Here is a 40,721-nt window from a genome sequence, read left to right as displayed (position 1 = left end):
TCCGCAAGCAGGACAAACTGCTTGCGGACGGCCCTTCTTCCCGTTCCGCCGGATTGATGAATCAGCGGCGGCGGCGCCTGGCGACGTACATTTTCCATTGATACTGGATAAAGCATCCGATGCAAAAGCCGAGAATGGCCACGAATGCAGCGAGCGCAACCATCGCCGTGAACACATAGGCCGCCGTCGTCCATTCCAGCGCATAACTGACAAGCGCCAGCAGCAGGAAGCCTACTGCCATCCATTGATTGAATTTCTGCTGTTCCTTGTCCTCCGGAACGTAATGCGAAGGCGGCTTGCGCAAAAACAGCTTCGCCAGCCGCATAACCGGATTGAAATCGAAGAGGACGCCGGCGATGCCGGCCGCGAGCGGGATCGCCAGAACCCAATAATAGCCCGAAAGCCAGGCGATCAGCACGGAGATGACGATCACCCATTGATTCGTTCGAACGAGCGGACGGGGAATGATAGACGCAGCGTCACTCACTTTTATCCGACCTTTCCACTTGGTTTGCAATGTTTGCAACTATTATACAGGGAAACGGACCGATTGTGAATGACCTTTCAAGCGTTATCGCTCGTACCAATAACCGGGAATTCCCTTTGTCAAACGCAGCAGCGCCTCCAAATAATAGTAGTCTCCCCAGATCATGAAGTCGTCCGGACCGCGGCCGCCGCGGACATGGTACGAGCCGTGCCGGAGCAATCCTTCCGCGTCCGGCGCGCCGATCGTCGCATAATTTCGAACGAGCGACGTCATCGCACGCTGCACGGAACCGGTGAGCAGCTCGCGGTCCGCGTCATCTTCCGCAAGATGGCCGACAATCTCCAGCATCCCGCAGGCGGCGATGGCCGAAGCCGAGCTGTCGCGCGGCGTACCGGGCAGGACCGGGGCGTCGAAATCCCAGTATGCGACATGATCCTCGGGCAAATGCGCGATGAAGTAGCGGGCTGCGCGCTTCGCCGTGTCCAGATACAGCGGGTTGCCCGTGTACCGGTACGATAAGGCGAAGCCGTAAATCGCCCAGGCCTGTCCCCGCGTCCAGGTCGAGCCGTCATGATAGCCCTGATGCGTCCCTCCGCCGATCGGCCGGCCGTCAGCAGGATCGAAGTAGAAGGTGTGATAGGAGGAATCGTCCCCCCGCATCAAATACCGTCTGCTCTTGTCCGCGTGGACGACCGCCGCCTGCCGGTACCGTTCGTCGCCCGTCTGCCCGTATGCCCAGTACAGAAGCGGAATGTTCATCATGCAGTCGATAATGATGCGGCCCCCGTTTTTCGGGTCCCCCTTCGGTCCCCATGCCTGAATATACTGCCCTTCTTCCCGCCAGCGGAGCATCAGCTGATCGGCCGCCTGCAGCGCAAGCCGCCTCCCCGCCTCGTCCCGTTCGACGATCCAGGCCGCCAGCGCGGACGGCATGTACAGAAAGCCGATATCGTGATGGTCCAGGCTGCGCTTTGCCTCAAGCCGTTCCCGGAACAGCCCGACATGCTTCATGGCCGTGTCCCGGAACGCCGGCTCTCCCGTATATTCGTAACAAAGCCAGATCATGCCCGTATAGAAGCCTTCGATCCAGTCGTTGCTGTCCCCCCATTCATAGCGCTCCCCGTTCGCAATATGGGGAAACGCCAGGCCGAACCGTTCCATATTCGCTTTCGTCTTCGCCACGGCGTCTTCGATCGCCTGCTGCCACATGAATTCGCGCCTCCTATTCTTTGATTGCGCCGATCATGACGCCCTTCACAAAATATTTTTGCAGAAACGGGTACAAAAACAGAATCGGCAGCGTCGCCACCATAATCGTCGCATACTTGATCGTCTCGCCGATCGGCATCCGGTCGCCGCCGCTGACCGACGTCATCATGCTGCCCGTATCGTTCTGAATCAAAATTTCGCGCAATATAAGCTGCAGCGGGAACAGTTCGCGATTGCGCAAATAGATAAGCGCGTCGAACCATTTGTTCCAGTGCCAGACGCCGTAGAACAGCACCATGACCGCGATGACCGGCAAGGACAGCGGAATGACGATCCGGAACAATATCGTCCAGTCGCTCGCGCCGTCGATCCGCGCCGATTCCTCCAGCGCAACCGGCACCGCCTGGAACGAAGTGCGCATGACGATCAGGTTCCACGTCGTCATCGCGCTCGGAATGATCAAAGCCCAGTACGAGTCGAGCAGCCCGATATTTTTGACCAGCAAATATCTCGGAATGAGCCCGCCGTCGAAAAACATCGTCAGGACGATCATCATCATCGCCGCATTTTTCCACATTACATTCTGGCGGGACAGGGCGTATGCGCCGAGCGACGTCATCAGAATATTGAGCGCAGTTCCGACAACGACGTAAAATATCGTATTCAAATACCCCGAAACTATATTCGGATTTTCGAATACCATCCGGTACGAATCGAGCGTAAAGCCTTTCGGCCACAGCAAAATGCCCCGATGCTGCACGAAATCCGACGGGATGCTGACGGAGGCGAACAGCACATACAGAAACGGATACAGCGTCACGACGGACAGCAGGACGAGCAGCGCCGCATTGGTGGCGTCAAACGCCCGTTCGCCGGCAGATCTTGCGATTTTCATTGCGCTCCCCTCCCTACCACAGCTTCGTGTCGGTAAACCGCTTGCTCATATAGTTGGCCGCGACCAGCAGCGCGAAGTTGATAACCGAATTGAACAGGCCGACAGCGGCGCTGAAGCTGTAGCTCGCTTCCAGTATCCCTTTGCGGTAGACGTAAGTGCCGATGACGTCGGCCGTCTCGTAGGTCATCGGATTGTACATCAGCAAAATTTTCTCGTCCTGCAGCGCCATGAAGGAGCCGATCCGCAAAATGAGCAATATGATAATGGTCGGCAAAATGCCCGGCAGCGTCACGAGCAGCGCCTGCTTCCAACGCCCCGCCCCGTCCACCTTCGCCGCTTCATACAGAGACGGATCGATATTGGAAATGGCGGCCAAATAAATGATCGAGCCCCAGCCGATGCCCTGCCAGACCGCCGACGAAATATAGATGGTGCGGAACCATTCCATCAGCCGCATGAACGGGATCGGATCTCCGCCGAACATGACGATCAGCTGGTTGATCAGGCCGTCCATCGCCAGAAAATCGACGAGCATGCCGACAACGACGACAACGGAAATAAAATGCGGCAAATAGGTGATCGATTGCACGGTCCGCTTGAACACCCGATGGCGCACTTCGTTCAGCAGCAGCGCCAGGACGATCGAGGCCGGGAAGACAAAGATCAGATCGTAAAGGCCGAGCAGCACCGTGTTGCGCAATATCCGCCAGAAGAAGAAGCCGTTGAAAAAATCCTGAAAATGCTGCAGGCCGATCCACGGGCTGTTCCAGATGCCAAGACCTGCGGAAAAGTTTTTAAAGGCGATTTGAATGCCGTACAGCGGCCCGTAATGAAATACGGCGTAAAACGCGATGACAGGCAGCAGCATCAAATAGATGGTCGAGTTTCGGCGAAAATCTTTGACCACTTTCGTTCCGAACGTCTGCCGGCTGCCGCTCGTTTCCGTAGACCAAGCCTGTTCTTTCAGCTGCACCTTCTGCCCTCCTCATGCGGAAAGCGCGTGCCGAGATCCGTGCCGGGACAAACGGTAACGCCGATCCGGCACGCGCAAATCCTGTGCGATTAGCGGTTGTCGAATCGATCGAGCGCCGCCTGCTGAATCCGGACCGCCTCTTCGACGCCCATGCCTTTCAGCGTTTCCACGAATCTGTCGAACTGGTCGAGCGATTCGACGCCCATAATAAACTTGTTCACCATTTCGTCGTAATACGTCTGCACCTCGTTCATGATGGAAGCATAGCGCGAGCTTTCTTCCGCCGTCGGCGTCACGACTGGCATAAGCCGGTCGTTTTTGGCTTTCATCCAGGTTTCGATCGCCTCCCGCTGTTCGGGCCGCGACGCATACTGTTCAACGTAACGGCGGTCCTGCACGAAAGCACCGGAATAGTTCGCCTGAATATATTTGGCCATCGCCTGGGTTACCGGGAGATCCGGATTGTTCATAATTTCGTCGGTATAGGTCGGGTAACCGTCGATCATTTCGTAGCTGACGCCCTCGACGCCGAAATTGAACAGCATATGACCTTCTTCCCCGTATCGGAAATCGAGCCATTTGACCGTTTCTTCCGGGTTCTTGTTCGACGTCGTAATCGCCGCCCCGGCGCCGTTAAACGGCGAATCCTTCTGGCCGAGCAGCGGCGTATCCCCTTTGTTCAGCACGACGTTCGGCGCGGCGGCGAGCTTGAAGCCGGGAATGGTGTTGGCCGCCAGGTCGGTATACCGGCCGAGGCTGCTGCCCATATATCCCATAAATACGCCCACCTGATTGCCCGTCACCTTGGCATCCTTCAGCGTGCCGTCCGTAGCGGCGTAATCCGGATCGATCAGCCCTTCGGCGTACCATCTGTTCATCGTGGCCAAATATTCCTTGAATTCCGGCTGGATCGGACCGTATCGGACTTCGCCGTCCACCTGATAAAATCCGGTCGTAATCCCCCAGGCGCCGATGAAGGCGTGGTTGATGTTCGTCATCGACAGCTCGAGCAGCAGCGGAATTTCGTCCGCCTGGCCGTTGCCGTTCGGATCGCCGTTTTTAATCGCTTTCAATGTTTCGTACCATTCGTCTATCGTTTCCGGCATTTGCAAATTCAGCTTCTCCATCCAGTCCTGCCGGACAATGATGCCGTTGAACGTCAGCAAGTAATCGTCTCCGCGAATGAACGGAAAGACGTAGATGTTGCCGTCATCGGTCGTGATCTGCTTTTTGTAGTCCGGATTCTCGTTCAGCACTTTGCTCAAATTGGGAGCGTGCTGTTCGATCAGCTCGTTCAGGCGGATGATCGTCTTGTCGGCGATCGCCTTGTCCGGTCCGCCCGACACGGTAGCCCAGTTGTATTCGATGACATCCGGCAAATTGCCCGACGACACCATAATGTTGAACGAATCTTTGATTTGTCCCGCCGGCGGATGCTGGAATTCCACTTTCGTGCCCGTACGTTTCTCCAGCTCCTGATAGGCGGCGATGCCGTTCGCGTCTTGCATCGTGGCCGCAGCATTGCCGTTCAGCTCCACCCAATAGGTCAGCTTCGCCGGGTAGCCGACTTCTTTCCGTTCGGTCCCCTCCGAGTCCGTCCCCTTATCCCCTGTCCCGGTGTCTGCGGGCGACGAACCGCCGCCGCTGCAGCCGGCGATGACCGCCATGACGAGCATCAGGATCGCCGCCTGTACGGCCCGATTCCGTTTCGTTTTCATCGTTGCCTCATTCCTCCTTCTCTCCCCTTGAAAATTTATGCGCTTCCTGTCGGCCGGCGAAGTCCGGCCATGACTCGATTCTAGGCAAGAGCGGGCAAGCCGTATACCGTACGATTTCATGATCCGCTATCCGCATTTAAGATTCCGCATAATCGTCTGTTAAGATCCGTTTCAGGAACGAAGCATGTCCCGGTATTTGCCCGGCGTTATCCCTTCGTATTTTTTGAAAACCCGGATAAATCCGACATCGTTGGCATATCCGACCGAGCGGGCGATTTGCGAAATGGTATGCTTCGACTCCTTCATCAGCTGCTTGGAACGTTCGATCCGCACCTGCGCCAAATAATCCGTCAAATTGGTGCCGCTATGTTTTTTGAAGAAGGCGGACAAATAAGGCGGCGTAATGTTGAAGTGATCGGCGATCGAGACCAGACCGATCATCGCGTCGCCATGATGCTCGTCGATGTAGCTTTTGATTTTTTCCAGCATGACGGCCGCAGCGTCGCCCCGCTGTTCCTGGACATGCAGGCAGACTTTCTCGAACATCGCGCATACGTTGCGGTACAGCTCTTCCACCGAGCCCGCTTCGTTGATGCTTTCCAGCGGCTTCCGGGCGGAACCGAACATGTCCTCGTATTTCAAATTCAAGGCGTTGAGCAGCTTGAACAGCGTGCTGACCAGATTGGCGAAGAGCAGCCGGCCAAGCTCCGGCGTCATCGGCTTTTCGCCGAAATTGTTCCGGTACAGATTGCGGATGATGCTTTCCGCCGTTTTGTTATCACCGCTTTTCACCGCGTTGATCAGCTGAATCTCCGTTTCCAACGGGAAATCGTAATAGTCCTCCGCCTTGTTTCTCATTTCCTCGTACAGCAGCACCGGCTTGTAAGCCGTAAAAATCGAATATTCGAGCGCCTTCATGCTTTCGGCGAAACAGCTGGCGATCGGTTCGAGTCCGTGCCGGATACTGCTGATTCCGACGGTTGTCGACGTCTTGAATCGCTGGCCGATAACGGTCTGCAGCCGATCCGCCCAGTCGTACAGATCGGCGACGCCGTAATGCTCGGGCATGTTGAGCACGACAGCGATCAGATCTTTCCCGATCTCCACCGGATAAGAGACGGCGAACGGTATTTCTTCGGCCACTTTTCCCGTGACGAAACGGATAAGCGCCCATTCGCCTTCCGTATCGCCCCGGATGAATTCGCTTGCGTCCCGCAGCCCGACAGCGGCAACGCAGTAGCAGGGATAAGGGAATGAAACGCCCATAAACGCCAGCGATTCGGTCGACAGCTCCCGGACATTGACGTATCCCTTCAGCAGGCGGGCGATAAAATTGGAACGAATGACCGGCGTTTGCCTGGACAGCTGTTCCGCCATTTCGGTCTGTTTCTCGAAGGAATCGGCGACCGCCGACTTGATATAGTCGTATTCGTTCCGGACGCGATGCGCCGGCGCCGGCTTGGACTGCCGGATAAACCGGATAATGTCCCGCAACGGATTGTACGCGCGATAGGTCATGTACACGCACGCCGCCGCTCCGGCGATCAGGTAAACCACGAGCACGCCTATGGCCATCCGCTTCATGCCGTTTACTTTCGCCCAGAACACTTCCTCGGGCACGACGGAGACGTATTCCCAACCGCTGGCCGCCGAATGCACGGACAGCGTCATCATCCGGCCGCCGTCTTCGCCGTCGCCCTCCGTCTTCTGCGGGTTGCCGCCGTAGCTCATAATGACTTGTCCGCTCGCGTCTTTAATGTAGATCGTTCCATGGCTCGCTTTCGTAATTTTCTCCAGCAGCGCGGCGATTTGGCGCTCGTCGATGAAGATGGCCAGCATCCCTTTCGGGTCGGACTTCTCCCCAAAAGGAAGCGCTTGCAAAAACGTCAGCATCCGTTTCTTTCTCGCGGCGTTCCCCACTTCGGCAATCGGCAAAAAGCCGTTGTAATGGCCGACATGCAAAATGTCCGTTTTCCATTGCTCGTAGGTCATCCCGTCGTAACCGTAAACGCCGGAATAAAACATGGCCGAATTCGACTTCATGCTGGGGGTGACAATCATATCGCTTTCCCGGAAATAGACATAGAAGTCGCTGACGAAGCTGCTGCTGTTGCGGTAACGCGCCAATTCACGCATGAAATCCAGATAGGCGTAATGATCCGTACCGCTGCTCGGAGCCCCCGACCGCAAGAGCGAATCGAGCTTCGGGTGCGACGTAATATTGCGGGCGATGAGATGCATTTCGTCCAGGCGGCCGTCCACCACTTGCTTCGCCTGTTCGATCAGCGCCAAATTCGCATGGTTCGCGTTTTGTTCCATCACTTTCTCGATTTGTGTGTACAATACCCCGAAAACGGCCACTGGCAGCAGCAGAACCGCCAAATAGGAAAGGAGCAGCGCGGCTAACACATTCATGCGACTTGAAGAACGACCCGTTGCGCGTGTGCGAGTTTCCGTTTTCGACATTCCCGATTTCCCTCCCGCCATATGCAGCTTTCATCTCATCATAAATGTTCCGAAACCGCATTGAACACCATTTCTTAAATACTGATTATCCATCATAAATATTGCAAATCGGGAGAATGATTCGGAAACAACCGGGCTCGCAGTCAAGCGTTTCGCCGGCAGTCTGATGCCGCGCGAGGAAATCACGACGATGGGCCGGCTGCACGATTTGGAAACGGGGATTCTTTATTGGAAGGCGAGGATTCGGTCGGGGGGCTGCTCGTCTATGCGGATAAGGAACGGTACATGTTGAATACGATTCGCGAAAGCGGATCAGGTCAAATGGCGGTATTTCGCTTCATTCGCTTTCCATCTGTGCGCTGCCAGCACCATTCCGATCGTCATATATACGACGAACCATATCAGCATGCTGACAGCGAAATCGCCTCTGTCGAACAACGCCTGCCTGAATTCGGACACGGCGATCTCGATCAGCGTGACGGCCAGCCACACCGCATAAAGCGGCAGGCCGAAAAGCAATCCCCTCGTCATCACATACCTGCCCTTTCCTTTCCGGCGGACAGCCGTCCATCTTGCTACGAAACCCTGCTCTCTCTTGCCGTGCCCCTCTATGCCGGACATGCACAACTTCCCCTCTCGCTCTATTTTGTGAAACCTTAAGCCTTCGAAAGACGTATGTTGATAACTATAGTATATGAAGAGCCAACTGGTAAAGAGAGGAGTGCATGCCACTATGTGGATCGCATTGGCTTGCGCAGCCGTCGTCCTGCTGTTTGTCATTATCCTGTACAACAATCTGGTCGCCGCAAGAAACAATGTCAAGGAGGCGTTCGCCGCGATCGACGTCTATTTGCAGCAGCGTTTCGACGCGCTCTGCAATATTGCGGAGGCGGTCGTCGCTTACGCCCGCCATGAACGCGAGACGCTGAACGAGATTACGAGGCTGCGGAACGAACTTGCTATCATGAGCGACGACGAGAAAGTCGAGGCATACCGCAAATCGGATCGGCTCGTCGAAAGATTGACGCTGCAGGTGGAAAACTACCCGGATCTGAAAGCCAGCGACAACTATATCCATCTGCAGAAAACGGTTAACGATCTGGAGGAGAAGCTGTCCGCCAGCCGCAGAACCTATAACGCCCGCGTGAACAAGTACAATACGATGATTCAGATGTTCCCGGCCAATATGCTGGCCGGCGCGTTGGGCTTCACCCCCAAAGAGCTGCTCGAAATCGACGAGTCCAAAAAACAAGACGTGGATTTGAAATCCATTCTGCGGGGGTAGCGCGTGTTTCCGTCTTATGAAGAGCTGATCGTCGCGCTGCGTCCCCATATCGAAGAGTTGGAGGCGGATCGTGCCGGATACCGCAGAACGCTGCGCCAGGGGCTGGTCGTGATCGCCATTGCGGTCGCGCTGTCGGCGGCGACGCTGCTGACCGGCTATGGGCAGGCGATCGTCCTGACCGGTATCGTCGGCCTGACCGCCATTATCGTAACCGCTTTTTTTCTTATGCGCCGATACGCCGCTTTCCGCCGGAAATTCAAGGATATTCTCGTCACGGGCATCGTCCGGGAGCTCGTCGGGAACTGCTCCTTGCCGAACGAGACGAGCGATTACGAATACCGCTGGAACTATCTCAGCGATTACCGGATCAGCGACAGCCATATCCGGGACTGCTGCTTGTTCGAAGAGCGAATCGACGAAATCGACGGCGAAGATCTGTTCCAGGGCAGGCTCGGTCTGACAGACTTCGAATTTTCCGAGCTCAGGCTTGTCCGGATCGAACGCCGTACGAACGCCAAAGGCCAGCAAACGACGCGGCGGGTCACCGTATTTGACGGCGTGCTGTTCGTCGCCGACTTCCACAAATCGTTCCGGGGGGTGACGCTCCTTTTGGCGAACGGCTTTTTCGGCGGCGGCAGCTTTCTCAACCGGATCGGCAATGCGCTCGGCAACGCCTTCCGATCTGTGAAAATTAACCATATCAAGCTGGAAAACGACGACTTCAACCGTCTGTTTATTACGAATACGACCGACGAAGTTGAAGCCCGCTACATTTTGTCCGCCAATTTTATGGAACGTTTGTTGAAATTCAAGGAAGCCCACCCGCAAAAGGTGGAGGCGGCCTTCGTCGGCTCCAAAATGTATGTGGCCATCTCAAGCGGCAGCAATTATTTCGAGCCGAATATTCGCCGCCCCGTCGACCGGCAAGTGAGGCGCATTCGCGACGAATTCGTGTTTTTCTTCGGCCTGATCGAGCTGTTCGACTTGAATACGAGAATATGGAGCAAATGACAAACGAGCAGGCACCTGAAGCCTGCTCGTTTGTCGGCCTTTGGCGGCGGAGCGTTTACCACTCCAGCGTCACTTCGACGCCTTCCGGCGCTCCGGGATAACGGACCAGCGCCGTACCCGACGCCGGATCATAGCTCAGCTTTGCGTCCGCGCTTCCGGCCGTCGCCCGGCGCGGCGGTTGCGGCACGAAAATGCGGGTGCTGACGTTCACGCCCGACGGCGCCTCCGACACGAAAGCGATCCGTCCGGCATCCTGCCTTTCGTCCCGGATGCGCGACGAGCTGACCACAACGCAAGGCCTGCCGTCCTTCCGTCCCCGCTCCAGATCATAGAGCAGGGCGTCTTCCCCCGGCTTAAGCGTCACCGTCCGGAGCACCGGAAGCCCGGCCTCGAACAGATCGACGAACGTCCCGTTCAGCTTCACCGGCCGCGGCGTTTCCTCCTCCGTCTCATCCAGGACATGGACGATTAAGTACGGACCGCGCCTGATCTTGAGGGCGTTCGCCGGTTTGAAATCGCCGCCTTCCCCGCGCAGCGCAAGCGCCCGGCGGACGACATCCCGTACCTGCCTGGCGCCTTCTGCGGAGCGGGACAGCGCAGCAGGGTCGAGCGGCAGGACGATGACGCCGCCTTCCCCGACCCGGTGCTCTCCTTCCGCCGGATCGCGGCCGAGTCCCAGCGACTCGAACAGATGCTGCTCCGGCCGTTCGTACGCCCGGTTCCCGGAACCCCGGTTCCACCACTCGCGAACGTTGTGGAACGGATCGGAGCCGTCTCCGACATAAACAAGCACGCCGCCTTCCCTCACCCACTGGCCGAGCGCATGGTGAATACCGGGATGCTCCGGCTTCATGAATTCGTAGCTGAGCAGCAGCACGCGGTATCCGTCCAGATAACCCGGGAACGGCACCAGATTGTCGAGCTGTATCGGCCGCAGCGGAATGCCGGATTTCACGAGCGGCAGCGCCATGCCGTAAAATCGGGACCAATCGAGCAGCTCCCGCTGCCCGTCCGTCAGCGCATCGGTCGTGGCCGTGCCGTCGTATTTGAACGGTTCCCCTTCGTCCTTGCCCTGCGCGATGACGTCTCCCCGCTGGTACATGGCCGAATTGGCCAGACACAAGCCGATTCCCGACGTGTAGGATGCGCCGTCTGCTCCCTCTTCCTCATGACGATGCATGTCGCGAAGAACGTTCATGACGGTAAGCAGAACGGTGGCGTAATCGGCCGGGATCGTCTCCTTGCCTTGACCGTTCTCGGCCGGATAACTCCCTTCGAAGACGCGGCGCGGCCACGGACAAACTTCATATTGCCGAACATGCGGATGAAGCAGGGAGGCAACGACGGTCGACCGGTAATTTTTGCGGTAATCGCTCCAGGTATGGCGCGGGTTGTCCTCCACCGGATCGTGGAGGAACCACATCTCCCGCCCCGTGCCCCGCGTCAACTCCTGCATGATGCCGTATTCCAGATACGCCGTCTCGAACGTCCGCTCGCGGCGCACCCCTTGATAGACGTTGGGCGTCCGCGCCGTCCCCGTCCACACCTGGGCGATGAAGCCGTCGCATGACGGCATCGTGACGAGGAGCGCTTCGGGGCTGACGATCCGCCACTGCGTATAGTTGATCAGACTGTGCGTCGGGACGTAGAACCGCACCGTTCGGCCGTGCTCGGCCAGCGCGTATTCCTTCATCCGGCTGCAAAGCCGGTCGAGCGCGCGGCCGTACATGGCGGCTTTCAGCCTGGACGCCCGGTACTGGGCGTCCGGGGAGGAGTGGGGAGGAATCCACTCCTCCCCGTAGTAATTCAGCCATTCCCGCTTGAACGCCTCCGAATAGCCCGCCTGCGCCCAAAATTCCGGCTCTTCCAGATGGATCGCTTCCACGCCGCAATCGATCGCGCGCTTGATTTTCACGGCCAAATAGTCGGTGAAGCTGTTCGTCGGCACCATATACGGCACATCTTTGCCGTGAAGAAGATGGTTGCCCTCGCGGTCCTTTTGGGCTTCGTCCCAATGATCGCGCCCGTCGAAGCGGCCGTACAGGTAGTCCTGATATTCGCCCCAGGAGACACCGGTCATCAGATGGATCGTATACCCGGCTTTCTTCCACCCTTCGATCCGCTCCGGCAGGTCGTCCGAGATGCCGTATACCATGACGAAATCGGTGCGCAAATCGTACTTCGGCCCGTACGGCCGCGACTCCTGAAACCCGGTCCACTCGGGACGCACCTTCGCTGTTCGGTTCATGACATGCAGCCTCCTTTAGGCCGATACCTTCAGTTCGGCATTTGCAGCTTCACGATTTCCTTGCCTTTCAGGTTTTCGTTAACGAATTGTATCGCTTCCGGATACCCCGTCTTATTCATTTGCCCGCGCAGATCGTTCAGCAGCCGCAGCGCGTCCTCGTCGGTCTTGGCATAAATCGCCTGTTCCCATACGTCCCCGATTTTGTCCATCGACGGTTTCAGCGCCTCCCATTGCGGCGACTTGATGATGACATCGCCCGGATTATACGCGGAGATGACGCTGATGCCGTTCGGGCGGAGAATGCTGCGCGCGTTCTCCATCGCCGCGATCCGGTCCTGATCGGCCCAAATATCGCCGCCCGCGACGGAATTGATGCGATCCTGACCGGTAAGCGATTCCAGACCGATGCTGATTCCTTCGTTCTTCCTCACCTTGCCGGTCGTGTCGGCCGCGAACTTGTCGAACCATTCCTTCTTCGCCACCGGTTTGCCGTTCTCCACCTCCCAATGCGTCCCCTGCACGCCGTAACGGGCCAGCATGAAGCCTTCGTCGGACGCCAGAAAATCGAGCAGCCGGAGCGCGGCGTCGACGTCTTTGCACGCTTTCGTAATGACGGTGACGTTATTGCCCTGTATCGCCAGATCGACAGGCCGATCCGGTTCGGCTCCTGCCCGCTCCAGCGGGCCGACCGGCACATAATCGCTGCCCGGATGCTGCTTCACGTAGTCTTTGGACGCATCGAGGATGGCCGGATAGTGGGCGGCCAATACCGCGATGCGGCCCTGCTTGATTTTCTCGTTGGCGATCGGGTCCGTCTGGGTGAACGCTTCCGGGTCGAGCAGCCCTTCGGCGATCAGCTTCCGGTAATACAGCGTATAGTCTTCGTACGCTTGGGTGAAAAAGCTGTGCTCCACCGTACCGTCGCCTTTGTCGACATAACCGGCGCCATAGAACATCGAGCTGCCGATGCCGACGGCCCAGCCGTTGTGGAAACCGCCAAGCGGGATGACGGGCATGCCGTTCTCGGTCAGATTGGTGTCTTTGATTTTTTTCAGGAAGCTGTATAGATCGCCCTTCGTTTTGATCGATTGCGGATCGACCCCGATCTTCTCCGCAATGTCCTTGCGTACGTAGAAGCCGTACAGCCAGTCCATGGCGTCCTCGTCGGACGCGGGGTGGTTCTGGTACAGCAAATACTTCTTGCCGTCATAAGCGTCGAACGCTTTCTCGTACAGCGCGGGCGGCACATTCTCCTTGGCAACCGCCTTGGCCAAATTCGGGTATTGATCGAGCTTATCCGTCAGATCGACGAGTTGTCCCTCCTTGGCCGCCTTGATAATGCCGTCCAGCTCGCCGCCCCATGCCGGACCGGTGTAAATGTCGGGAAGATCCTGCGTCGCGAATATCGTGTTGACCTTCTCCACTTCGCTTCCTTTCGTGTACTCCCATTCGATCGTAACGCCGGTTTTCTCCTTGATCACCTGCTCGACGGGCGTCATGTCGACATCCGCGCCGGTGGAGCCGTTCCAGTTGTGCAAAATTTTAAGCTTGACCTCCTTGGCCGATGTCCCGCCGTCTTTGTCCGAAGACCCCGATTCCCCGCCGCCGGTGCAGCCGGCCAGCATTCCCGCGAGCAGAGCAGCCGCCAGCAGCATCGAGACGTTTCTTAGCCGTTTGATCCTCATAAGCAATAAGCACCCTCCCGATATACGTTTATGATAAAGCTGCGCCTATACGACGATTGTCCGCATGCGGCGAGCCTTTACCCTTGTGCAGCGCCAAAGCCGCTTCAGCCTTTGACCGAACCGATCATGACGCCTTTGACAAAATACCGCTGTAGAAACGGATAGACGCACAAAATCGGAAACACCGTGATCACAAGCAGCGCCATCCTGAGCGACTCCGGCGTCGCGCCCGCCATATTGACGCCCACCGTCTATCCGCCCTGCTGAGCCGCCCGCTGCATCGAGGATGACAGCGCTTCCGCTTCCATCAGCATTTCCTGAAGCAGCGTCTGAACGGGAATAATGTCCTTGTTCGACACGTAATAGGCGCCCGAAAACCAGTCGTTCCAATGCGCGACCCCGATGAACAGCGAGATGGTGGCGAGCACCGGACCCGACAGCGGGACGATAATGCGCAGGAAAATGCCCAGATCGCCGTAGCCGTCGATGCGGGCCGACTCTTCCAGCTCCTCGGGAATGGCCTGCAGAAACGTGCGGATGATGACGATATGCATAAAATTGAACAGCATCGGGATGACGTACACCCAGAACGTGTTGATCAGATGCAGCTTCTGCAGCGTGATGAAGTACGGGATGAACCCCGCGCTGAAAATCGTCGGCAAAAAAATGTAGAAGGCGAAAAACGACCGTCCCGGAAGCTTCCGCTTCGACAAGGCGTAAGCCATCAGCGTGCAGAGCGATACGTGCAGCAGCGTTCCGATCAGCGTGCGCAGCAGCGTAATCCGGTAGGCCTTCCAGATGCGGACGTTGTCGAACACTTCCACATAATTTTCCAGTGTAAATTTGCGCGGGAAAAAATATAGGGCCCCCATCATCGAATCTTTGCCGTCGTTCAGCGAATAAACGAGAATATAAATGAACGGATAGATCATCGCAAAGCCGAACAGCGTCAAGATGGCGTAATTGAACAGGCCGAACAAGGAAAACGGTCGTTTCCGCACCGCGAATCACTCCTTAGAAGAGGGATACGTCGCTGACCTTCCTGGCGATCCGGTTGACGGTCAGAATGAGGATCAGGGCGATGACGCTCTGGAACAGACCGACCGCGGCGGCATAGCTGAGCCTTCCCTCCCGGATGCCGGAATTGATGACATGCACGTCGAGCACGCTGCCGATGGATGCCGTCGCCGGCCCGTTCAGCAGCAGCAGCTGCTCGTACCCGGCGCTCATCAGGCTGCCGGTCGCCAGGATGAACAAAATGACGGCGACGTTGCGTATGCCCGGAAGCGTCACATGCCAGATTTGCCGAAAACGGTTGGCGCCGTCGATTTTGGCCGCTTCGTAAAGCTGCTGATCGATGCCGGCGATAGCGGCCATGTAGATGATCGAGTTCCAGCCGATATTTTTCCAAACCTCCGAGCCTACGATGATTTGATAAAACCAGGTCGTATTGTTCAGAAACCGGATCGGTTCCATGCCGAACGACGCCAGCAGATCGTTGACCGGTCCGCCGTACGGCGTCAGCAGCCGCTGCATCAAGGTTACGACGACGATCCAGGAAACGAAGTAAGGCAAATACGAAAGCGTCTGCACGACTTTTTTGAATTTGAGGTTGCGAACCTCGTTCAGCATAATGGCCAGAATGATCGGCAGCGGGAAGCCGATCAGCAGCTTCAGCATGCTGATGACAACCGTGTTGCGAATCAGTTCGTACGACTGGTAGTAATCGAAAAATTGCCGAAAATATTTCAAGCCGGCCCACGGGCTCCCGGTAAACCCGCCCGAAAACATAAAATCGCGGAAGGCGACCTGGATGCCGAAAAGAGGAACGTACGAGAAAAGAAAAAACCAGATAATGCCGGGCAGCATGAACAAATAAAACCATCTGTGCCGCCAAATCCGTTTCCACAGCAAGGATGCCGACATTCGCTCAACCTCCTTGAATCATGTTCACATCGCCGTTTCGCATGATCGTCGTCATTGCTTATGACCTTTCCATATATTTAATATGATTTTGTTAACAGGAAAATGAGGAGGAATGCGAACGAGCGAATTTTTTTCGCCGCGGCATGCCCGATCGCCGAAATGTAGGGATTCGGTCGCATCATACAACCGGATTCGCATATCCTTGGAACCAATTCCGCTCAACAGGCTGTCATTTTATCGGAACGTTTGTCGAAGCTCTTGCCGTAGTTATATATCAATATATTATATATATGTTTAGGAGGTGTCGTTTGAAACGAAAAAAGTGCCGCAAAGGAGGCGAATCCGGAAAGGCCGCGAGAACGGCAGCTCCGCCATCCCATACAGGACGAGGTGTTCCATTGTGATTCGAAAAGTCGCAACCGCAGGCCTTGCTTTGGCTTTGGTCTGTACGCTGTCTTTGTCGTTCGGGGCAGCGGCGGAACCCGCCGAGCCGCAGGCAGCTTCCATAACATGGCCCAAACAGCAAGCGCTGCCAAGCTTTGCGAAGGTCAAACGGCTCGAAGTCGCCGATGTTTACGACGCGCCGGGAGACATCAAGCTGCTGCTTGCTACGCTGCAAGGGATTGTCAATCGCACCGAGCCGCGCATCTATTTGATTGAAAACCGGGAGGAAGGCAAATTCGCGTGGCTGAACGAGCTGGACGTCCCGTACAAGGTCCGTGACAATTATTGGGACATTCTCAAGCGGTTCAAATCCGAAGTCCGGGGCGTCATCGTCTACGATCCCGAAGTGCCGGATTCGATCAATGTCGCCACGACGCTTGCGGGATTGAACGACGCGGTAGCGGCAAGTCCGGAGCTGGCGCAGAAATTGGCCGCGGCTCCGTACAATCTGAAGACGATCGAAGATTTGCGGGGCAAATTCAAAGACCGGCTGGATGCGTACACCTGGCAATACGAGCATTTGTGGCCACGGACGACCCATCGGATGCTGATCGGCTTAAGCCCGGACACGTCCATCCGGATTCCGTCCGGCATCCCGTCCTCCTTCCGGACGATCGCGGAGGAGAAGACGCAGGAGCGCGAAGCCAAAAACCGGGACACCTACGAGCTTGACCTTTCCCCTTTCCTCGGAGACGAATCTGTCTACCTGCGCTTCGACGACGCCTTCCCGCAAGACGGCTGGGGACCCGCCGTGCACGAGGTGACTGTCAGAGCGGACGGACAGATTATCGCCCAATTCGTGCCGGGCACGCCGGAAGAGGAGCCGTTCCTGTACGACCGGAACAACTCCCAGCTGTCCGCCGGAAGCGGCGGGCATCGTTTCGCCGACAACAACCGCTATTTCGTCTATCGATTTACGCCGCCGGCCGGAACGGCATCGCTGACCGCCTCGGTCGACATGTGGAACCAGTTCAAAGTTTCCGCCGGCAGCGAGCAGCCGCTATCGTCCGAGCAGAAAGAGCCGTACGGTTACTTGCGCGATTATGCGGTCGCGAACAAAGCGATGGTATTTTGGCTGGATGTGGGCGACCCGGAGCAGAAGGCGCTGTTCGAACGGATCTTGTCCGATGTCGAGCCGGGAACGCCGTATTTGGGCTGGTTCAGCAATGACGTCGCAGGGGAATTCAACGGCGTCGAAATCGCGTCGAACCACGGCGTTTATGTGCTGGCGGCCGACTGGTTCAGCAATATGACGGTTTTCTCCGGCACGAGAGCGGCCGCGAATCCGGCCAAGCCGGTCAAAGCGCCGAAGCTGCAAAATAAAATTTATGTGACGCTGACGTTCAGCGAAGGCGACAACTTTCAGTACAACCAGCATCGGTTGCGGATATTGTGGGACGATCCGAGCCGCGGCAAAGTGCCGATCAACTGGACGTCGAACCCGCTGCTGCACGACGGGGCGCCGGCCATTCTGAATTATTACCAGTCGACGGCAACCGCTAACGATTTGCTGATCGCCGGACCGTCGGGGGCCGGTTATTTTTACCCGGACGCCTGGCCGGAAAGCTCGTTTGCGGCATTCCTGAAACGTACCTACCCTTACTTGAAGAAGACCGGCATGACGATTCCGTACGTGCTGAACCGGATCGCCGAGCAGAACGTTCCGCTCAGCGAGGCGAAAGCCGATGCCTATATAAACGAATACAACGTGCCCGGACTGTTCCTGAGCTGGGAAGGCCGTTACGGCGTCGAGCTTGTGAACGGCAAGCTGCCGGTCTCCACGATCCAGGGCATCAGCACCGTGCAGGACGGCCAGAACATTCTGGCGCAGGCGAAGGCGAACTGGGACGGGCAATCGCCGCTGTTCGTCTCCCTGGGACTGCTCGCCTGGAGCATGACGCCGACCGACGTCGCCGCGCTGGCCGAATCGCTCGGGGACGAGTACGAGATCGTCCGGGCCGACCAGTATTTCTCGCTTATCCGGCAAGCTTACGGCCTGCCGGCCAAACCGTAACAAAGACAGTAAAAAAGCCTGCGCATTCCGCGCAGGCTTATTCCTCCTCCTCGATTCTGATGACCGCGCATGCCTTAACGTCTCCCATAACGGTGCTCACCGTAACGCACAGCTCATGGTGTTCGACGAGGCTAAAGCTGTCTATGCGTTTGTCCCCCGTTCATTGACCTATCTTGTCGGAAGCCGTTCTGAAAGAGCCGTTCGCTGCAGCCAGATCACCGGCGATTATCGAACTTTTTTGGTTACAATTTCCTGCTTTCGATCGTTCACGACGAGTTGAAAAATATCCGGGCGGCTGTAATGCCCGACAACATCGAAATCGAACCGGCTTTGCACGACTTGGGAAAGATCGAGCGTCGCCAGCAGTATCCCTTCCTGATTAAACAGAGGCTCTGCGACATATTCGCCGAGCGGTCCGACAATGGCGCTGCCGCCCCGGCTTAAAATGTCGTCATCGTTCTCGATATCCGCATAATAAGCCAAATCGGCGGGATAGGTCGCCTTGTCGGCAAACTGATTGCAGGAAAGAACAAAACAGCGGCCCTCGCAAGCGATATGGCGGATCGTAGCCTGCCACGTATCGCGGGCGTCCGCCGTAGGCGCGATGTAGATATCGATGCTTTGCGCGTACATCGCCGTTCGGGCCAGCGGCATATAATTTTCCCAGCAGATCAAGCCGCCTATTCTGCCGAACGGGGTATCGACGACGGTCAGCGTGCTGCCGTCCCCCTGCCCCCACAGCAGACGTTCGGAGCCGGTAGGCACCAGCTTGCGGTGCTTGCCGAGCAAAACTCCGTCGGGTCCTATATAGATCATGGTGTTATACAAGGTGCCGGTGCTGAACTCCCGATCCCGCTCGACAACGCCGATGACCAAATAAACCTCCAGCTCTTTGGCCAGTTCGCCCAACATGTCGGTTTCGGCTCCCGGGACTTCGATCGCGCTTTCCCAGTAGCGCTGCCAATCCTTTCTTCCTTCGGCCGTACGGCTGCCGACACGCGTGCCGAAGCTAAGTCCCCGCGGATATCCGGGCAGGAATACTTCGGGGAAAACGATCAGCTGCGCCCCTTGTCCGGCGGCCTCTCTGGACATGCTTGCGATTTTATCCAGGGCCGATTGTTTATCGAACAAAATGGGCGCGGACTGTACAACGGCAACCCGAACATGACGCTCTTTCATTCCACCATCCCTCTCTGTGTCGACGCATTCTGATAATAATGGGCCAGCTCCACGATCATGGCGCCCATACGTTCGTTCTCCGGGACCAGTATCCGTTTGACCCCCTCTTCCCTCAACGCTTCAGCCGTCACTTTGCCCACCGCCGCCGCAAGCACCCGATGGCGGAAGCTTTCATGGACCTCCAAATAATGGCCGTTGCTTTTGGAATATTGGAAAAAGTAACGTACCTGCACAGCGGTCGTAAAACAAACCGCGTCCACAGCTCCTTCCGCAATTTCCCGGCAAAGCAGGCGCGACATCTCCGGATCGGGAGCCACATGCCGATACGGCAGAATGGCTCGAACGACAGCGCCTCGACTTTCAAAAAAGGAAACAAGCTCGGGCATCGGCTCGCCATGGAGCTGAATCGCCACGCCCTGCCCGGCGTATTCGTAGGCCGTAAGCGCCCGGATCAGCCCTTTCGTCGTGCCGTCTTCATCCACAATAAGCGGCCGAATACCGTGCTGCTTCAGCAAAGCAACGGTTTTATAGCCTCTCGCGGCAACTTTGGAGCGCCGCACAATGTCCAACAGCCGATCCCGAACCCCGATTCGTTCCGCTTGCTCCAATAAGGCTCCAAGTCCGGTTCCGGTCGTAAAGATTGCCCAATCCGTTCCGCTTTCGAGCAGGTGAAGGAGGTCCCGTTCCACTTCCCGCTCTTGCAGCACAAGCAGACCTTGCTGCGGACGAACGACCGCCTCGCCGCCCTGCCGTTCGATAATTTCGCTGAGCTCCCGGATTTTGCGGGAGCCGGCAATGGCGATCCGTTTCCCTGCCAGTCCTTTAGCCACGGTGCTCACCCGCTCCCGCTCGCCGCCAGTACGTTCCGAAATCTTCGCCGGGTTCCCGATCCCGAACGTAAGATTCCAGCACCGGCCGAACCGCAGACACCAATTGCTCGAACGGCACCGTTTCCCGATACCGCTCGTTTAAAGCCGTGCCGAGCGCGCTGCCTCCCAAGAAAATGTCATATTTGCCCGGCGCGCGGCCGATAAAAGCGATATTGGCATTGTACGGGCGCGCGCAGCCGTTCGAACAGCCGGTCATCCGAATGGTGATGTCCTCATCGGACAGTCCCAGCTCTTCAAACAATCGCTCGAATTGCGGGACCAGCTCCGGCAGCGCCCGCTCCGACTCGGCAAGCGCAAGTCCGCAAGTAGGCAGCGATACGCAAGCCATCATATTTTGCCGCACTTTGGTCAACTCGTCCGGAAGCGGCACCCCGCAGGCGCGCAGCAGCTCTTCGACGGCGGGCCGCTGCTCGTCCGCGATGCCGCTCAGAATGACATTTTGCTGCGAAGTAAAGCGCACCGTCGGCCGAAACGTAAGCATCATATCGCGGAGCGCCGATTTCAACTTCATCGTCTCGGTATCTTTGATGCGGCCGTATGGGACGAACAACCCCAAATAACTGACGCCGTCGCGTTCGCGATGCCAGCCGAGATGGTCGCTGCCGTTCGTCCACACCAGCTGTCTCGGCGGTTCCAGCTTCCGGCCGAGGCGCGACTCGACTTCTTCCCGGAACCAGTCCAGCCCCCGCTTGTCGATCAAATATTTCATGCGGGCAAAACGGCGGTTCGAGCGATCGCCGAAATCCCGTTCGATCGTGACGATCGCCACGCAAGCATCCAGAATCGTCCCGACCGCCTCGTCCCGGGCGACATAGCAAAGCGGACTGGCCAGCCGCGGATAGGTGTCCTGATCCAGCGCCATTCGCCCCATACCGCCGCCGACCAGCACCGTATATCCCTCGATATGGCCGTCCCGAATATGCGCCACCAGGCCGATATCGTTGTCATATACGTCCAGACAGTTGTCCCCTTCCGGCACGACCGCCACCTTGAACTTGCGCGGCAGATACGTTTCCCCGTACAGCGGTTCTTCCGTTTCGCCTTCCGCCAGCTCAACGGGCTCACCGTCCAACCAGATTTCATGATACGCATTGGTCTTCGCGCTGAGCCGGTCCGCAAGCGCCAGCACATCGTGGCGCATTTCCTCGCGGAACGGCTCGTCTCCCGGTTCCGCGCAGCAAATCGTATTGCGCCCGGAATCGCCGCATGCCCCGAGCGTCGTCACCAGCGCTTCGTTCAGCGTCTTGATCGTCGTCTTCAGATCGCCCTTCAGAATACCGTGAAGCTGCAACGTTTGGCGGGTCGTAATCCGCATATTTTTGTAATCCGTATATTCGTCCGCCAGCCGGTCGAAGACAAGATATTGTTCCGGAGACAGTACGCCGCCCGGAATGCGGGCGCGGATCATCATGCTGTAATGCCGCTCCTTCCCCTCTTTCTTCAGCTTGGCCCGCAAATCCCGGTCATCCTGCTGATAGACGCCATGAAACTTGAGCACCTGAATATTGTCCTCGGAAAATTTCGGTTCACCGTCCTGCAGCGCTTCCTTGATCGTGCCTCGCAGGTGTCGGCTCTGCCGCTTGATAATCTCGATTTTGGATACTTTTTCGTCATTTGTGGTTGCCATAAATCGAACTCACTCCCCGTTGAATTCCGACTTAACCACTATGATAAAAGAAAAAGCGTCGAAAATAACCATCCAATGCCGGATCATTTGCGCCCATCCATTTATTCAGGTTCCGGACCATCCATGTTCAACAAATCGAAAAATATCTGTCAAGGTTAAGTTAAAATCGACCGCTTTATTTTGAATAATCAGTGGTATGATAAAAATCACACTGCCGTTTTATCAAAGTTGAAGAAGGTGAAAACCTTGTGGAAGCCCGATCGTCAAAGCAGCAAGCCGCTGTACGAGCAAATTGCCGACTATCTGGAGCAGCGCATCTCATACGGCGAGTTTCCGCCGGGCAGTCTGCTGCCGTCGGAACGCAAATTGGCGGAGCAGCTTGGCGTAAACCGAAGCACCGTCATTCAAGCTTTCGCCGAGCTGCGCTCGTTTGGCATCATTGAGAGCCGGACAGGCAGCGGCACGCGCGTCAGTGCAACCAAGTGGGGAGCTACGCCCAAGCATACGCCCAATTGGAGAAGGTATGCCGAAGGCGGCAGCTTTCTGCCCAATCCGCCTTTTATGCGCAAAATTCGGGAAGCGTTGACACAGCAGCCTTCGCTGATCGATTTTGCAAGCGGCGAGCTGGCGGCGGATTTGGCGCCCATGGATGAAATCGCGAGCCTGATGAGCGAGCATCGCTATACGTCCTATTTGGGCTACGACAATCCGCAAGGGTACATTCCGCTCAGACAAGCGCTGGTTGACTATTTGCAGCGTTACCGGAACATTCGGACGAGCGAATCGTCCATTCTGATTACGTCCGGATCGCAGCAATCGCTGTATTTGATTACGCAATGCCTGCTGTCGCCGGGAGACGCCGTCGCGATCGAGGATCCTTCCTACTGCTACTCGCTGCCGATGTTTCAATCCGCCGGACTTCGGCTGTTCCGGCTTCCCGTCGATCAGAACGGCATCCGTCCCGACGACATTCGCACCTTGTACAAAAAACATCGCATCAAAATGGTGTTTCTCAATCCGAATTACCAGAATCCTACGGGGACCGTGCTCGCCGAAGAGCGCCGCGAACAGTTGCTGCAGGTGGCCAGCGAATTGGCTTTGCCGATCGTGGAGGACGATCCTTTCAGCTTGACCGCTTACGAAGGAACGCCGCCCGCGCCGCTCAAATCGCTGGATACGGTCGGCTCCGTCCTGTATATCGGCTCGTTTTCCAAAATCGCCGCGTCCGGCCTGCGCATCGGTTGGATGGTCGCCCCGCGTTCCATTGTGGAGCGTCTCGCGGATGCCAGACAACAGATGGATTTCGGCTTAAGCGTCATCCCCCAGCAGGTCGCCGCGCAATTTCTGAAATCGTCTTATTTCGAACCTCATCTGGAGCGATTGCGCATGCAGCTGCAATTCAAGCGGGATCTGCTGATCGAGGCGCTGCAAAGGGAGCTTCCGGACTCGGTCCGGTACGATATTCCCCGCGGTGGGCTGCATCTGTGGTGCAAGCTGCTTCCGGATGTTCATGACGGCAAACTGCTGGACGAAGCGATCCGCAGAGGGATCGTGTTCGTGCCGGGAAGCGTCTACGGCTCGGATGCGAGCTACGTCCGATTTACATTCGCCAGAGCCAAAACCGATGAGATCGAGCCCGGAATATCGCGGTTTGCGGAAGCGCTGCGGTCACTGATCGGCGAAAGCTCATCGCCATAACCGCCTTGAAAATGAAACAACCGCCGAGCGTGAACCTCGGCGGTTGTTTCTTGGTGGGTCGCCCCCCAATCATTAAGGGTCAGGGGTTATGCCGCATTCGCGAATTTTTATCAGGCTCCATTCCAACCTTTTGATTGCGCGCTTCTTACCAGGAAGTCCATATATTGAGCCAGCTCACCAGATCGAAGTACAATAACACCCCCAGCACCATCATGACTCCCCCGCCAATTCTCATCATGAGCTCGGAATATTTCAGCACCCGTTTTATTTTCCCTATAAAATACCCCATTACAATAAACGGTATGCCGAACCCCAATGCATAAGCCGTTATATTTACAAAAGCAGGCCACGGAGCCGGATTGATCATATTGGCATACATAATCGCCCCGAAGATGGGCCCGATGCAGGGCGTCCAGCCGGCCGCAAAAACGATTCCGGCAAGGACGGAGCCGAGCTTGGGACGAATCCCTTTTATCGGAAGCGTAAAACGTAGCTCCCGCATCAGGAAGCGAGGACGGATAAGGCCCAGCAGGAAACAGCCAAGCAAGAAAATAAACACGCCTCCGAGCATCCGGATCAAATCCCGATAAAGCTCAAACCAATGCCCTAATAAGCTGGCCGAAAAGCCTAACAGGTAATAAACCAACGAGAACCCGGCCAAAAATAATATTGAATGTATGAGCACCGTTCCGGAGACGCCCTTTGCGCCGCGCGACTGAAGGTCGCTTATGGAAACGCCGGCAATATACGAAAGAAAGGAGGGATATAGCGGCAGCGTGCACGGGGAAATGAACGCCAACATCCCTCCGCCAAAAGCGATCCATGCAGTGACATGTTCCATATAAACCAATCTCCTGACATACCATCATTTTCCATTCAAAGCATCCGGACGAAGCTTGTCCAGCAGGGCTTTGATATCATCAACGCCGCGCAGTTCCCCCGTTCTTCGTTCCACAATCCGGCCGGTCTCGTCGATGAGAAGCGTAACCGGCAGTCCATTGATCCGATATTTTTTCTTCATATCGCTGCCTTGATCCAGCAAAATGGTAAAGTTCAGGTTTAATTCCTCCGCGAACCGCCGTGCCCGTTCGGGGGACTCTCCGACGTTGATAGCGATCATCGCAACATCGGAGGATTGCGCGTAAACTTCATTCAAGAGCGGCATTTCCTTTACGCAAGGGCCGCACCAGGAAGCCCAAAAGTTCAGCAGAACGCCCTTCCCCCGAAAGTCGGCCAAGCGTACCGTTTCCCCTTGCAGATCGGGCAGTTCAAACGATGGCGCTATACTTCCAACGCTGCTGTCCTCCCGGTGCTGCGGCCAGCTTTGCACAATCGCATATACGATAGCGGCAACTGCCAGCGCGAACAGGCTCCATTTCGTCCACCTTGAACGGGCCAACCTGTCCATCTCTCCCGCCTCCTATCGCTGCAACGCTTTAATATCTTTGATGATTTTCTCGTACGGCGTATTATCCATCCCGTCATACTTGGCGACAGCCGTTCCGGTCTGATCGACCAGATAGAAGGATGTGCCGTGAATGACCTGATCGGAGGCGTTGTCTTTGGCGATCGGGGATTTAAACGATTTCAGTACAAACGTTTTGATTTCTTCAAACTCATAACCGGTTAACGCACTCCAATTGGTGAAATCGGCGTCGAATTTCTCCAAATAGCTTTTCAACGTCGCCGGGTCGTCACGCTCGGGATCCACCGAGAAGGAAATCAGCTCCGCCTCCACCCCGGCCGCCTTCAACCGCTTCTGCAATTCAGCCATATTGGCCGTCATCGTCGGACATACCGTCTCGCAGTACGTGAAGATAAAGTCGGCCACCCAGACCTTACCTTTTAGATCGGACAAGGATACTTCTTCTTCATCCTGGTTGATGAACGTGAAAGGTTCGACCGGTAAACTAAACTGATTCGGCTTGCTGTTGCCGCATGCTGCTGTCATGGACAAAACCAGAATCAATAGACCGGCCAGAACTGATTTTTTCATATCCATTCCACCTTTCTTATTTCCGTTTTGCCAACCATTGGGCCAAAGCTTCGATTTCTTCCTTTTCCAATCTGTTTTTATAGGCAGGCATTCCTTTTGAGCCCTCTTCGAGAATGGAAATCAGTTGTTCCTCGGATAAGCTGGAACCTATCTTTTGTAAATTCGGTCCGACCCGACCGCTTAAATCGGCGGCATGGCAAGATATGCATTGCTTTTTGTACAACGAGACCGCTTCTTCATCAGCGGGCGTTGTGATGCTCGACTGCAGGAAAGCGTCATCCTTCTGCTGCCCGCACGCGGACAAAAGCAGCACCACCAACGCCGCGGCCAAGAAATATAATTGCCTCATCGTTCCCGCGCCTCCTTTTTCCCGCTACCGACCGCAAATTCCATTTGTGGCATAACGTGCATGTCTCCGGCTGTTACGACTCCCCATTTTCTCATATGTCTTTGCCCTCCTCCCTCTTCACCAAAACGGTCTCCCCGGTACCGGTAACGCCAAGTTAAGCTCATAAGGCCACCATGTTGTACGTCATAATCCACATCGAGCCGGCCACGATCACGACTGCAATGACCAAACCGAGCAGAAGCGAAATCAGATTGTAGCGCGGCTTCTTCTCTTCCCGCAAATGCATAAAAAACAATAATTGCACTGCCAACTGCAGGACGGCGGCTGTCATCAACACAATGGCGTTAGCCATTCCATCCAGCCAGCCGTTCAGCACGATAGCGATCGGAATGACGGTCAATACGATGGAACAGATATAACCGATCGTATAGGATTTAAACGTGCCATGCGTTTCTTCCGAAACATGCCTCCCATCCGGTTGCGCCATTCAGCTCACCCCCATCAAATAAACGACCGTAAAGACGAATATCCAGACGACATCGAGAAAATGCCAAAACAAACTGATGACGTTCACTTTCCGTTTCGTTACCGGCGTTATGCCGCGCTTCGCCAATTGAAACATCACGACCATCATCCATACCAGCCCGATGAGTACATGCAAGCCGTGCGTGCCGACCAAGGTGTAGAAAGCCGATAAAAAGGCGCTCGTTCCCATCGTTGCCCCTTCACGGACCATATGGGCGAATTCGCTGACTTCCAGCCCGATAAATATCGCGCCCAGCAAAGCGGTGATGCCGAGCCAACCGATCAATGCCCGCAGATTGCCTTTATGCATCGCAAGCAGCGCCAGACCGCAAGTATAGCTGCTCGTCAGCAGAATGAACGTGCTGGCGATGATGCCGCTCAGCTCGAATAACTCGGCAGGTCCCGGACCGCCGTTCGTATTGCCGCGAAGAACGATGTAGGCGGCAAAAAAAGTGCCGAATATCATCACATCGGTCATCAGGTAAATCCAGAAGCCGAATGTGCGCATGCCTTCCAGATCCGGGTGGTCGTGACGTTCCGCATGAGATTGTGCCATTAAGCCATCACCTTGCCTTTCCGCGCTTCCGCTTCCGTACGCTCTATTTCGTCAACCGGAATGTAATAGTCGGTATCGTAGTTGAACGAATGGACAAGCATACTGATCGCCACTCCGGCAAGACCTGCAACGATGAACCCAGTCCAATGGAACACGAATCCGAAGCCGGCGACAAACCAGCAAGCCGACATCATAATCGGGATACCGGAGTTTTTCGGCATATGAATCGGCGCAAGCTTTGCTCTCGACGTCTCCGACTGCCCGCCCTGCGCCTTGCGCCGCTTCCGTTCCCACCAATCGTCCCGGCTCGTCACTTGCGGCAGCACTGCGAAGTTGTAGTGCGGAGCCGGTGACGGAATCGACCATTCCAGCGTTCTGCCGTTCCACGGATCTCCCGTTGTGTCCAGATTGGCTTCCCGATGCTTCACGCCATGCGCGATCTGCCACACTTGAAGCAAAAAGGCAATGCCCATCAATACGGCGCCAATGGTGGAAACCAGATTCATTTCCCACCAGCCCTTGTCCCAGCCGTATGTGACGACCCGCCGGGTCATCCCCATCAGACCGAGAACATATTGCGGCATAAAGCAGATGTAGAAACCGATGTTCCAGAACCAGAACGCCCATTTGCCGATCCGTTCGTTCAGCATGAAGCCGAACAGCTTGGGCCACCAGTAATACAAGCCGGCGAAATAGCCGAACACGACCCCGCCGATGATGACCTGATGGAAATGCGCGATCAGAAAGTAGCTGTTATGAAACTGAAAATCGGCCGGCGCAACCGACAGCAGCACGCCCGTCAGGCCGCCGATCACGAAGCAGGGAATAAACCCGACCGTCCACAGCATCGGCGTCTCGAACGTAATCCGGCCGCGGAACATCGTAAACAGCCAGTTGAACACCTTGACGCCCGTCGGAATGGCGATCAGCATCGTCGTCAGGGCGAAGAAGGCGTTGACGTCGGCCCCCGAGCCCATCGTAAAGAAATGATGCGCCCATACGAGGAACGACAGAATACTGATAATCATCATCGCGTACACCATCGAGTTGTAGCCGAACAGCTTCTTCTTCGCGAAGGTCGCCACGATTTCCGAGAAAATGCCGAATGCCGGCAGCACGATAATATACACTTCGGGATGTCCCCACATCCAGATCAGGTTGATATACATCATCGGGTTGCCGCCCCCGTCCAGCGTGAAGAAATGCGCGCCGGCGTAACGGTCGAGAAACAAAAGCGCAAGCGTCGCCGTCAAAATCGGAAACGAGAAGATGATGGCGATGCAGCTCGACAGCACCGACCATGGAAACATCGGCATTTTCATCAGCGTCATGCCCGGGGCCCGCATTTTCAGTATGGTGACGATAAAGTTGATCCCGGTCATCAGACTGCCGATCCCCGATATCTGGATACCCCAAATATAGAAATCCTGCCCGGGGCCCGGATTGTACATCAGCTCCGAATACGGCGGATAAGCAAGCCAGCCCGCGTCCGGCGAACCGCCGATGACAAAACTCAAGTTAAACAGCATCGCGCCGGAGAAAAACAGCCAGAAGCTGAGCGCGTTCAGGAACGGATACGCCACATCGCGCGCCCCGATCTGCAGCGGAACGACCACATTGAACAAACCGAACATAAACGGCATCGCCATAAACAAAATCATAATGACGCCATGTGTCGTAAAAATCTGATTGTAATGATCCGGCGTGAGAAAATCGAATTCCGGCACGGCAAGCTGCGCCCGCATGAGCAGCGCATCCACGCCGCCGCGGAACAGCATCAGAAAAGCCGATAAAATATACATGATGCCGATTTTTTTATGATCGACGGTCGTCAGCCATTCCCGCCACAGCCACCGCCATTTCCGGAAATATGTCAGTCCGGCGACGATCGTAACCAATGTCAACACAATGGCGACGTCCGCCCCGTAAATTAACGGATCGCCCGTTACAAAAAATTCGGAAGCAAAGCTTGTCACTTTGTCCCACATCAACATCTCCCCCTTGGCTGTTATTGGCCCGCCGCCGTCTCTTCGAGCTCGAATCGCTTCGCTTCCTCCCAGGACAACCCATGGTTGTGAGACGCCGCGTATTTGGTCACGGACATTTCAAACAACCCTTCGGGAAAGGAAGAAAAGGATTGCTTCTGCGAGACGGAAGGTTCCGCGAGTCGTTTATACCCTTCCAGCGTCAAGGCCGGGGATGAACTTCGGATCTCCTCCGCCCACCGGTCGAACTCCTCCTGCGAGACGGCCTCCACATCGAAATACATGTCGGCAAAATGCGTCCCTGTAAAGTTGGCGCCGGAACCCCAGTACGTTCCCGGCTCATTGGCCTGCAAATAAAGCGTCATCGCCATGCCGGACATCGCATACATTTGGCCGCCAAGCTGCGGAATCCAGAATGAGTTCATCGGCGAATCGGCGGTAATTTCAAACCGGATCGGCACTCCTTGCGGAATTTTCAGCTCGTTCACCGTCGCAATGCCCTGTTCCGGATATTGGAACAACCATTTCCAGTTCAGGGAAGTGACCTGAACGGTGAGCGGTTTTTGATCCGATTCCAGCGGCCGGGACGGCTCCAGGGTGTACGTGGCTTGTACGGTAATGACGCCAAGTGTCAGGATCACCGCGATCGGAACCCCCCACCAGATGGCTTCCAGCTTGGTGCTGTGTTCCCATTCGGGCGTATAAGCCGCTTTCCGCCCTTTCCGGTCGCGGTAACGCCAGACGATAACCGCCGTCATGATGAGAACCGGAACAATGACGATGCTGCACAATGCCAGGGAGACCATCATCAAATCCCGCTGCTGCTCGGCTATCGGGCCTTTGGGGTCCAACACAATGATGTTGCGGGTGCAACCGGTCGTGAAGAGCAGCAGCGCCGGCATCAGAATCATCGCCAATCGCTTGTAAGCTTTCGATAAATTCATCGTACTCAGCTCCTGTCAACTTCCTTTCGCGTTCGAATCCACTTCACTGTATAAGAGATCGATGGAGGTGTCACCAACCGCTCGGCGCGAATATGCAACCAGCCATGTTCACGAATTTGCAATAAAAATGACGGTCCGATCGGCCTGCTCCAAAATGTCGTCAAATGGGTGGTTACTTTTCGAATGAAACGATTTATATTCATACCGCAACCCATTTTTCATAGTAAGGGGGATCTATTTTGAACCATTCATTCCATATTCCGGTTCGGGGTACGCTGCGCAACCTGGCGCCTTATTCGCCGGGCAAACCGATCTGGGAGCTTCAGAACGAGTTGGGACTGTCGAACGTCGTCAAACTGGCTTCCAACGAGAATCCGCTCGGCCCGTCGCCCAAAGCGCTGGAGGCGATTGCGCTTTCGTTATCCGATCTGCACCGCTATCCGGATGCGGGCACCGTCCGCCTGCGGCAGGCGCTCGCCGCACGGCATATGATGGCTCCGGAGCAATTCATCGTCAGCAACGGCGGCGACGAGCTGATCACCCTTATAGCCGAGACGTTTCTGGAACCGGGCGACGAAGTGATCGTATGTTCGCCTTCCTTCAGCGAATATGAATTTGGCGCGCATCTGATGGGAGCAACCGTCGTTTCGGTTCCTCTTGACCCATCCTTTCAGTTCGTTAGCGAGGCCATCGTCGAAGCCGTGACCGCCCGCACCCGATGGATCTGCCTCTGTTCGCCGAACAACCCGACCGGAACCTACCTGTCGCGAGACGCTTTGCATCGCCTGCTCGATGCTTTGCCCGAACATGTCCTCGTTTTGCTGGATGCCGCTTACAGCCAGTTTGCAACCGCATCCGACTATACGGACGGACTGGAATTCGTCCGCGCAGGATACCCGGTTATCGTGCTGCAGACCTTTTCGAAGCTGTACGGACTGGCCGGACTGAGAGTCGGATACGGGACGGCGCACGAAGCCCTGATTCGACAAATTGTCAAAGTGAAAGAACCGTTCAATGTGAATGCTTTGGCTCAGATCGCGGCCACAGCCGCCCTTCAAGACGAGGAGCACGTACGTTTGACGCTGGAAGCAAACCAGGAAGGGAAACGGCAGCTTTATCACGCTTTTCAGAAGATGGGGCTGTCTTATACTGAAAGCATGGGAAACTTTGTGCTGGTGGAAATCGGAGCTGAAGCGAAGCGCATCTACGAAGCACTCCTGGCCCGGGGAATCATCGTGCGATACGGAGGCATCTGGAACCTGCCCCGCCATCTTCGCATTTCGGTCGGAAATCGGGAGGAAAATGCGGCGCTTATTCGAGCCCTTGCCGATATTTTGGAATACGGCAAATAAAATGCAGCGGTCATACGCGACGATAACGGCAGAGAGAGGAGCGGCCTCGATCGGCAGCCGATGAGGAAATGGATAGGGCTGTCTCCTCCATCGTCATGGAGGATGACGGAGGGGGAGCGTTGGGAGCATCCTCTGAATCGGGCGCTGCTGACAAGCAATCCGGAGATGCAATCCGGAGATTGCTTGTCGGCAGCGTTATTAGTGATTGATCAATTACAATTGCTGTGAATGCATTTGGCTTTACGAGCGGTTTTGCAATGAACGAATCGTTGCGGCAATCCCCTCCTCGAACTTCGTGGCCGGTATCGGACCGATCAGCCGCTCATATTTCTCTCCGCTCAAAATCAACGGCTCCTCGGTTAGGTACAGCATCTCGACAACCTCCTTCATGACAGGCACGAAGATGCCGAGCAAAGATAAGCCGATTCTCCCGAGCGGTATGACAGGTTTTGTATGGCCGCTTGCTTGCCGGGCAATTCGCACGATCTCCCGGCCGGAAATGACGCCTGCGCCCGGGATGTGCCAATTTTGGCCGTAAGCGTCATCCCGGCCTGCCAGTTCGACGATCATCTTTGCCGCATCCGGCAGATAGACAAATTCGCGGGGCACACGCATATTGCCGATGATAAAAAACGCCGGTTTACCGACCGCAATCGCCTCGAGCGTCGATCCCAAGTAAGAAGCCTGGTTGGCGGTCGGCCCGTAATAATCCGGCAGCCGGACGATCATCGTCTGCACACCGCTCCAACGGTCGCTGAACAGCATCCGCTCGAATGCCAGCCGGGTCTTGCCTTTTTGCGTATGCGGCTGTTTGGGATGGTCCTCGGTCACGTTGTCCGCCTGCCTTCTTCCGTACGGATAAATGCCGTCTACCGCGACAACCTTCAAACTTCGCCGATCTGCGGCTTCCATGACCGACTCCCCTAGCGGGATCAGCTTGCCGGCCATCTCGTTGTACGGCACGTTCGCGCAATGGAATAAAACGTCTGCCCCTTCCGATGCGGCTGCAATGTCTCGAGATCGAAAAGCATCGCCGACCGCTAGCGACAATCGATCCGGATTGCCGAGCTGGGCCGCAAGCCGTTCCAGCTTTTGGCGGGAACGCCCGAATGCGATCGTCTTCACTCCGCGACTGATCAGTTCCTCGGTAACAACCGCGCCGGTTCCGCCCGTTGCGCCCACCACGATCGCCTTTTTCATTTTTCATCAGCTCCGTTCGCCCAATGTTTAGTGATTGATCAATCAATTGACCTTTTCCAAGGCGCATGATTCAAGAAATGTTAGTCATCATTCTGGTAATCCAACAACAATTTGATTCATGGCACGACGATGAGGCTGCGAATAAGCCGCTCAGCTCAAGAAACGGCCAAAAAAAGGCCAGCCAGAACTGACTGGCTGACCTGATAACAACATAGGCAGGTAAAGGGATACATGGAATCGGGACATCTCTTTTATCCGGAAATTTTGGTGTGGTAACCAGAAATTTCTCTACAAGGGCAGATGTCCTCTTTCTGTTTAGTCATTCAAACGTAGGTTCGAAAATCCTGGCTTTTGCTGGGCTTTGTCGACGGCAATCGATCCGTTAAATAACGCAGATACCGGTCAGAATGATGACCAGCAGAATAAAGAGGAACCAAAATAAAGGCGAACTGACTCCGGCAACTGCGGTCATTTGTATTCGTACCCTTCATAACAATGACCCTATTAAATTATGACGGTGGAAAGAATGATGACCAACAGAATAAAGAGAACCAAGACAAAACCGAAATGACGTCCAAATCCAAATCCTGCAAATCCGCTCATTCGTTTTCACTCCTTTCTACTAAGCTCCTATATTATATTCTTTTATTTCGGAAATGCTTGGGTAAATGCTTATCTAAATCTAATTTTCCGGCCGACACTAAGCTTTTGTCTTTGCAGTTGGGAAAAAGCTTGTTCTCCCCTATCCCGTCTTTCTTCGGCTCTTTTTGTAATCAGCCGCCAAACCTTTGATCTTACGGTAGAACGTTTTATCCTTCAATCGATTAAACAGTCCATATGAGGGGATATGCGAGGTTCACCTTGATGATCCATATCCATGGTCGATCAACTCACGCATGTGTTGGTTAAACGTGGAAAAACCATACCAAGGGGTATGTGCAGCGGACAAGCCGCGGATCGTCGTTTCGCCACCGAAACAAAAATGGCCGAATAGCAAACGCTGATCGGCCAATAACATAACATTAGCCCTGGGCTGGCTATCCATTAGATGAATATACCGCCAGCCAGAACGATCACCAGAAGAATGAACAGCACCAATACAAACGCTGCACCGCCGCCGAAACCGAATCCGCCAACTCCGGCACTCATTGTTTGTCATCCTCCATCCTTATGAATATTGTGATTTCTCATCACTCTGCCATGATATGAGGGGGCGGCTGTAAGGTCTGTACGTTTGTTCATGTTGTCAAAATTACCCGGTCTTCCATGCGATAAAATCGCCGACCCTGAAGTAGGGCTCCTGTGCCAGCACCAAATCGGCATATTTCATAATTCCGAGTCCGATTTCCGGGTCGAACAGCACAGTAAGATCCAGCTCCTGGATTTCGCTCGGATCGATGGAATGTTCGTGACTCCGGAATTCATCGAGCTTGGGACGTTCGCATTGAAATCCGGCTTGGCGCAGATCAACGAGCCACTCATCCACCGACGGAATTTTGTCGAATTTGAAAAAGTCCATAATTTCTTGGCGGGACGGCTCCGGGATTTCCGAATAAAGAACTATCTCGCGATCAATCAGCCGGCCTCCCGGTTTTAAAACCCGATAATATTCTTCCAACGACTTGGGTATATCGGTAAAGATGGTGACGGATTCCGCATAAACGACGTCAAACGATTCGTTGTCGAAGGGGAGTTCCTGCACGTCGCCCTGAACCCATTCGATGTCGGTGATCCCTTCTTTTTCGGCCCGCTTCTTTGCCTTTTCAAGCATCAGCGGATGCCTGTCAAGCGCAGTTACACGGAACCCTTGGCCCGCAAGATAACAAGCCGTTTTGCCCGTACCGCATCCCACTTCCAGAATCCGCAAATCGCCTTGCTCCAGGGCTTTGTCCAAAAGCTTTTGAGTCGCCTTGAATCCCCCCGGATGGGAGGAAGCCACTCCCAACCGCGAGAGCAGGTCCATATACTCCATTCATGTCTCCTCCTTCATTCGTCCATGCATAAATAAGTATATGGGGAAGGGGTTTGCCCCGTGTTTGCGTTTGCCTATGAAGTGAAAATCTTCAAACACTCCCTCGATCAGCCTTTCAAAAACGGCATCCACCAATTCCATTTTCCCAAGCTCCAGCACGTAGGCGTATTCATTCCAGTCTTTGCGGGTGAGCTCCCCCCGCCCCGCGGCGCCGTATTTGGCGTGGTGAATCCGGCGAAGGATGGCATGCTCTTCCTCCGTCCCGCACCGGACGCGGATATTGACCGCGGGAGTGAACGACGGACGGACACCGGAATTGAAATCTGCTGTTCAGAACGTTTAGGAACGTAGTTCATGAACAGATATTCCGTCTCTTCCCTGCGTTTTTGGACGAGTGATGCTCCAGCTTGGCTACGGCGTTCTGATAATCTATCGCAGCATCATATAGAAGTTGATGAGATCGCCGTCCTTATCATTGAATACCTCGACTTTGCTAGGTTCCCGGGCAAGCGTCAGGCTTCCAGTACCGCCAAACAAATCCACCCAGTAAGCGTCAAACCCTGCACACCTTCAACGCCCTAGACATTCATGAGAAAATGAAGGCACCCCAATTAAAGAGGTTGCCTCATGACCTCCAAAGAGCAACGTTTTCATGAATGGACACAGCCCGCGTCGCGGATTACAAAGCCAGCGGACTCACGATGTCCACGAAAGATCCAGAAGCGCTGGACAGGCTGCTGCCGTGGTCGCCATCGATGCCGCTAACTTGCCGCATATTTAAATCTTAATCCAGCTGATCTAAGCCCTCATCTTGATGACAAGGTGTGGGCTATTTGACGCTTACCAACAAAGATGAGGATTTTGTGGTCGTGGCGGGAGTGGAGGCTTTTATCGCGGGTTGGGGAATGGAGGAAATGCTGAAAAGAGCGGAGGCTTACCGTCAAACGGGCGCGGACGCCACCCTGGCACACAGCAAAAGATCGGATATGACCGAGATCGAATCGTTCGTGAAAGAATGGAGCGCCAGACTTCCGGTTATGATTGTCCCCACCAAGTATTATCGAACGCCCAAAAATCGTTTTCACCCAAGCATTTCCGAAATAAAAGAATATAATAATAGGAACTTAGTGGAAAGGAGTGAAAACGAATGAGCGGATTTGCAGGATTTGGATTTGGACGTCATTTCGGTGTTGTCTTGGTTCTCTTTATTCTGTTGGTCATCATTCTTTCCACCGTCATAATTTAATAGGGTCATTGTCATGAAGGGTACGAATACAAATGGCCGCAGTTGCCGGATTCGGACGTCAATTCGCCTTTATTTTGGTTCTCTTTATTCTGCTGGTATTCCATGTATCCCTTTACCTGCCTATCGTCAAGTTCATTTTGGCTCGTTGTTATCAGGTCAGCCAGTCAGTTCTGGCTGGCCTTTTTTTTGGCCGTTTCTTGAGCTGAGCGGCTTATTCGCAGCCTCATCGTCGTGCCATGAATCAAATTGTTGTTGGATTACCAGAATGATGACTAACCTCTCTTCGGTCACCTACATATTCTGTAATCAGAGGAGCTATTCCTGTAATGAATTAAAATGCAGTTTGCAAAACTAAAATGCGCCTCCTGTATGCTGGGTCATGGAATGCGGCACATTCAATGCCCTAATGAAGAGGAGAACGCTCACTATGAAGTTTAACGAATCAAACAAGCAAAATCATTTCCGAACTACACTTGTCATCGGGATCGACATTGCCAAGCAGAAGCACGTCGCCCGCGCCTTTACGTATCGGGGTATCAAATCGGTAAGCGCTGCTTGTTTCAAAATGACGACACGGCTTGCTAAACCTGCTGGCATGGGCGGGATCCCTCAAGCAGGAGCATGGGCCGTGCTTCTTGGCGTCGAACCTGCCTGTCGCTACTGGTTTCCATTGATTCATTTCTTGAAGCAACGCTACACGAGGCCGCAACTGCCGGAAGGCGTTTATGCCGATCTGCGCGTGCTCCCGCGTGAAAGGAAGAATCCACAATTGACAGGATCGCTTCTTTCCCGAATATACGCAAGTCTTTAAAGACCGGGAAGGCAAGGCTTCGCTCATCACGCCCAGGCAGAACCCATATATTTACTTTTCATCAAAGATGAAATCATGTGAAATAGCGAGAAAAACGGAGAAAACATTATTTTATTGAGGGAGATGGTTAGATGAAATACAGCCCGAAAGTAGCCGCCAGATTATTTATAAAAAAGCATTTTCCAAATGCATGTGTCGCGTTTTTGGGAGGAAGCGCCGCGCATCGAAACTTGACCCCGAACTCCGATCTGGACATCCTCGTTTTTGACGATACGCAGTTCCCTTTCAAACAAAACTACACCGGGTATGGCTGGACCATTGAAGCCTTTGTGGTAACACGCAGTGTTTATCATTCTTTTTTTGATGAAGCCAGAAGAAGCGGTCTACCTTCGATACTCCGCATGTGTGCAGAAGGAGAAACGATTGTAGATACAGGATTTGCAGAAGGGATCCGGTCGGAAGCGCGAGATCTGCTGTCCCAAGGCCCCTGCGAATGGACATGGGATGAAATGAACCAGGTTCGGTATCAAATAACGGAATGCCTGGAGGATTTGTCCGATGCACACTTATATCATGAAAACTTGTTTGTCGTAAATCAACTAACCGAGCTGGTCACCAAGTTTATTTTGCGGGCAAACGGCCAATGGATCGGGATAGGCAAATGGGCGGTACGTTCGCTTGCGGAATACGATAAACAGTTATGCGACGAATTTTTATACGCTCTTGATTCTTTTTATAAAAAGGAAACCGTCGAACTTCTTATTCCATTCATCGACCGTGTACTCGAACCGCACGGAGGCAGGTTGCTGGAAGGCTGGATGGAAGGCAGTGTTTTATGAGGAGGAGTGATAGCCAACACCGGGGAACAATCTGGACACGATAAGTTCAGATACGCGGGGTGAAATCGAATGGAGAAAATAAAACGGAGCAACAACCGTCCGCAGGAACAGCCGAAACAGCCGCAATATCACCTAAAAGTCAAAAAATTGACCATCTTCTGAGCGATAGAAAATGGTCAATTTTTTGTGTGGATGAATATGTGCTACTTTTTCATCATCTTTTTCATCATATTTTCAAGCTGCTCAATATTACCGTTATTTTTCACGGCTTTAATAATTTCATTGGCGGTTTCATTGCGTAGCGGGATATTTACCAGTTTCGAAACCTTGTTAATCAACTTTCGAAGTTCTGCTTCATCCTGTATCGTTTTTTGATTTACCCCGCTTGCTATTTTTTTTACGGCTTGTTCAGATAATTGTTTACCCGTTGCTTTTTTTACCGTATTCAACACATCTTTGGAAATCCCTTTTCGGCTCATGATGGCCCACCTTTCTCATTACTGTGATCTAGATCATTCATAAAAAGAAATACATATTCGGTGATGGTTAAGAAGCGCCTATTCTACGACTCATCACACTCCCTAGCCCCTTTTTGATATCCGTACTGTTATGATATGAGGTGCACAAGCCAACTGCTTGTATATCCACCCATTCGCAGCGAAATGTGCAATTGTTTGTAACACAGCGGGTATTACGCTTTGCCCGAATCTTATCCAGCGCGAACTGCATCCGCCTGTGTTGCATGCGATTGGCACTCCAAGGCGCATGATTCAAGAAATTGGTGACGCTGCTGAGATGACAGTCTTGTCTGGCGGCATTGCGAATCTGAGGCTGAAATCGAGTTTTCTATGTTTGGTCATAAAATTAGACATTTAGATATAGCATTTACCCAAGCATTTCCGAAATGAAAAAATATAATATAGGAACTTAGTGGAAAGGAGTGAAAACGAATGAGCGGATGTGCAGGATTTGGATTTGGACGTCATTTCGGTGTTGTCTTGGTTCTCTTTATTCTGTTGGTTATCATTCTTTCCTCCACCGTCATAATTTAATAGGGTCATTGTCATGAAGGGTGCGAATACAAATGGCCGCAGTTGCCGGATTTGGACGTCAGTTTATTTTGGTTCTTCTTTATTCTGCTGGTCATCATTCTGACCGGTATCTGCGTTACTTAAAATTTAATACTGTATCACTGGGATGCAGCCGCTCCTCCATCGTCGTCTGATATCTGGACTACAGCGCAGAGGCTATTCACCGTGCACTCGGTTCCCCGTCCCTTGCGGCGGGGACTTTTTGCATTTTATATCGAAGAGAGGAAGAGGGAAATGGGACATCGGACTTTGGAGCAGTTGCGTACTATGGTGGACGAAGTCAACGGACAATTGCTGAAGCTGATTAGCGATCGTGCCGCGTTGGTGAAGGAAATGGGCGAGGTAAAGGAAAGACAAGGGGTGCCGAAGTTTGATCCGGCGAGGGAGAAGGAGATGCTCGACGTGCTGGTGGCGGCAAATCCGGGTCCTTTCGACGCGGCTGCGATCCGTCATATATTCAAGGAGATTTTCAAAGTGTCTATGGAGCTACAGGGACAATCCCACCGGAAACAGCTGCTGGTCAGCCGGAAGAAACAAGCGGAAGATACGGTTATCGAGATCAAAGGCGTCCAAATCGGCGGGAACCACTCCCTTATGGTGGCCGGCCCTTGTTCGGTCGAGAGCCGCGAGCAACTGCGGGAGGTGGGCCGCGCTTTGAAGGAGGAAGGCGTGCCAATGCTTCGAGGCGGCGCCTTCAAGCCGAGAACGTCTCCCTACGATTTCCAGGGGCTTGGGGTGAAAGGTCTCAAGCTCATGCGCGAGGTCGCCGACGAATTCGGATTGCTCGCCGTTAGCGAGATCGTCGATCCGGCAACAATCGGAATTGCGGCGGATTACTTGGACGTGATCCAAATCGGCGCCCGCAACATGCAGAACTTCGAGCTGTTGAAAGCCGCGGGCGAATCAAAGGTTCCCGTGCTGCTCAAACGCGGTTTGGCCGCGACGATGGAGGAGTGGCTGCATGCGGCGGAATATGTCGTATCGCGTGGTAATACGCAGGTAATTCTCGTCGAACGCGGTATCCGCAGCTATGAGAAGTGGACGCGGAACACGCTCGACATTTCGGCGGTGCCGATCATTAAACAAGAAAGCCACCTGCCCGTATTGGTCGACGTCAGCCACGCAACCGGCCGCAAGGATATCCTGCTGCCATGTGCCAAAGCGGCTCTCGCAGCCGGGGCAGACGGAGTGATGGTCGAGGTGCATCCGAATCCGCCAACTGCTCTGTCCGACGCCGATCAGCAGATCGATATCCCTCAATTTCGCAAATTGTACCGGGAAATTCGCGATTCCGGACTGTTCAAGCTATAAGCGACAGATCCGGATTTATCCGACATGTCTCGATTTATCCCCCTCTTTCGTCGGAGGATAAATCGGACATGTCCACTAGGCCGATGCGAACGACAAGAGAAGACGCAGAGACAGCAGAGACATGATCGGCAACCGAGAGCGGCACCCAGCATCGTGAAGTGATTAGCGGTGCACCACGCGGACATCGTGAGTCCGCTGGCTTTGTAATTTGCGACGCGGGCTGTAGTTATCATTGGATTATTCAATAAACTAATCCTTAACCTCAAGCGTAAATCTTGGGGCCGCTTGTGCGCGAAAATCCTCTAGACTTTTACCATCAATTTTTTCAAAGGGGCTATTTATGCTATAGCTTATTACTTCGTATAGCCCTGTTGTTTTGGGGGCAACCAAATTAATTTCCCCAATTGCAGTTTTACTTTCAGGCACATCTACTAGTAAATAAGGTTTATCATTAACAGTTGCAGACTCAAAACCAACCGTTGCCATTATCAACACTTGACCCGCCTTATTGCCTGGATAGGAAACATTATACACTCAACTTTCGCACCTTGAAAATCTGTACTAAGCCTTGATAGGGCTAGGATTTTCTCTTGAAAAATCTCGTTCTTGACAGAAAAACACCTTTCTCGTTTGGTAAAATGGAAGTTGGAGAAGCTTACCATTCCAAACAGAAAGGTGCGTATCCCTATGGTACAACACAACTCTCTGTCTGAAAAGGGCCAAGAACGTATTTCGGCTGTATTCTCTACTTTACAAATCGGGCAACTGTTGCGGAAAGCAGGCATTTCC

Annotated in this window: 38 protein-coding genes and 1 pseudogene; 11 read left to right on the top strand and 28 right to left on the bottom strand. The window is 54.4% G+C overall.

Translation table 11 applies throughout. The features are described from left to right. Nucleotides 1-61 precede the first annotated feature (61 nt). From ABEV74_RS01490 to ABEV74_RS01460, 7 genes are all read right to left on the bottom strand, one after another. Complete coding sequence (locus ABEV74_RS01490) at nucleotides 62-487, bottom strand: DUF4395 domain-containing protein (RefSeq protein ID WP_062493475.1); 426 nt, start codon at nucleotides 485-487, stop codon at nucleotides 62-64. 84 nt (nucleotides 488-571) lie between these two features. After that, on the bottom strand, nucleotides 572-1,696 hold the full coding sequence (locus ABEV74_RS01485) for a glycoside hydrolase family 88 protein (protein WP_062493485.1): 1,125 nt from the start codon (nucleotides 1,694-1,696) through the stop codon (nucleotides 572-574). A 13-nt stretch (nucleotides 1,697-1,709) separates the two neighbouring features. Continuing rightward, nucleotides 1,710-2,591 (bottom strand): carbohydrate ABC transporter permease, encoded by an 882-nt coding sequence (locus tag ABEV74_RS01480; RefSeq protein ID WP_430142958.1) that lies wholly within the window; start codon nucleotides 2,589-2,591, stop codon nucleotides 1,710-1,712. A 13-nt stretch (nucleotides 2,592-2,604) separates the two neighbouring features. Beyond that, nucleotides 2,605-3,498, bottom strand: coding sequence for an ABC transporter permease (locus ABEV74_RS01475; RefSeq protein WP_235593438.1), 894 nt, complete (start codon nucleotides 3,496-3,498; stop codon nucleotides 2,605-2,607). Between the two features lie 155 nt (nucleotides 3,499-3,653). Further along, nucleotides 3,654-5,282 carry an extracellular solute-binding protein gene (locus ABEV74_RS01470; RefSeq protein WP_430142956.1) on the bottom strand — a complete coding sequence of 543 codons (1,629 nt, stop codon included), beginning with the start codon at nucleotides 5,280-5,282 and terminating at the stop codon, nucleotides 3,654-3,656. Between the two features lie 171 nt (nucleotides 5,283-5,453). Beyond that, complete coding sequence (locus ABEV74_RS01465; RefSeq protein ID WP_430142955.1) at nucleotides 5,454-7,697, bottom strand: AraC family transcriptional regulator; 2,244 nt, start codon at nucleotides 7,695-7,697, stop codon at nucleotides 5,454-5,456. A 363-nt stretch (nucleotides 7,698-8,060) separates the two neighbouring features. Beyond that, the gene (locus tag ABEV74_RS01460) at nucleotides 8,061-8,279 is read right to left on the bottom strand and encodes a hypothetical protein (RefSeq protein WP_430142953.1); all 219 of its coding nucleotides are present in this window, start codon (nucleotides 8,277-8,279) and stop codon (nucleotides 8,061-8,063) included. 202 nt (nucleotides 8,280-8,481) lie between these two features. Between ABEV74_RS01460 and ABEV74_RS01455 the strand changes: the two genes are divergently transcribed. Further along, nucleotides 8,482-9,033: a LemA family protein gene (locus ABEV74_RS01455; protein ID WP_430142952.1), complete on the top strand. Its 552-nt coding sequence runs from the start codon at nucleotides 8,482-8,484 to the stop codon at nucleotides 9,031-9,033. A gap of 3 nt (nucleotides 9,034-9,036) precedes the next feature. Then, nucleotides 9,037-10,044, top strand: coding sequence for a DUF3137 domain-containing protein (locus ABEV74_RS01450; protein WP_213531712.1), 1,008 nt, complete (start codon nucleotides 9,037-9,039; stop codon nucleotides 10,042-10,044). Between the two features lie 55 nt (nucleotides 10,045-10,099). Here ABEV74_RS01450 and ABEV74_RS01445 read toward each other — a convergent pair whose 3' ends face one another. From ABEV74_RS01445 to ABEV74_RS01425, 5 genes are all read right to left on the bottom strand, one after another. Continuing rightward, a complete protein-coding gene (locus ABEV74_RS01445; RefSeq protein WP_430142950.1) occupies nucleotides 10,100-12,292 on the bottom strand; it encodes a hypothetical protein in 2,193 nt (730 codons plus the stop codon). A gap of 29 nt (nucleotides 12,293-12,321) precedes the next feature. Continuing rightward, nucleotides 12,322-13,977: an extracellular solute-binding protein gene (locus ABEV74_RS01440; RefSeq protein ID WP_430142949.1), complete on the bottom strand. Its 1,656-nt coding sequence runs from the start codon at nucleotides 13,975-13,977 to the stop codon at nucleotides 12,322-12,324. 104 nt (nucleotides 13,978-14,081) lie between these two features. Continuing rightward, a complete protein-coding gene (locus ABEV74_RS01435) occupies nucleotides 14,082-14,225 on the bottom strand; it encodes a hypothetical protein (RefSeq protein WP_430142947.1) in 144 nt (47 codons plus the stop codon). Nucleotides 14,226-14,228: 3 nt separating this feature from the next. Then, nucleotides 14,229-14,978, bottom strand: coding sequence for a carbohydrate ABC transporter permease (locus ABEV74_RS01430; protein ID WP_430142946.1), 750 nt, complete (start codon nucleotides 14,976-14,978; stop codon nucleotides 14,229-14,231). Nucleotides 14,979-14,991: 13 nt separating this feature from the next. Further along, nucleotides 14,992-15,903, bottom strand: coding sequence for an ABC transporter permease (locus ABEV74_RS01425; RefSeq protein WP_062493508.1), 912 nt, complete (start codon nucleotides 15,901-15,903; stop codon nucleotides 14,992-14,994). A gap of 400 nt (nucleotides 15,904-16,303) precedes the next feature. Between ABEV74_RS01425 and ABEV74_RS01420 the strand changes: the two genes are divergently transcribed. Next, nucleotides 16,304-18,361: a GxGYxYP domain-containing protein gene (locus ABEV74_RS01420; protein ID WP_430142944.1), complete on the top strand. Its 2,058-nt coding sequence runs from the start codon at nucleotides 16,304-16,306 to the stop codon at nucleotides 18,359-18,361. A 225-nt stretch (nucleotides 18,362-18,586) separates the two neighbouring features. Here ABEV74_RS01420 and ABEV74_RS01415 read toward each other — a convergent pair whose 3' ends face one another. Genes ABEV74_RS01415 through ABEV74_RS01405 form a run of 3 tightly spaced genes read right to left on the bottom strand, consistent with a single transcriptional unit; the run spans nucleotide 18,587 to nucleotide 22,057 of the window. Continuing rightward, on the bottom strand, nucleotides 18,587-19,540 hold the full coding sequence (locus ABEV74_RS01415) for a carbon-nitrogen hydrolase family protein (protein WP_430142942.1): 954 nt from the start codon (nucleotides 19,538-19,540) through the stop codon (nucleotides 18,587-18,589). Further along, nucleotides 19,537-20,370 carry a uroporphyrinogen-III synthase gene (locus ABEV74_RS01410; RefSeq protein ID WP_430142941.1) on the bottom strand — a complete coding sequence of 278 codons (834 nt, stop codon included), beginning with the start codon at nucleotides 20,368-20,370 and terminating at the stop codon, nucleotides 19,537-19,539. Before ABEV74_RS01410 ends, ABEV74_RS01415 begins: the two co-directional genes overlap by 4 nt. Further along, complete coding sequence (locus ABEV74_RS01405; RefSeq protein WP_430142939.1) at nucleotides 20,363-22,057, bottom strand: NADPH-dependent assimilatory sulfite reductase hemoprotein subunit; 1,695 nt, start codon at nucleotides 22,055-22,057, stop codon at nucleotides 20,363-20,365. The genes ABEV74_RS01410 and ABEV74_RS01405 overlap by 8 nt, the downstream gene beginning before the upstream one ends. A gap of 246 nt (nucleotides 22,058-22,303) precedes the next feature. On the opposite strand from ABEV74_RS01405, the gene pdxR reads away from it, so the two are divergent. Continuing rightward, nucleotides 22,304-23,755, top strand: a complete 1,452-nt coding sequence (gene pdxR / locus ABEV74_RS01400) for a MocR-like pyridoxine biosynthesis transcription factor PdxR (protein WP_062493526.1) — start codon at nucleotides 22,304-22,306, stop codon at nucleotides 23,753-23,755. Between the two features lie 145 nt (nucleotides 23,756-23,900). Here pdxR and ABEV74_RS01395 read toward each other — a convergent pair whose 3' ends face one another. The 8 genes from ABEV74_RS01395 to cyoA form a co-directional block, all read right to left on the bottom strand. Then, nucleotides 23,901-24,596 carry a cytochrome c biogenesis CcdA family protein gene (locus ABEV74_RS01395; RefSeq protein ID WP_430142960.1) on the bottom strand — a complete coding sequence of 232 codons (696 nt, stop codon included), beginning with the start codon at nucleotides 24,594-24,596 and terminating at the stop codon, nucleotides 23,901-23,903. 24 nt (nucleotides 24,597-24,620) lie between these two features. Next, nucleotides 24,621-25,163: a TlpA family protein disulfide reductase gene (locus ABEV74_RS01390; protein ID WP_430142937.1), complete on the bottom strand. Its 543-nt coding sequence runs from the start codon at nucleotides 25,161-25,163 to the stop codon at nucleotides 24,621-24,623. A 12-nt stretch (nucleotides 25,164-25,175) separates the two neighbouring features. Beyond that, a complete protein-coding gene (locus ABEV74_RS01385; RefSeq protein ID WP_430142935.1) occupies nucleotides 25,176-25,751 on the bottom strand; it encodes an SCO family protein in 576 nt (191 codons plus the stop codon). Between the two features lie 16 nt (nucleotides 25,752-25,767). Further along, nucleotides 25,768-26,100 (bottom strand): c-type cytochrome, encoded by a 333-nt coding sequence (locus ABEV74_RS01380; RefSeq protein WP_430142933.1) that lies wholly within the window; start codon nucleotides 26,098-26,100, stop codon nucleotides 25,768-25,770. A gap of 160 nt (nucleotides 26,101-26,260) precedes the next feature. Next, complete coding sequence (cyoD, locus tag ABEV74_RS01375) at nucleotides 26,261-26,587, bottom strand: cytochrome o ubiquinol oxidase subunit IV (RefSeq protein WP_430142931.1); 327 nt, start codon at nucleotides 26,585-26,587, stop codon at nucleotides 26,261-26,263. After that, complete coding sequence (gene cyoC / locus ABEV74_RS01370; protein ID WP_430142929.1) at nucleotides 26,588-27,181, bottom strand: cytochrome o ubiquinol oxidase subunit III; 594 nt, start codon at nucleotides 27,179-27,181, stop codon at nucleotides 26,588-26,590. Beyond that, nucleotides 27,181-29,169 carry a cbb3-type cytochrome c oxidase subunit I gene (locus tag ABEV74_RS01365; RefSeq protein ID WP_430142927.1) on the bottom strand — a complete coding sequence of 663 codons (1,989 nt, stop codon included), beginning with the start codon at nucleotides 29,167-29,169 and terminating at the stop codon, nucleotides 27,181-27,183. Before ABEV74_RS01365 ends, cyoC begins: the two co-directional genes overlap by 1 nt. Nucleotides 29,170-29,189: 20 nt before the next feature. Continuing rightward, complete coding sequence (gene cyoA / locus ABEV74_RS01360) at nucleotides 29,190-30,110, bottom strand: ubiquinol oxidase subunit II (RefSeq protein ID WP_430142925.1); 921 nt, start codon at nucleotides 30,108-30,110, stop codon at nucleotides 29,190-29,192. Nucleotides 30,111-30,349: 239 nt separating this feature from the next. On the opposite strand from cyoA, the gene hisC reads away from it, so the two are divergent. Then, nucleotides 30,350-31,462 (top strand): histidinol-phosphate transaminase, encoded by a 1,113-nt coding sequence (hisC, locus tag ABEV74_RS01355; protein WP_430142923.1) that lies wholly within the window; start codon nucleotides 30,350-30,352, stop codon nucleotides 31,460-31,462. A gap of 240 nt (nucleotides 31,463-31,702) precedes the next feature. Here hisC and ABEV74_RS01350 read toward each other — a convergent pair whose 3' ends face one another. The 3 genes from ABEV74_RS01350 to ABEV74_RS01340 all read right to left on the bottom strand — a co-directional run bounded on the left by ABEV74_RS01350 (nucleotide 31,703) and on the right by ABEV74_RS01340 (nucleotide 34,634). Next, nucleotides 31,703-32,662: an SDR family NAD(P)-dependent oxidoreductase gene (locus ABEV74_RS01350; RefSeq protein WP_430142921.1), complete on the bottom strand. Its 960-nt coding sequence runs from the start codon at nucleotides 32,660-32,662 to the stop codon at nucleotides 31,703-31,705. Nucleotides 32,663-33,706: 1,044 nt separating this feature from the next. Then, nucleotides 33,707-33,811, bottom strand: coding sequence for a sporulation protein YjcZ (locus tag ABEV74_RS01345; protein WP_430142919.1), 105 nt, complete (start codon nucleotides 33,809-33,811; stop codon nucleotides 33,707-33,709). Nucleotides 33,812-33,914: 103 nt separating this feature from the next. Next, the gene (locus tag ABEV74_RS01340) at nucleotides 33,915-34,634 is read right to left on the bottom strand and encodes a class I SAM-dependent methyltransferase (RefSeq protein WP_430142917.1); all 720 of its coding nucleotides are present in this window, start codon (nucleotides 34,632-34,634) and stop codon (nucleotides 33,915-33,917) included. A gap of 60 nt (nucleotides 34,635-34,694) precedes the next feature. Between ABEV74_RS01340 and ABEV74_RS01335 the strand changes: the two genes are divergently transcribed. The 5 genes and pseudogenes from ABEV74_RS01335 to ABEV74_RS01320 all read left to right on the top strand — a co-directional run bounded on the left by ABEV74_RS01335 (nucleotide 34,695) and on the right by ABEV74_RS01320 (nucleotide 37,530). Then, on the top strand, nucleotides 34,695-34,985 hold the full coding sequence (locus ABEV74_RS01335) for a hypothetical protein (RefSeq protein WP_430142916.1): 291 nt from the start codon (nucleotides 34,695-34,697) through the stop codon (nucleotides 34,983-34,985). Nucleotides 34,986-35,467: 482 nt separating this feature from the next. Beyond that, nucleotides 35,468-35,785, top strand: a complete 318-nt coding sequence (locus ABEV74_RS01330; RefSeq protein WP_430142915.1) for an isocitrate lyase/phosphoenolpyruvate mutase family protein — start codon at nucleotides 35,468-35,470, stop codon at nucleotides 35,783-35,785. A gap of 127 nt (nucleotides 35,786-35,912) precedes the next feature. After that, on the top strand, nucleotides 35,913-36,086 hold the full coding sequence (gene yjcZ, locus ABEV74_RS23240; protein WP_488168576.1) for a sporulation protein YjcZ: 174 nt from the start codon (nucleotides 35,913-35,915) through the stop codon (nucleotides 36,084-36,086). A 221-nt stretch (nucleotides 36,087-36,307) separates the two neighbouring features. Beyond that, nucleotides 36,308-36,737, top strand: a pseudogene (locus ABEV74_RS01325) (IS110 family transposase); the annotation flags it as partial. A gap of 85 nt (nucleotides 36,738-36,822) precedes the next feature. Then, nucleotides 36,823-37,530 carry a nucleotidyltransferase domain-containing protein gene (locus tag ABEV74_RS01320; RefSeq protein ID WP_430142914.1) on the top strand — a complete coding sequence of 236 codons (708 nt, stop codon included), beginning with the start codon at nucleotides 36,823-36,825 and terminating at the stop codon, nucleotides 37,528-37,530. A 203-nt stretch (nucleotides 37,531-37,733) separates the two neighbouring features. On the opposite strand, the gene ABEV74_RS01315 is transcribed toward ABEV74_RS01320, so the two are convergent. Continuing rightward, nucleotides 37,734-38,009, bottom strand: coding sequence for a stage VI sporulation protein F (locus tag ABEV74_RS01315; RefSeq protein WP_062493587.1), 276 nt, complete (start codon nucleotides 38,007-38,009; stop codon nucleotides 37,734-37,736). 846 nt (nucleotides 38,010-38,855) lie between these two features. Between ABEV74_RS01315 and ABEV74_RS01310 the strand changes: the two genes are divergently transcribed. Continuing rightward, a complete protein-coding gene (locus ABEV74_RS01310) occupies nucleotides 38,856-39,932 on the top strand; it encodes a bifunctional 3-deoxy-7-phosphoheptulonate synthase/chorismate mutase (RefSeq protein ID WP_027092400.1) in 1,077 nt (358 codons plus the stop codon). A gap of 249 nt (nucleotides 39,933-40,181) precedes the next feature. Here ABEV74_RS01310 and ABEV74_RS01305 read toward each other — a convergent pair whose 3' ends face one another. After that, on the bottom strand, nucleotides 40,182-40,466 hold the full coding sequence (locus ABEV74_RS01305; protein WP_430142912.1) for a hypothetical protein: 285 nt from the start codon (nucleotides 40,464-40,466) through the stop codon (nucleotides 40,182-40,184). Nucleotides 40,467-40,721 lie beyond the last annotated feature (255 nt).

It is taken from the genome of Paenibacillus cisolokensis (assembly GCF_050481165.1).
In the GTDB taxonomy this organism is placed as follows: domain Bacteria; phylum Bacillota; class Bacilli; order Paenibacillales; family Paenibacillaceae; genus Paenibacillus_AH; species Paenibacillus_AH cisolokensis.
This window is presented reverse-complemented; position numbering and strand designations above follow the sequence as displayed.

Bases quoted from the DNA above. Each gene is read 5' to 3' on its own strand.
- ABEV74_RS01485 (WP_062493485.1), bottom strand. From the start codon at position 1,696: ATGTGGCAGCAGGCGATCGAAGACGCCGTGGCGAAGACGAAAGCGAAT.
- ABEV74_RS01480 (WP_430142958.1), bottom strand. From the start codon at position 2,591: ATGAAAATCGCAAGATCTGCCGGCGAACGGGCGTTTGACGCCACCAAT.
- ABEV74_RS01470 (WP_430142956.1), bottom strand. From the start codon at position 5,282: ATGAAAACGAAACGGAATCGGGCCGTACAGGCGGCGATCCTGATGCTC.
- ABEV74_RS01465 (WP_430142955.1), bottom strand. From the start codon at position 7,697: ATGAATGTGTTAGCCGCGCTGCTCCTTTCCTATTTGGCGGTTCTGCTG.
- ABEV74_RS01460 (WP_430142953.1), bottom strand. From the start codon at position 8,279: ATGACGAGGGGATTGCTTTTCGGCCTGCCGCTTTATGCGGTGTGGCTG.
- ABEV74_RS01455 (WP_430142952.1), top strand. From the start codon at position 8,482: ATGTGGATCGCATTGGCTTGCGCAGCCGTCGTCCTGCTGTTTGTCATT.
- ABEV74_RS01445 (WP_430142950.1), bottom strand. From the start codon at position 12,292: ATGAACCGAACAGCGAAGGTGCGTCCCGAGTGGACCGGGTTTCAGGAG.
- ABEV74_RS01440 (WP_430142949.1), bottom strand. From the start codon at position 13,977: ATGAGGATCAAACGGCTAAGAAACGTCTCGATGCTGCTGGCGGCTGCT.
- ABEV74_RS01425 (WP_062493508.1), bottom strand. From the start codon at position 15,903: ATGTCGGCATCCTTGCTGTGGAAACGGATTTGGCGGCACAGATGGTTT.
- ABEV74_RS01415 (WP_430142942.1), bottom strand. From the start codon at position 19,540: ATGAAAGAGCGTCATGTTCGGGTTGCCGTTGTACAGTCCGCGCCCATT.
- ABEV74_RS01405 (WP_430142939.1), bottom strand. From the start codon at position 22,057: ATGGCAACCACAAATGACGAAAAAGTATCCAAAATCGAGATTATCAAG.
- ABEV74_RS01395 (WP_430142960.1), bottom strand. From the start codon at position 24,596: ATGGAACATGTCACTGCATGGATCGCTTTTGGCGGAGGGATGTTGGCG.
- ABEV74_RS01390 (WP_430142937.1), bottom strand. From the start codon at position 25,163: ATGGACAGGTTGGCCCGTTCAAGGTGGACGAAATGGAGCCTGTTCGCG.
- ABEV74_RS01385 (WP_430142935.1), bottom strand. From the start codon at position 25,751: ATGAAAAAATCAGTTCTGGCCGGTCTATTGATTCTGGTTTTGTCCATG.
- ABEV74_RS01380 (WP_430142933.1), bottom strand. From the start codon at position 26,100: ATGAGGCAATTATATTTCTTGGCCGCGGCGTTGGTGGTGCTGCTTTTG.
- cyoD (WP_430142931.1), bottom strand. From the start codon at position 26,587: ATGGCGCAACCGGATGGGAGGCATGTTTCGGAAGAAACGCATGGCACG.
- cyoC (WP_430142929.1), bottom strand. From the start codon at position 27,181: ATGGCACAATCTCATGCGGAACGTCACGACCACCCGGATCTGGAAGGC.
- ABEV74_RS01365 (WP_430142927.1), bottom strand. From the start codon at position 29,169: ATGTGGGACAAAGTGACAAGCTTTGCTTCCGAATTTTTTGTAACGGGC.
- cyoA (WP_430142925.1), bottom strand. From the start codon at position 30,110: ATGAATTTATCGAAAGCTTACAAGCGATTGGCGATGATTCTGATGCCG.
- ABEV74_RS01350 (WP_430142921.1), bottom strand. From the start codon at position 32,662: ATGAAAAAGGCGATCGTGGTGGGCGCAACGGGCGGAACCGGCGCGGTT.
- ABEV74_RS01345 (WP_430142919.1), bottom strand. From the start codon at position 33,811: ATGAGTGCCGGAGTTGGCGGATTCGGTTTCGGCGGCGGTGCAGCGTTT.
- ABEV74_RS01340 (WP_430142917.1), bottom strand. From the start codon at position 34,634: ATGGAGTATATGGACCTGCTCTCGCGGTTGGGAGTGGCTTCCTCCCAT.
- yjcZ (WP_488168576.1), top strand. From the start codon at position 35,913: ATGGCCGCAGTTGCCGGATTCGGACGTCAATTCGCCTTTATTTTGGTT.
- ABEV74_RS01320 (WP_430142914.1), top strand. From the start codon at position 36,823: ATGAAATACAGCCCGAAAGTAGCCGCCAGATTATTTATAAAAAAGCAT.
- ABEV74_RS01315 (WP_062493587.1), bottom strand. From the start codon at position 38,009: ATGAGCCGAAAAGGGATTTCCAAAGATGTGTTGAATACGGTAAAAAAA.
- ABEV74_RS01310 (WP_027092400.1), top strand. From the start codon at position 38,856: ATGGGACATCGGACTTTGGAGCAGTTGCGTACTATGGTGGACGAAGTC.